Consider the following 46946-nt stretch of genomic DNA (forward strand, 5'->3'; position numbering starts at 1 on the left):
CTCTACAGACAAGGTCAGGAGCAAATCCTGCCTTCAGGAGCGATCGGCCTCCCCCAGAAACGCACTTGCTGTTGTATGAATCCTTAAGCGTAACCTCTCTCGTTGGAATCAGGGTCAACATACAAGGAGCGAGGCTTGCCCGCGAAAGGGGCGACAAGGTCTATATGGATAACCGCAAAGCCAAAGCCGCCAACGTCACCAACAAAACCGGCACCGTCAACACAACCCCGACCTTGAAGTAATACCCCCAGCCAATCTGAATATTCTTACGCTGCAGCACATGCAACCACAGCAACGTCGCCAGGCTACCAATCGGGGTAATCTTCGGCCCCAGATCGCTGCCAATAACGTTGGCATAAATCATCGCCTCCTTCACTGCCCCTGTGGCCTGGCTTGCATCGATCGACAGCAAGCCAATCAACACTGTCGGCATGTTGTTCATCATCGACGACAACAACGCCGTCAGCACGCCCGTGCCCATGGCCGCGCCCCAAACGCCGTAATTCGCAAACCCGTCCAGCCACCCGGCCAGATACCCGGTAAGCCCGGCATTGCGCAGGCCATACACTACCAGATACATGCCCAGCGAGAAAATCACGATCTGCCACGGTGCTTCTTTAATCACCTTGCGCGTGGAAATCTTGTGGCCACGGGCGGCGATGGCCAGCAGCAACGCCGCGCACACGGCCGAAATGGCGCTGATCGGAATGCCCAGCGGTTCAAGGGCAAAGCAGCCGAGCAGAAGAATCACCAGCACCACCCAACCGGCATAAAACGTGGTCTTGTCATGGATCGCGGTCGACGGAAGTTCCAGTTGTTCGGGGTCGTAATCCTTAGGAATGTCACGACGGAAAAACCACATCAGCATCGCCAGCGTGGCGGCAACACTGACGAAGTTGACCGGAATCATCACCGCCGCATAACGATTGAAGGTGATATTGAAGAAGTCCGCCGAAACGATGTTCACCAGGTTCGACACCACCAGCGGCAGGCTCGCGGTGTCCGCGATGAAACCGGCGCCCATCACGAACGCCAGGGTGGCGGCCGGGGAAAAGCGCAACGCCAGCAGCATGGAAATCACAATCGGCGTCAGAATCAGCGCCGCGCCGTCGTTGGCAAACAATGCCGACACCAGCGCGCCGAGCAGCACCATATAAGCAAAGAGTTTGCGCCCGCTGCCCCGCCCCCAGCGGGCCACGTGCAAGGCAGCCCAGGCAAAGAACCCCGCCTCGTCTAGCAGCAGGCTGATGATGATCAATGCCACGAAGGTGCCGGTGGCGTTCCAGATGATCTGCCACACAATCGGGATGTCACTCAGGTGCACCACCCCGAAAATCAGCGCCAGCACTGCGCCGAACAGCGCACTCCAGCCCACTCCCAGGCCTTTGGGTTGCCAGATCACCAGGGTGATGGTCAGCAGAAAAATCAGTGACGCGATGAGCATGCGGAGCAGCCTTCAAAGAAAAATCGGGGGATTAGCAGCAGCGTACCGGGCGATCAGCCATTGCCTGCAAACGGTCGACATCAGCGGCCAGCCACTCACCGTGATCGGCCAGTGCGCCCTGCAACAGCGTGATGACCCAAGGCGACAATTGCGGGTGCAGGCGATAAAAAACCCACTGACCCTGACGCCGGTCTGCCAGCAGACCATTGCTGCGCAACTGCGCCAGATGACGGGAGATCTTCGGCTGGCTGAGGTCCAGCCCGGCCGTTAATTCACACACGCACAACTCGCCTTCGCGGGCGATCAACAGTGCGATACGACTGCGGGTGTCATCGGCCAGGGCCTTGAAAATATCGACGGGACTGCGAGAGCTGGACATGAGGGGACACGCCTCTGGACAAACAAGGCGTGAATATATGGAATATCGAATATGCAGTAAAGCAAAGACTGGATTGCCCCGCTTCTGTAGCAGCTGCTACAGGGGATTTCCAGTCACTCTTTTTTGTGTTGCTCGACCCACTTCCCATAAGCATCGATAAATTTCTGCAAGAAAGGCCTCACCGATTCGGACAACTTGCCGGCCTCATCAAACGCCGAACCGGCACCGTTCAGATAGGCTTCCGGTTGCTGCATGCACGGCACATCCAGAAACACCATGGACTGCCGCAAGTGATGGTTGGCCCCAAACCCGCCGACAGCGCCCGGCGAAACGCTGATCACCGCCCCCGGTTTGCCGCTCCAGGCGCTCTTGCCATACGGGCGCGATCCCACGTCGATCGCATTCTTCAGCGGTGCCGGCACCGAGCGGTTGTATTCAGGGGTGACGAACAGCACTGCGTCGGATGAACTCACTTGTTGGCGGAAAGTGCTGTAGGCTGCCGGCGGTGAAGTTCCATCGATGTCTTCGTTATAGAGCGGCAGGTCGCCAACTTCGACGATAGTGAGCTTGAGATTGGCAGGCGCCAGGTCGGCCAGGGCCAGCGCCACCTTGCGGTTGATCGATTCCTTTCTCAAGCTGCCGACCAGTACGGCGATCGTGTAGACGTTGCTCATGGAAGATTCTCGACTGTTCGATGGAAAGACTTGTAGTTATAGATGACGAATCACCCAGAGGGCTGCTGAATTCACCGCCCCTGACTATTTTTTTCCTGTAGGAAAACTTACCTCGCCCAAGCACGGTCTACAGAACCGCAAATTGAGTGATTTATCTCCAGAGGTTCTAAGCAGATGGCAGCAGTACTCGTCGGTCAGTTCCATGCAAGAGACGCGGAAGGCCGCGTTTATTCCGTGCATGAGTTCCAGGAATCCACCCCCTCGCATGACGGCCTCACTGGCTCGGTGCCTGTGACCACCTACAAACTGGCCATTGGCGATCGCGTCAAAAAGCTCGATGACAACCAGTTTCTGCTGGTGCAATCGGACGTCACCATCGTGCGCGAACCCGACACCTATGTCGGCAGCCTGCCGGAAACCACCGTCGCCTCATAACCCTGCGTTATGAGCAGAAGTCATATGCGCGCACTTGAGTTAGGATTCAGTCACTGACTCCCTCACCTGCTGAACATGGACTTCACGCATGCGTTTACGTCATATCGAAGTGATCCACGCGCTTTTGCAGACCGGTCACCTGAGCACCGCCGCCGAATGGCTGCAGTTGCCGGTGGCCGAGGTCGAAGGCATTTTGCGCGACGCCGAGGATCAGTTGGGATTCATGCTGTTTTCCAGCGTGCGTGGACGTTTGCAGGCAACACGCGAGGCGCGGGAGCTACAGGTTGAAATCGCCCACGTCTACGACGCGCTAGAGCCGGTCCAGCGACTGGCCAGCAGCCTCAAGCAATATCAGGCGCACCCGCTGCGCATCATCTGCACCCCGCCGTTGGCGCAACAGTTGTTGCCCCACAGCATCGCGGCCCTGCGCCGACGCCTTCCCGATGCGCCTTGCACCCTGCTGAGCCAGCCCACCCGCGAAATCGTCAGAAGCCTGTTGCTGCGTGAAAGCGATCTTGGACTGAGCCTGCATGATCCCGACCACGCCGACATTCATTGCCAAGTGATTGCCCAAGGCAAACTTCAGTTATTGGCGCCCCATGGCTGGCTGCAACCCAAACAGAAGTACATTTCGTTGCAGGATCTGGCCGGCCAATCGATGGTTGGCCTGGAAGGTCATGACCCCTTGAGCCCGGCGCTCGACAACAAACTGCATGCCTTGCGCCCTGCACCGGTCATCCAGACCCGGGTGCAGACTCATCAGATGATGCGCAGCATGGTCGAGGCCGGCGAAGGCCTGGCGATCGTCGACCCGTTCACCGCCCTCGGTGCCAAGTCGAGCGGTCTGGATGCTTGCCCGTTGGCGCCTGCGGTGCCGATCAGCCTCTATGCCCTGACCCTGAAGAACGGCGAGCCAATGCCGGCCGTTCAGGTGCTGCTGGAGATCGTCATGGAACAAGCCGCGGCGATGTTGTCGAGCTGAGCGGATTTTCCAGCGGATTATCGAACAAGCGATACCAGAACAGCGCCACTTCGGCGGTGTTCGGGTCGATGCCGCGATAACGCAGATGATCGATCCCGCCAATCAAGAAACCAGAGCGCTCATACAGTCGACAGGCTCCCAGATTGTTGTTCTGGGTTTCGAGCATGATGCCCGGCAGTTTCTTCTTGCGACTCCAGAACTGCGCCACATCCAGCAACGCCTTGGCCACACCATGACGGCGCGCCGGCGCATGCACGGCCAACTCGTCGATATGGGCAAAGCCGTTCCAATTGGTGCTGACCACCAGATGGCCGACCGGCTCGTCATCGAGATAGGCCATGAATACCGCACTGTCGGCGGCATCGCGGAAACTGCTGAACTCTTCGGGATCAATGCCGTAGCACTTTCGATAAGGGGTGATCGGCGTTACCAGCCACTGCTCCACGGGCTTGCCGATTTCGGCTGCGCCATAGGCCGCGACTTCAAAACTGAAGTCGCTGCCCCAGATATAGGGCGCGAAACCCTCGTCGGCGACACGCACCGAGAGGCCTGGGTATTTGGGATTCATGATCGGTTGCATACTCGGAAAGGTCCTCATTCCTTGATGCAATCAACGGTGTAAAGCCGTCCATTGCCCTCGTCTTCGTTTTGCAGTCCGTGCACATCAGCGACAAACCCGGGGAAACTGCTGTCGAACGTGCGAGCAAACGACAGGTAATCGATGATCGACCGGGTTGACTCGGTGAACCGCTCACCCGGCATGATCAACGGGATGCCTGGCGGATACGGAACCAGCATCACCGCGGCAATTCGCCCCTCCAGGGCATCGATCGACACCGCCTCCACTTCACCACGCACCAAATGATCATAGGCGTCCGCCGGCTTCATGGCGATTTCCGGCAGCACGGTGTACATGCGCTTGAGGTGTTTGGCCGTGGCATTGCTGCGATAACAGGCGTGCAATTGATCGCACAAATCCCGCAATCCCATGCCCTGATAACGTGCGAGATTCTGTTGCGCCACGCACGGCAGGCACGTTGCCAGACTGACGTTGGCGTCGTAACTGCGCTTGAACTCCAGCAACTCGGTCAGCAGCGTGCTCCATTTACCCTTGGTGATGCCCATCGAGAACAGCACCAGAAATGAATACAGGCCAGTCTTCTCGACCACCAACCCACGCTCCCAAAGGAACTTGCTGACCACTGCCGCCGGAATCCCGCGCTCGCTCAGCGCACCACCCGCGGTCAGGCCGGGCATGACCAGGGTGACCTTGATCGGGTCGAGCAACACGTAATCGTCGGTCACGCCACCGAAGCCGTGCCAGTCGGCGTCGGGTTGCAGCAGCCAGTCTTCGGTGACAACGCGGTCGATGCCTTCCACCGAGGGCGGCTGCCAGATGGAAAACCACCAGTCATCCGCAGCGATGTGCTGACGCAAATTGGCCAGGGCCCGGCGAAAGCTCAGCGCCTCGTCGAACATTTCCTGCAACAGCGAACGCCCGCCCGGGCCTTCCATCATCGCCGACGCGACGTCCAGCGACGCAATGATGCTGTACTGCGGCGACGTCGAGATATGCATCATGAACGCTTCATTGAAGCGGTCGCGGTCCAGTTGCCGCGCGCCGCCGTCCTGGACATGAATCATCGAGGCCTGGCTGAACGCGGCCAGCAGCTTGTGCGTGGAATGCGTGGTGACCACCAGCGGACTGTCTTCGGTACGGGACGTGCCCATGCCGTAACGGCCGGCGAAAAACTCGTGGAACGCCGCGTAGGCATACCAGGCCTCGTCGAAATGCAGGACTTCGACGCTGTTGCCCAGGTTCTGCTTGATCAACTCGGCGTTGTAGCACAGGCCGTCGTAGGTCGAATTGGTCACCACGGCCAACTTGACCTTGGGCTCACGGCCCTGGGTCAGCGGGCTGGCGTCGATCTTGGCCTGAATCGATTCGCGGCTGAATTCGCTCAGCGGAATCGGACCAATGATCCCCAGTTCATTGCGCTCCGGGCACAGGTACAGCGGAATCGCACCGGTCATGATGATCGAGTGCAGCACCGACTTGTGGCAGTTGCGGTCCACCAGCACCAGGTCGTCGCGAGCGACCATCGAATGCCAGACGATTTTGTTGGCGGTCGAGGTGCCGTTGATCACGAAGAAGGTGTGATCGGCGCCGAAATTGCGCGCCGCCCTGGCCTCCGCTTCGGCTAGCGGGCCGGTGTGATCGAGCAAGGAGCCCAGTTCCGGCACCGATACCGACAAGTCCGAACGCAGGGTGTTTTCCCCAAAAAACTGGTGAAAGGCCTGCCCCACCGGGCTCTTGTGATACGCCACGCCGCCGCCATGACCGGGGGTGTGCCAGGAATAGTTGGAGTCGGCGGTGTGTTGCACCAGCGCCTTGAAAAAGGGTGGGAGCAAACCATCAAGGTATTTGCGGGCCGCCCGGGCCACTTGCCGGGCCAGGAAAGGCACGGTGTCTTCGAACAGATAGAGAATGCCGCGCAGCTGATTGAGCTCGGCCATCGCGTCGGCCGGGGCGTTTTCCAGCGTCACTTGTTCGCCCAGCGCGAAAATCGGCAAGTCCGGCGCACGCACCCGCGCCAGGCCGATCAGCTCAGCCATGTTGTGTAACAAATGCGAATGGGCGCTGGCGTCTTCAGCGGCAATCAGCATGCAGGAAAGGCCGTGATGGGTCGAAGCGACCAGCCGCCCTTCGGTGTAATCCACCGCCGAAACGATGCTGAAGCCTTCCTGCTCCAGCTCCCGGGCGATGCCACGCACGCGATCGCCGGCGACAGTATCGGCCTTGATGTCGCGGTGGACGATCAAAACCGGGAATTTCAAATCTTTATACATGAGGCTCAGCGTCCTGAGGCTGCAGACCGTGGCCTGCCAATCACCTCAGGGTAGAGGGTTCAAGCGCATGTGGCGAGCGCGATGCCCCGAAGCGGGTCAATGAGCGCACCATCATGTGGCCATCAAACTCGATCTGAAATGGACACTTTTGGCTCAACAAATGACCTGTGGTGAGGTGTGGCTTCTGTGGCGAGGGGGCTTGCCCCCGTTCGGCTGCGAAGCAGTCGCCAATTCTGCCGAGATAGTATGCCTGGAAGAATGCAAGGCGCCGCTTCGCAGCCCAACGGGGGCAAGCCACCTCGCCACACGAGCTCCCTCGCCAAAAAAGCCGTGTCACATTAGCTCTGATTCACGCCTGCGCCTTGGCCTCGACCAGTTGCTGCCACAGTGACGGGGCGCCGGCAGACTTGGCGATGGCTTCCAGGCGCGCCACGTGCCGGGCCAGGTCGTCTTCGCTGGCGGGGATGATTCGAGTCGGCTGGCGATCGGCCGGCAAGCGGCGGATTTCGGTGGCGGAGTTGTCTGCGCCTTCGCCAGAACCATTGCCGTCGGACGCATTACCGGCCAGCGACAGGCTGGTCTGGCCGCCGGTCATGGTCAGGTAAACGTCGGCGAGGATCTCGGAGTCGAGCAAGGCACCGTGGAGTTCACGGCCAGAGTTGTCGACACCATAACGTTTGCACAACGCATCGAGGCTATTGCGCTGCCCAGGGTGACGTCCCCGGGCCATCATCAGGGTGTCGAGGATCGAGCAGTGCTGCGTGATGTCCGCACGATCGTGCTGGCCCATCAGGGCGAATTCGTTGTTGATGAAGCCAACGTCGAACGCCGCGTTATGGATGATCAGCTGCGCGCCCTTGATGAATTCGAAAAATTCATCGGCCACTTCAGTGAAACGCGGTTTGCCCACCAGGAACTCGTTGGTGATGCCGTGGACGCCGATGGCGCCTTCGTCACTCTCGCGATCCGGTTGCAGGTAAACGTGGAAATGCCGGCCCGTCAGGCGCCGACCGATCAACTCGACACAACCGATTTCGATAATCCGGTGGCCGTCGGTCACCGGCATGCCGGTGGTTTCGGTATCGAGTACAACGGATCTGGTGGCCATCAGTGCTCAGCTCTCAACGGGTCAATCGTGCAAAAGCGGCGATGTTAACACGCTCGCGGGATCCGGCGCGTGCACAGCCAGGTGACCGGCGCTCATGCAACTTTTAACAATCATTAGCAATGTTCATAAAGTCTGGAGCAGAACGGATTGCTAGCGTGCGGGCCTTGTTTCCAAAGGGATTGAGTCCGCCATGAAGACTGCACGATTTCTGTTATTGAGTACCTGCCTGCTGGGCACAGGGGCCCAGGCCACCAGCTTCGTGATCAGCACTGACGTGACGGTGAGCCTGACGCTGAGCTCGAGCAAAGGCACCAGCGGGTCATTCAGCGACGACAAGATTGTGCTGGCGGCGAAGGATGATGCGGCGGCGTTTGTGGCGAGCGAGGGGGAGATTCGAGGGGCGCGAATCGAGGCGGCGTTTTTGCGGATTCGCGGGGTGGTCAATGATCAGCATTCCGACCAGCAACTGGCCACCGCAATCTTGATGCTGTGACGCCCTGTAGGAGCGAAGCTTGCTCGCGAAGAACGAAAACGCGGTCACTCTGTCACACCGCGGCGCCTTCTTCGCGGGCAAGTCGGACGCCGCACCGCTCTCATCCTCAGTCTAAATCCTGCGTAAGACACAAGCGGGCTTGCTCGCGAAGGTCGCGACGCGGTGCACTGGCAGAACCAAATCAAGCCTGCTTGTACCCGCGCACTTCATCCACGCCACGGTTGGCCAACTGATCAGCCCGTTCGTTGCCGTGGTGGCCGATGTGGCCGCGCACCCACTTCCAGGTGACGTTGTGGCGGTTGACCTGCTCATCCAGCAGTTTCCACAAGTCAGCGTTTTTGACCGGTTCCTTGGCCGCCGTTTTCCAGCCGCGCTTTTTCCAGTTGTCCATCCACTCGTTGATGCCTTTCATCACGTACTGGGAGTCGGTCACCAGCAGCACGTCGCAGGAACGCTTGAGCTCTTCCAGGCCGCGGATCGCGCCCATCAGCTCCATGCGGTTGTTGGTGGTATTGGCTTCGCCGCCCCACAGTTCCTTTTCCACGCCTTTGCACACCAGCAATGCGCCCCAGCCGCCAGGGCCAGGGTTGCCTTTGCAGGCGCCGTCGGTGAAGAGTTCTACGCTATCGCTCATGCCAATCTATCCAGAAAATGCGGTGGCTCGCCGATCAGTGACCGACGATGCCCGAGGCCGGGGCGAACCCGGCCGGGAAATAAAGTGTATTACGGTTCGATATTGCGACGGTTGACCTTGGCCATCGGCAATGGAATCAACTTGCCCATCGGTTCGCGCCGTTCCTGGCGCACTGGCCGCAGGCCCACCACGATCTTGCGCGCCACCAATAAATAAAAGCCGCCACCCGACAGTTGCCAGTCACCGGCCTTGCGCTCCCAACCAGCCAGACGAGCCTGCCAGGCGGGTGACGCAAGCGGCGGACGATAGCACCCGAAGCGGCGTTTCTCCAGCGCGAAGCCCAGCAGATTGAGCCAGTCGCCGACCCGCGACGGCGAGATGCAGCGAGCCTTGCGCAAGCCGTCGTGGGCGAACACATGGCGCAAGCCCCAGCTGCTCCAGGGATTGATTCCGATGATCAGCAGATGCCCGCCGGGCCGCACACTGCTTGCGGCTTCACGCAGCAAACCGTGGGGCGACAGACAGAAATCGAGGCCGTGCTGCATCACCACCACATCAGCGGCATGCTCGCTCAACGGCCAGGCCTGCTCTTCGCAGACGATCTCGACACCCGGCAACGGCGCACCGAGCCGCACATTGCGCTGTACCTGGGGTGCCGACGGTGGCGTCTGGGCCGACGGACCGTAATGCACCAGGTAGCCACCGAAGAAGCGGCCAAGCTCGTCTTCGAGCATGCGTCGTTCTTCGTCCAGCAGAAATTGCCCGATGGGGCCGGACAGCCATTCACGGGCTGCGCTGATCAATGCCAGCCAGTCAGGATCGGCCTGAGCGAACGCTTTATCGGTCATTGCATTCTCCAACGCGCCAGGAAGTTCTAAGATGCGCCATTGTTTTCCGCTTGGCGAATCCGACGATGATACAGATCAGTGCCCTGCCCGCCTTCACCGACAACTACATCTGGTTGTTACAAGACCACAACACCCAGCGCTGCGCCGTGGTCGATCCGGGTGATGCTGCGCCCGTGCACGCTTGGCTGGCAGCGCACCCGGGTTGGGTATTGAGCGATATCCTGATCACTCATCACCATCATGATCATGTCGGCGGCGTCGATCATCTGAAAAATGCGACGGACGCAAAAGTCTACGGTCCGGCCAGCGAAACCATTCCGGCGCGGGACGTGGCGCTCAAGGACAAAGACCGCGTCAGCGTGCTGGGCTGGGACTTCGACGTCCTCGCCGTTCCTGGACACACCCTGGGACATATCGCCTATTACCATCACGGCCTGCTGTTCTGCGGCGACACCCTCTTTGCCGCCGGTTGCGGGCGTTTGTTCGAAGGCACGCCTGAGCAGATGCACACCTCGCTGAGCCGCCTCGCGGCCCTGCCTGAAGATACGCTGGTTTACTGCACCCACGAATACACCCTGAGCAACCTGAAGTTTGCCGCAGCGGTCGAACCGGGCAACCGGGACACCACCGCACGTCTAGAAAAAGTCACCGCGCAACGTGCAGCCGGAATCATGACGCTGCCCTCTACTTTGGCGCTTGAGAAGCTGACCAACCCGTTTTTACGTGTCGACGAAACATCCGTTAAAGAAAAAGTGGACGAACGGAATGGAACCCAAAACCGGGCTCCGAGTGCGGTCTTTGCTGCTCTTCGGGCTTGGAAAGATAAGTTCTAAGTAGCTGGCCCGTTGGTACAAAAATTCTGAATGGTTGACCACAAGGGGTGCGCTTTCTAGAATCGCCCGACATTTTTGCCCGGAACATACTTCCAGCCAATGTCGTCATCTATTCGTAAAGCCATCAAATCAGACGCATTGACCCGCTTGGCTCAAGCCATAGCGGTGGCTGTGTCCGCCACTCTGGCGGGCTGTTCCAGCCATGTGCCGCAGACCGAAGCGACACACACGCCGAATATCGCCGCTCGCGCCAAGCAGAAACCTATCTGGCTCAGCGAAAAACCGACTCCGCAAATTCCACAAGATGTCTGGGAGCGCATGCGCCAAGGCTTCCAGTTGCAGGACAACCTGGGCGTCAACCCGCGCATCGAGCAACAGCGCCTGTGGTTCGCCAGCAACCCGTCCTTCCTCGAAAACGCGGGTGAACGCGGCAGCCTCTACATTCACTACATCGTCGAACGCCTTGAAGAACGCAACATGCCGCTTGAACTGGCGCTGCTGCCAGTGATTGAAAGCGCCTACAACCCGATGGCCTATTCCCGGGCCAACGCGGTGGGTCTTTGGCAATTCATTCCTTCTACCGGCCGTTACTTCAACCTGCGTCAGACCCGTTTCTATGATGGCCGTCGCGACATCACCGCTTCGACCACTGCGGCCATGGATTACCTGACCCGCCTGCACGACATGTTCAACGGTGACTGGTTGCTGGCCCTGGCGGCCTATAACGCTGGCGAAGGCACGGTCAGCCGCGCCATCGAGCGTAACGAGAAACTCGGCCTGCCGACCGATTACTGGAACCTGCCGCTGCCCGCCGAAACCCAGGCCTACGTGCCGAAGTTGCTGGCCTTGTCCCAGGTCGTGCTGGCCCCCGAAGCGTATGGCGTGAACCTCAACCCGATCGCCAACGAACCGTACTTCCAGGTCGTCGAAATCAACCAGCGCATGGACCTGTCCAAGGTTGCCGCGGTGGCCAACATCGACGAAGACGAACTGTTCCAGCTCAACCCGGCCTTCAAACAGCGCACCACCATCGACGGCCCCCAGCATTTGCTGGTGCCAACGTCCAAGGCGCAGTTGCTGACCGCCAGCCTGTCGACCATGCGTCCTGAAGAGTTGATCAGCAAGAAGTCGCTCAAGCCGGTCTTCGAAGGGGCTGATGAATCCGAGATTGCCAGCCTCAAACGTGCCTACCGCGTAAAGCGCGGCGACAACCTGGCCGCCATCGCCAAGGCCAACAAGGTCGACGTCAAGGACCTGCAGCGCTGGAATAAGATGACCGGCAAGAACCTCAAGGTTGGCCAGACCCTGGTGATGCAGGACACCACCAAGCGCAACAGCAGCGGTCGCGTCAACACCGTCGTGGCGGCGAACAGCAAGACAAACAGCAAAGCCGCCAAGGAAAAGCCGCAGACCCAATACAAGGTCAAGCAAGGCGATTCTTTGTACATGGTTGCCAAGCGCTTCAATGTTGAAATGCAGCACCTCAAGCGTTGGAACCCGCGTGTCGGTCAGGCTCTCAAGCCTGGGCAGATGTTGACGGTCTCTTCGCCGCGCTAAAAACGAGCCCCTGATTTCAGGGGTTTTTTTTGCCTGCAACCCGGTTTTTCTGGCGAGAATGCAATCCCTGTGGGAGCGGGCTTGCTCGCGAATGCGTCTTTTCAGCCAATATCAATGTTGAATGTAAAACCGCATTCGCGAGCAAGCCCGCTCCCACAGATTCTGCGATGTGCAGGGCTATCGCGCCAGCCGTTAACAGCGCATTAAGCCCGTGTCTTTTTCCTGTCGATACAAGCTGTTACTGTACGGCCCACAAAGCCCAAGCCGCCTGGATCGGATCTCTGACTTGAAGCGTCCCCTCCTCCTGTTCCTGACCAGCCTGGCCTTGAGCTCCCCCGCAAGCGCGACGATCAGCGAAAGCCATGGTTATGCGCAGTTCGGCACGCTCAAGTACCCGGCCAGATTTACCCACTTCGACTGGGTCAACCCGCAAGCGCCCAAGGGCGGTACGTTGCGGGCGATGGCGTTTGGCACCTTCGATACGCTCAACCCCTACACTTTCAAGGGCTCCAGCCCGGTTTCCACGCCGAATTTCCTGCAATACGGCATCAACGAACTCAACGAACCGTTGATGGTCGGCACCGGCCAGTACGCGCCGTCCGGCGATGAGCCGACCTCCAGTTATGGCCTGATTGCCCAATCGGTGGAATACAGCGAAGATCGCAGCTGGGTCGTGTTCAACTTGCGTCCTGAAGCGCGGTTCCACGATGGCACGCCGATAACCGCCTACGACGTGGCGTTTTCCTACCGCTTGCTAGTCAAGGAAGGTCATCCGCAGTACCGCACCAGCCTTCAGGAAGTATTGCGGGTCGACATCCTCAATCCGCAGCGCATTCGATTCGTGTTCAAGCGCGCCGGCAATCCGTTGCAGATCCTGCGTCTGGGCGAATTGCCAGTGCTGCCGCAGCATTACTGGAAAGGTCGTGATTTCAAGGCCACCACCTTCGAGCCGCCACTGGGCAGCGGGCCGTATCGCATCACGTCAGTAACGCCTGGACGCCAGATCATTTTCGAACGGGTCAAGGATTACTGGGGCAAGGACTTGCCGGTCAATCGCGGCAAATACAACGTCGATCGCATGGAAGTCGAGTTCTACCGCGACAGCGATGTGGCCTTCGAGGCCTTCAAAGCCGGCGAATTCGACATCTACATCGAGCATCAGGCGAAGAACTGGGACAACGGTTACAACTTCCCGGCCGTGCGCCGCGGCGACGTGATCAAGGCGCAGATCCCGCACCAGATCCCGACCCAGACCCAGGGCCTGTTCATGAACAGCCGGCGCCCGGCCTTCTCCGAGACCAAAGTCCGTGAAGCGCTGGGGCTGATGTTCGATTTCGAGTGGACCAACCGCACCCTGTTCAGCGGCGCATACAAACGCGCCATGAGTTATTACCCCAATAGCGAGTTCTCCGCGACTGGCCTGCCGGTCGGGCACGAATGGCTGATGCTCAAGCCGTATCGCGAGCAGTTGCCCGCCAAGCTCCTCACCGAGCCGTTCAGCCTGCCAAAGACCGATGGACGCGGCATCCCCCGGGAAACCATGCGCAAGGCCCTGGCGCTGCTCGCCGAGGCCGGCTGGAAACTCAACGGGCAACGGATCGAGAACGCCAAAGGCCAACCGCTCAAGCTCGAGATCCTGCTGGTCAACCCGAACCTGGAACGCATCCTTCAGCCTTACGTCGAGAACCTTGCCAGCATTGGCATCGACGCGCGCCTGCGCACGGTCGACCGCGCCCAGTACAAACAACGTCTGGATCAGTTCGATTTCGACATGATCCTGATGACGCTCAACCAGACCCTCAGCCCGGGCCTGGAGCAATGGCAGTATTTCCATTCCAGCCAGGTCGGGGTCAAGGGCAGTAAAAACTACGCCGGCATCGCCAACCCGACGGTCGATCACCTGCTCGAACAACTGCTCGCCGCGCAAACCCGCGACGAACAAGTCGCGGCCGGTAAAGCCCTGGACCGGGTCTTGCTGTGGCAGCACTACATCATTCCCAACTGGCACCTCAATTATCACCGCCTGGCCTACCGCAACCGGTTCGCCTTCGTCACCACGCCGCCCTACACCCTGGGCCTCTCCGCGTGGTGGCTGAAATCTTCGGAGAAAGATCGATGAAACCCGTACGCGCACTGCTGTTGCAGGCCAGCGGTCTGCTGTTCGCCGGGCTGGCCTGCGCCGCCCCGCAACATGCCGTGACCCTGTACAACGAGCCGCCTAAATACCCGGCCGACTTCAAGCATTTCGACTACGTGAACCCCGATGCGCCCAAGGGCGGAATCTTTCGCCAGGCCGGGTTCGGTGGCTTCGACAGCCTCAACCCGTTCATCAGCAAAGGCGTGCCGGCTGACGACATCGGCATGATCTACGACACTTTGGCCAAACAGGGTCTGGACGAGCCGTTCACCGAATACGGGCTGGTCGCCGGCAAGATCGAAAAAGCCCCGGACAACAGCTGGGTGCGTTTCTATCTGCGCCCTGAAGCACGTTTCCACGACGGTCATCCGATTCGCGCCGAAGACGTGGTGTTCAGCTTCCAGGTGCTGACCAAGGACGGCGCTCCGCTCTATCGCGGTTACTACAGCGATGTCGACGAAGCGGTCGCCGAAGACCCGCTCACCGTGCTGTTCAAGTTCAAGCACACCAACAACCGCGAACTGCCGCTGATCCTCGGCCAGTTGCCGGTATTGCCCAAGCATTGGTGGGCAAACCGCGATTTCAACAAGGGCAACCTGGAAATCCCGTTGGGCAGCGGCCCCTACAAGGTGACCGAAGTGAAGGCCGGGCGCTCGATACGCTATGAGCGGGTCAAGGATTACTGGGGCAAGGACCTGCCGGCCAACCGTGGCTTCTACAACTTCGACGTGATGACCACTGATTACTACCGCGACAACACCGTGGCGCTTGAAGCCCTCAAGGCCGGGCAGTTCGATTACTGGCTGGAAATGGCCGCGAAGAACTGGGCCAACGCCTACAACATTCCAGCTGTCACCGAAGGCCGCTTGATCAAGGAACAGATCCCCAACGCCAACCCGACCGGCATGCAGGGCTTTGTGTTCAACCTGCGCCGTCCGGTGTTCCACGATGTGCGCGTGCGTCAGGCGCTGACGCTGCTGCTGGACTTTGAATGGACCAACAAGCAACTGTTCAACGGCGCCTATGTGCGTACCCGCAGTTTCTTCGAGAACTCGGAAATGGCCGCGACCGGCCTGCCCGACGCTGATCAACTGGCGATCCTCGGCCCGTTCCGCGGCAAGATCCCCGATCAGGTGTTCAGCGAAGCGTTCCAGAACCCGATGACCGACGCCAGCGGCATGATCCGCACCCAGCAGCGCAAGGCCTACCAACTGCTGCAAGAGGCCGGCTGGCGGATCGTCGACGACAAGATGGTCGACGCCAATGGCAAACCGGTGACCATCGAGTTCCTGCTGGCCCAGACCGAATTCGAGCGGGTGCTGCTGCCGTTCAAGCGCAACCTCAGCGACCTGGGTATTGACCTGGTGATCCGCCGGGTCGATGTCTCGCAATACATCAACCGCGTGCGTTCACGGGACTTCGACATGATCGTCGGCAGCTTCCCGCAGTCCAACTCGCCGGGCAATGAACAGCGCGAATTCTGGATGTCTGCCGCGGCCGACAAACCCGGCAGCCGCAACTCCATGGGCCTCAAGGATCCGGTGGTCGATCAACTGGTCGAGCAACTGATCAACGCCGATTCGCGCAAAAGCCTGGTCGCCCACGCCCGGGCACTGGACCGCGTGCTGCAATGGGGCTATTACGTGATCCCCAACTGGCACATCAAAACCTGGCGCGTGGCGTACTGGAACCACATCGGTCACCCGAAAGTCTCTCCCAAGTACGACATCGGTACGAACACCTGGTGGGTCAAGCCTGACGCGACACCGGCGATAGAAGTCGAAACCAAACTGCAAGCCGACCCTGCGGGCACGGAGTAATCAGATGCTGGCGTATATTTTTCGGCGACTGCTGCTGATCATTCCGACCTTGCTCGGCATTTTGCTGATCAACTTCGTGATCATCCAGGCCGCCCCCGGCGGGCCGGTGGAGCAGATGATCGCCAAGCTCGAAGGCTTCGAAGGCGCCACCAGCCGCATTGCCGGCGGAGGTGCCGAAGTCTCGGTGGCCGGCTCCGCCTATCGCGGTGCGCAAGGCCTGGACCCGATGCTGGTCAAGGAAATCGAGCACATGTACGGCTTCGATAAATCGGCGCCGGAACGCTTGTGGATCATGATCAAGAACTACGCCACCCTGGACTTCGGCGATAGCTTCTTCCGCGACGCCAAGGTCATCGACCTGATCAAGGAAAAGATGCCGGTGTCGATCTCGCTCGGGCTGTGGAGCACGCTGATCATGTACCTTGTGTCGATCCCGCTGGGGATCGCCAAGGCGACGCGGCACGGCAGCCACTTCGACGTCTGGACCAGTTCGTTGATCATCGTTGGCTACGCGATCCCGGCGTTCCTGTTTGCGATCCTGCTGATCGTGGTGTTTGCCGGCGGCAGCTACCTGGACTGGTTCCCGCTCAGGGGACTGACCTCGAACAACTTCGATGAACTGAGCACTGGCGGCAAGATCCTCGATTACTTCTGGCACCTGGCATTGCCGGTGACAGCACTGGTAATCGGTAACTTCGCGACCATGACCCTGCTCACCAAAAACAGCTTCCTCGACGAAATCAACAAACAGTACGTGGTCACCGCCAAGGCCAAAGGCCTGACCAATCACCGCGTGCTTTACGGCCACGTGTTCCGCAACGCCATGCTGCTGGTGATCGCCGGTTTCCCGTCAGCGTTTATCGGGATCTTCTTCACCGGCTCGCTGCTGGTGGAAGTGATCTTCTCCCTGGATGGCCTCGGTTTGATGAGTTTCGAAGCGGCGATCAACCGCGATTACCCGGTGGTGTTCGGCACGCTGTTTATCTTCACCTTGCTCGGTCTCGTGGTGAAATTGATCGGTGACCTGACCTACACCTTTGTCGATCCACGCATCGACTTCGAAAGCCGGGAGCATTGAGATGAATTTGTCCCCGCTCAATCGCCGACGTTTCGAACTGTTCAAGGCCAACAGGCGTGGCTGGTGGTCGCTGTGGCTGTTTCTGGTGCTGTTCGGCCTGAGCCTCGGTGCCGAGCTGATTGCCAACGACAAACCGCTGGTGGTGCATTACGACAACGGCTGGTACTTCCCGGCGCTCAAGCGCTACCCGGAAACCGCGTTCGGCGGCGAATTCCCGCTGGAGGCCAACTACAAGAGCCCGTATATCCGTGAACTGCTCAAGGCCAAAGACGCCTGGGTGCTGTGGGCACCGATTCCCTACAGCTACCAAAGCATCAACTATGACCTGAAAGTCCCGGCGCCCGCGCCGCCTTCCGCCGACAACCTTTTAGGCACTGACGATCAGGGCCGCGATGTATTGGCGCGGGTGATTTACGGCTTCCGGATTTCGGTGCTGTTTGCGTTGACCCTGACCATTCTCAGCTCGATCATTGGCGTGATTGCCGGCGCCTTGCAGGGCTTCTATGGCGGCTGGGTGGATCTGGCCGGGCAGCGTTTCCTGGAGATCTGGTCCGGGTTGCCAGTGCTGTATCTGCTGATCATTCTGGCCAGTTTCGTCCAGCCGAATTTCTGGTGGCTGCTGGGGATCATGCTGCTGTTCTCATGGATGAGCCTGGTAGACGTGGTGCGTGCCGAGTTCCTGCGCGGGCGTAATCTGGAATACGTGCGCGCCGCCCGGGCGCTGGGGATGCAGAATGGCGCGATCATGTTCCGCCACATCTTGCCCAACGCCATGGTCTCGACCATGACTTTCATGCCGTTCATCCTGACCGGCGCCATCGGCACCCTGACCGCTCTCGACTTCCTGGGCTTTGGTTTGCCGCCGGGCGCGCCGTCGTTGGGTGAACTGGTGGCCCAGGGCAAATCCAACCTGCAAGCGCCGTGGCTCGGCATGAGCGCGTTTGCGGTGCTGGCATTGATGTTGAGTTTGCTGGTGTTCATCGGCGAGTCCGCTCGCGATGCCTTCGACCCGAGGAAGTGAAATGAATCAGGACAATCTGATCGAAGTGCGCGACCTGGCCGTCGAATTCGTCGTCGGCGATCACTGTCAGCGGGTGGTGGAAGGCGTCAGTTTCGACATCAAGCGTGGCGAAACCCTGGCGCTGGTCGGCGAAAGCGGCTCCGGCAAATCGGTGACCGCGCACTCGATCCTGCGGCTGTTGCCCTACCCGCTCGCCCGGCATCCGTCGGGGACCATCGAGTATTCCGGGCAAGACCTGCTGAGTCTGAAAGAGAAAACCATCCGCCACATCCGCGGCAACCGGATCGCGATGATCTTCCAGGAGCCGATGACCTCGCTCAATCCGCTGCACTCGATCGAGAAGCAGATCAACGAGGTGCTGGGCATTCACAAGGGTCTGGTCGGCAAAGTCGCGACCAAGCGCACCCTGGAATTGCTGGAGATGGTCGGCATTCCTGAGCCGCACAAGCGCCTCAAGGCCCTGCCCCATGAATTGTCCGGTGGCCAGCGTCAGCGGGTGATGATTGCCATGGCTCTGGCCAACGAGCCCGAGCTGCTGATCGCCGACGAACCGACCACCGCGCTGGACGTGACCGTTCAGCTGAAAATCCTCGAATTGCTCAAGGAATTACAGGCCCGATTGGGCATGGCGCTGCTACTGATCAGTCACGATTTGAACCTTGTGCGAAGAATTGCGCATCGCGTATGTGTCATGCAGCGCGGTTGCATCGTCGAACAGGCATCGTGCGAAGAGTTGTTCCGAGCGCCGCAGCATCCGTACACTCGGGAACTGCTGGCAGCGGAGCCCAGCGGCAAGCCGGCAACCAACGTGATTGGCCCGCCGCTGCTGCAGGTCGAGGACCTGAAAGTCTGGTTCCCGATCAAGAAAGGCTTTCTGAAAAAGACCGTCGACCACATCAAAGCGGTGGACGGGATCAATTTCAGCCTGCCTCAGGGCCAGACCTTGGGGATTGTGGGAGAAAGCGGTTCGGGCAAGTCAACGCTCGGTCTGGCGATTTTGCGGCTGATCGGCAGCAAAGGCGCCATCCGTTTTGAAGGCAAGCAGCTAGACTGCCTGACGCAGGCCGAGGTTCGGCCGTTGCGCCGGGAGATGCAGGTGGTGTTTCAGGACCCGTTCGGCAGCCTGAGTCCGCGGATGTGCGTGAGCCAGATCGTCGGCGAAGGCCTGCGGATCCACAAGATGGGCACCGAGGCGGAACAGGAACAAGCGATTATTGCGGCATTGAAGGAGGTAGGTCTGGACCCGGAAACCCGGAACCGCTACCCCCACGAATTTTCCGGTGGGCAACGGCAGAGAATCGCCATTGCCCGGGCATTAGTGCTAAAACCGGCGTTGATTTTGCTGGACGAGCCGACGTCGGCCCTCGACCGCACCGTGCAACGCCAAGTGGTGGAGCTTTTGCGTTCACTGCAAACCAAGTACAACCTGACGTATCTGTTTATCAGCCATGACCTGGCTGTCGTCAAGGCGCTGAGCCACCAGCTGATGGTGGTCAAGCAGGGCCAAGTGGTCGAACAGGGAGACGCGCAAAGTATCTTTGCCGCCCCCCAACATCCGTATACACAGCAGTTGCTGGAAGCCGCTTTCCTGGCTCCAGCCACTGCGCAATAACCTGAAAGAGAGGAGCAACACATGGGTTTTCTCGCCGGTAAGCGCGTACTGATCGTCGGTGTCGCCAGCAAGCTGTCCATCGCATCCGGCATCGCTGCCGCCATGCATCGCGAGGGCGCTGAGCTTGCCTTCACTTATCAGAACGACAAACTCAAGGGTCGTGTCGAAGAGTTCGCACAAAGCTGGGGTTCCAACCCTGACCTGTGCTTCCCGTGCGACGTGGCCAGCGATGAAGAAATCGCCAAGGTCTTCGTTGAGCTGGGCAAGAAGTGGGACGGCCTGGACTGCATCGTGCACTCCGTCGGCTTCGCCCCGGGCGACCAACTGGACGGCGACTTCACCGAAGCCACCACCCGTGAAGGTTTCCGCATCGCTCACGACATCAGCGCCTACAGCTTCGTGGCCCTGGCCAAGGCCGGCCGCGAAATGATGAAAGGCCGCAACGGCAGCCTGCTGACCCTGTCGTACCTGGGCGCCGAGCGCACCATGCCGAACTACAACGTCATGGGCATGGCCAAGGCTTCGCTGGAAGCCGGCGTGCGTTACCTGGCCGGCTCCCTGGGCCCGGACGGCACCCGCGTCAACTGCGTATCGGCTGGCCCGATTCGCACCCTCGCCGCTTCCGGCATCAAGAACTTCCGCAAGATGCTGGCCGCCAACGAAGCGCAAACCCCGCTGCGTCGCAACGTCACCATCGACGAAGTCGGCAACGCCGGCGCCTTTCTATGCTCGGACCTGGCGTCCGGCATCAGCGGCGAAATCATGTACGTAGACGGTGGCTTCAACACCACTGCGATGGGTAGCCTGGAAGAGTGATCTTTCGCTAACCCATAAAAAACCCGCCTCGACAGGCGGGTTTTTTGTGCCTGAGATTTCAGGCGTGATGCAAATCCCCTGTGGGAGCGGGCTTGCTCGCGAATGCAGAGTGCCAGTCGACATTGAAGGTGCCTGACACGCCGCATTCGCGAGCAAGCCCGCTCCCACAGGGGTTTTGTGGTTAGTCTTCGATTTGGGTCAGGCATCGGGCAAACAGCTGCTGGATCGGCTGCGTCCTCTGACTGTAGCGCTGCAACAGCACAATCTCGCGGTAGAACGTCAACTCGCCCAACGGGATAATCCTGACTTTCGCCCCATGCTCAAGCCATAACCCGGCCTCGGGCAGCAGTGAAACGCCGAGCCCGCATTCGACCATCTTCACGATGGCTTCCAGCTCATCCAGTTCCAGTGCCACCTGCACTTCAATCTGCTGTTCTCGCAAAAACCGCGTCACCAGGCGACCGCCAAATGAATTGCGGTCGTAGCGCACGTGCGGGTGGCTCGCGAGGACCTGCAACGGTTCATTGCCTTCAAGGTCCATTGGCACAATCAACACAAACGGTTCACGGCGGATAACCTGCGCCGACAGTTCCTTGGGCAGCTCGAACGGCGGCTTGATCAATATCGCCAAGTCGACCTCCCCGGTGTCTACCTGGCTCAACAGGTTCAATGACACACCCGGCACCAGTTTCGGCTCAAGCAACGGCGCCTGCTGCCTCAACCGCAACAACGCCTGAGGCAACAACCCGGTCTGGACCGTGGCTACCGCGCCAATTTTCAACTCGCCGCGATACTCGCGGACATCGTCACTAACGGCCATCCGGCTGAACGTCTCGAGGATCTCCCGCGCCATCGGCAACGCCCGTTGCCCTGCGGCATTGAGAATCGCCTGACGCCCGGTGCGATCGAACAGGCGGATGCCCAGCACCTGTTCCAGATTGCGTATCTGCGCGCTCACCGCCGACTGCGTCAGGCCGATGTGCATCCCGGCGGCCGCGAACGTGCCGTAGCGTGTCACGGCGATGAAGGTTTTCAGTTCGCGCAACATAGGCGTTCTCGATTGATCTAAATAATTTGTGCTCGACGCAAAAACTATCGTCTTTCAATCAAAAAGCATAGCGCTAAACTCAGCCTCATCTCCTGATCATCCGAGGCGAACCTAATGCAACTGTCCCCTTTTCACCTGGCCATCCCGGTTTACGATTTAGCCGCTGCCCGGCGTTTCTATGGCGAAGTGTCCGGCCTGGAAGAAGGCCGCTCCAGCGACCACTGGGTCGACTTCAACTTTTTCGGTCATCAACTGGTGATTCACCTGGCCCCGAAAAACCCTTCTCAGGAAGCCGCGCACACGAATGCCGTGGACGGTCATAACGTGCCGGTGCCGCATTTCGGTGTGGTATTGGGGATGGATGAATGGGAGACGCTGGCCGAGCGTTTGAAAGACCTGGGTACACGCTTCGTGATCGAGCCGGGCATCCGCTTTCAGGGATTGGTAGGCGAACAAGCCACGATGTTTCTCTTCGACCCGTGCGGCAACGCTTTGGAGTTCAAGGCGTTCAAAAACATCGATCAGTTGTTCGCCAAATGATCCGCCCTTCCCTTGACGCCACCACCCTCAGTGAAGCGGTGGTCAATGGCGATACGACCGCTGCCGCCATCGCCGAAGCTTTTCTTGAGCGCATCCAGGCGCAGGAGCCGGATATCCAGGCTTTCGTCTCGTTCGACGCCCAACAGGTACGCGCCGATGCTGCGCAGAACAACGGTCGTGGCCTGCTGGCCGGCGTTCCCGTAGGCGTCAAGGACATCTTCGACACTGCGGCCTACCCCACGCAATTCTTCTCGCCCATCTACACCGGCCATCAACCGTCACGGGATGCCCACGTGGTGACGCTGTTGCGCCAGGCCGGCGCGCTGATCATGGGCAAGACCCACACCACCGAGTTTGCCTACATGCACACCGGTCCGACGCGCAATCCCCACGACCTCGCTCGCACGCCAGGCAGCTCCAGCGCGGGTTCGGCGGCCGGGATGGCGGCGGGTTTCTTCGCCTTGGCGCTGGGTACCCAGACCGCTGGCTCATTGCTCAAGCCGGCATCCTACTGCGGCCTCTTCGCTTACAAACCGTCGCTGGGACTGGTGTCGCTGGAAGGTGTAAAACCGCTGGCGCCAAGCTTCGACACCGTGGGTTGGTACGGAAGATCAGTACGCGATCTGCACCTCGTGGCGCGCGTGCTGATTCCCGGTTTCGTGGTACCTGACGTCGAGCGGCGTCCACTGCGGCTAGGCTTCTGCCGCACGTCACGCTGGGATCAGGTGGACCCCGAGGTGGCCCACGCTCTGGAGCAGGCAGCCGATCAGTTGAGCCACGCTGGCCATCACGTGAGCGAACTGCAACTGCCCGACGAGTTTGCCGGTGTCTTCGACGACCATCAGCTGATTAACGATTGCGAGGGTGCCCGCTCGCTGGCAAAGGAATTTCAACGACATCGAACCCAATTGAGCCCCTCGACACTGGCCATGTTCGAGCGTGCGGCGGCGACAACCTGGGAACAGGAATCCGCTGCCAAGGTGCGACTGGCCGCGCTTTCCCCTCGCTTGAATGAGCTGTGCCAACCCTTCGACGCTATGCTCGGCGCCTCGTGCGGGATGGTTGCGCCCATGGGTCTGGAAAGTACCGGACCGTCGGATTTCATCAAGCTCTGGGGGGCGTTTGGCTGGCCGCAGGTCAATATCCCGCTGATGCGCGCGGAAGGCAGTCTACCGATCGGATTACAGCTGATTGGCAAGTTCAGGGATGACGGCCGGTTGTTGCGTACTGCCGGGTACATTGCAGCGGTTTTGCACTGCGCCACTCAAGAATGACGAGTGTCGTGCATCGCCTTATCGGCCAGGGCCAACACTACTTCGGCAGTCTGGTTTAGCCGAGCATCAAACTCGATCTGGCCAATGCTGAAGTGAATGGCAAAACTGCGATTTGCCGTGGCATTGCGCTCGGCGAGTATTTCCTCGAGGCGTGCCATGATCGCAGACAGCTCTACAACGCTCGCCCCTGTCAGTAGAGCGACAAACTCGTCGTTACCCAGTCGGCCGATCACATCGCTTTCGCGAAAGGCGATTCGCAGCAAGTCAGCAAAGGTTTTCAGGGCGTTATCGCCCTCTGCTCGACCGTACAGGTAATTGATTTGCTTGAAATTATCGAGATCGAAAAACAGTAGCGTGGCCGGTAATGCCAACTGCTGGCAGGCGTCCAGCCCTTGTTGGGCCAGCGCTGTAAACCCGTGACGGTTGGGCAGCAACGTCAACTCGTCCATACTCGCCATCTGCACGCCCATCAGCTCTTGCTCGGCCTTACGAGCCAGATCGCGCAGCAGTTCACGCTCCTTGAGTGGCGAACGCATCGGGTCTGTGCAAGCACCTCGCTTGACCGGTTTGCCTGGGATCAGCATTACTCACTCCATTGGCGGATATGCACTTTAGAGTCGTGCATATCCGGATTGACTCCCTGTTTACGGACCGCCGGTCAACTGCCCTCCACCGGACACGGCCCACCCGCGTCAGCCCACAGCTTGAATTGGCTGACGAAAATGTCGTGGGGCACCGGTACCGGCGCCCTTCCCTCGCCCGGATTCCAGCCCCAGAGCACTAGCTTGTCTTCGCTGACGTGCTTGATCAGCGCTACAAAATCTCGGTCACCATTACTGGAGCGATCCTTGATCATCACGCATAACTTATCGGCTGGCAGACCGATCCAGGCCATCTTGTGCGCTGCGGGCGGCAAGCTCCAATGCGGCGCTCCCGGTGGTGTATGCGGCCCGTAACTGGCGGGCGGATTGGACTCGGCGTGGCAGGTCGCGCAGGGCAAACCGGCAGCGCCCTTGCCGTCCATCCCGCGCACCACGCTCATCGCATGGGGAATCCCGGCGTCGAACTGCAACGGCGAATCGCCCGGGATATGACAGTTCTGGCAACGCGGGCTCTGGAAAACCTTCTGTACCGTGCCGAATGCCTTTATGGCTTCCTTGTCGTCAGCAAACAGGTGCTCGGCATACCCGGTCAGGCCGATCAGCACCACCGCGCCAAGAATCAGATGTCGTTTCATGTCACACCCCCGACAGTTGCAACGGCAGTTCCCGCAGGCGTTGCCCGGTCAGGGTGAACACCGCATTGGCCACTGCCGGTGCCGTGGGTGGGACACCGGCTTCGCCGATACCGCCGGACCTTTGGGTGCTCGGCACGATATGCACTTCAACCACCGGCATTTCGTTCAGCCGCAGCACCCGATAGTCGTGGTAATTGGATTGCACCACTTGGCCGTCCTTGAACGTCAGTTTGCTGTGCAGGGTAAAGCCGAGGCCGAAGGTGATGCAGGATTCCATTTGCGCAGCGATGCTCATCGGGTTGACCGCAATCCCGCAGTCCACCGCGCACACTACCCGGTGCACGCGGATTTTCAGGTTGTCCTGGGACACTTCTGCAACCTGGGCCACGTAACTGCCGAATGACTCATGCACCGCCACGCCCAACGCGTGGCCGTCTGGCAATGGCGCCTTCCAGTTGGCTTTCTCGACGGCAAGGTTCAGCACACCCAAATGCCGTGGATGCGCCTTGAGCAAGGTTCGTCGGTATTCCACCGGGTCCTTTCCGGCCGCTTCCGCCAGTTCGTCGATCAACGACTCCATGACAAACGCCGTGTGGCTGTGCCCCACCGAACGCAGCCACAACACGCTGATGCCCGTTGTCGGTGAGTGCAGTTCCACTTGGTGATTGGCCATGCCTTCAAGGTAAGGGCTGTCGGCAACGCCTTCGACCGACGTCTTGTCGACACCGTCCTTGACCATGGTCGCCTCGAGCATGGTGCCGGCCATGATCGACTGACCGACCATCACATGCTTCCAGGCCATGGGCATGCCGCCAGCGTCCAGGCCGATGCGTGCCTGATGCAGGAATGCCGAGCGGTAATAACCGCCGCGCACGTCGTCCTCCCGGGACCAGACGGTTTTCACCGGCGCGCCTGCTGCCTTGGCGACCTGCACGGCTTCTGCGACAAAATCCGAGGTCGGATTGGCCCGACGACCGAAGCCGCCGCCGAGGAACTCAGTGTGGATTTCAACCTGTTCGGGTTTGAGCCCGGTGATCTTGCCCGCGATCATTTGATCCAGGGTCTGGAACTGCGTGCCGGTCCAGATCTCGCACTTGTCCTTGGAGATTTTCACCGTGCAATTGAGCGGTTCCATCGGTGCGTGGGCCAGGTACGGCACGCTGTACTCGACGTCGATGGTCTTGGCGGCTTTGCCCAGTGCAGCACTGGTATCGCCCGCCTTACTGGCCGAGGTACCGGGGGTGGCCGCGAGTTTGCGGAAACTCTCCAGCAGTTTCTGACTGTCGAGGCCGGCGTTCGGCCCCAGATCCCACTCGACTTTCAGCGCATCGCGCCCAAGCTTCGCCGCCCAGTAATGGTCGGCAATCACCGCCACGCCAGTAGGCACCTGCACCACTTTGTGCACGCCCGGCACAGCCAGCGCCTCGGCGCCTTCGAAGGATTTGACGCTGCCGCCGAACACCGGCGAACGGGCAACCATGGCCGTCATCAAGCCATCGAATTGCACGTCCATGCCGAACTTGGCCCGGCCGGTGATTTTCTCTGGGGTGTCCAGGCGCTTGGTGGGTTTGCCGATGAGTTTCCAGTCCTCGGCCTCCTTGAACATGATCGAAGCCGGATCCGGAATCGGCAGCTTGCCGGCGTCGTCCGCCAGTTCGCCGTAGGTCGCGCGTTTGTCGCCGGCAATGACCACGCCTGACTCGGTGTGAATCGCCGAGGGCGCGACGTTGAAACGCTTGGCCGCCGCATCGATCAGCATCAAGCGCGCTGCCGCGCCGGCCTGCCGATAGCGATCGAATTCCATCCAGGTCGAGGTCGAGCCGCCGGTGATCTGCATCCCGCCGAACCCTGCCATGCCGTAATCCGCCGCCGACGCGGGTGAATGTTCGACGCGGATTTTCGACCAATCGGCGTCCAGCTCTTCGGCAATCAACATGGTCAGGCCGGTCCAGATGCCCTGGCCCATTTCCGAGTGGCCGAGCAGTACGGTGACGACGTTGTCGTTGCCGATCCGTAAAAACGCATTCGGCGCGAAAATATTGCCTTCATTCTCCGCCCCCAAAGCAAAGCGATGAGCGCCGGGGATGACGAACGCCACCACCAGACCACCGCCCAACAGTGCGCTGCCCTTGAGAAAACCGCGACGTGACACAGGGCTGATGCTGTTCATGGTTCAGACTCCCGTCAACGAGGCATCAGCCGATCTCGGCGGCGCGTTTGACCGCTGCACGGATCCTTGGGTAGGTGCCGCAGCGGCAGATATTGCCGGAGAGCGCCTGATCGATGTCGCTGTCGGTCGGTTTGGGGATCTTCGCCAGTAACGCGGCGGCGGACATGATCTGCCCGGACTGGCAGTAACCGCACTGCACCACGTCGAGTTCGGCCCAGGCTTGCTGCACCGGGTGCGAGCCGTCGGTTGACAGGCCTTCGATGGTGAGGATTTTTTGCCCGTGGGCCACTGCGGTGACGGGCGTGATGCAGGAACGCAGCGGCGCACCGTCGACGTGCACGGTGCAGGCGCCGCACTGGGCCATGCCGCAACCGAATTTGGTGCCCGTCAGGTGCGCGACATCGCGCAGGACCCAGAGCAGCGGCATGTCCGCGGGGACATCCAGCTCCTGATCCTTGCCATTGATGTTCAGGGTCAGCATTGCGAATTCCTCAGACTCACGGTGTTCTGAAGGGGCGTCGCTGTGACAACAGAATGCCTACGCGCGCCTCGGGTGATCCCTTCAGCTAAGCGCAAATTGCCGGTTGAGACGGGTTCATCGACCACCGGTCACATGAAGAAGACTGAAATGGCGCGCTCTGTAGCAGCTGTCGTTGTGGCGAGGGGATTTATCCCCGTTCGGCTGCGAAGCAGTCGTGAAACCTGTGATCGCGGTTTTCCTGAAACACCGCATCATCTGATTTCACGACTGCTGCGCAGCCGAACGGGGATAAATCCCCTCGCCACAACGGCAGATACGGACAGGGTTGAGGTTTAGAAATCGGTGGAGACCGACACTTCACGCCATGTCTGCAACTCATCGGCGACGAAGGCGTTCTTGGCTTCGATCGCCGCGACGCAGTCACTGCCCAGCGGTAAGCGCAGCGGTGCTTTTTTCGCTTCCACCAGGGTGATCATGGTCTGCGCGAGCTTGTCCGGGTCGCCCGGCTGATTCAGGGTCACGGCCTTGGCAATTTTGCGTACTTCACCCGCGGTGCTGTCGTAGTCGGCAATCGTTGACGGGGGTTCCACCAGCGAATTGCCTTCGAGGAATTCGGTGCGGAAGTATCCAGGCTCGACAACCGTGACTTTGACCCCCACCGGCGCCAATTCGGCGTGCAGCGCCTCGCTCAGCCCTTCAACGGCAAACTTGGTCGAGCAATAGACGCCGAAGCCCGGCCCCGACGCGTAACCGCCCACCGATGACAGATTGATCACGTGCCCACTGCGAGCGGCGCGCATGTACGGCAGGACGGCGCGAGTGACGTTCAGCAAGCCGAAGACACTGGTTTCGTACACACGTCGCACCTCGTCGGCGCTGGCTTGTTCCACCGCGCCCAGCAAGCCGAAGCCCGCGTTGTTAACCAGCACGTCGATACGCCCGAAGTGATCGATGGCCGCCTTGGCGACGGCAACGCCTTGCGCTTCGTTGGTCACATCGAGGGACACGGCGAGCAACGCGGATTGAGTGCCGAAACGCTGGGTGACGCTGCTGGCATCACGAGCGGTAGCCACCACCGCATCGCCATTGGCCAGTGCAGCGGCGGCGATCTTTGCGCCGATACCGCGGGAAGCGCCAGTGATGAGCCAGACACGTTTGAAGGTGGGGGAAGTGGTCATGATCGAGTTCCTTGTTTGGGTTGGGGTGAGCACAAGGTACGCAGGAAGATTGGTCGGAAAAATACCCTCGTGTTACAAGCACTATGAAACTGTCTTTCATAATGACGCCGACATGAATCACGACCCGTTCGATGGCTTGACCGAGTTTCTGGCGGTGGCCGAGCATAAAAGCTTCACCGTTGCCGCCACCCGGTTGGCGGTGACGCCCACGGCGGTCAGCCACGCGATCAAACTGCTGTAGCGGCGCAGCGGCGTATTGCTGTTCCAGCGCACGACTCGCCGAGTGGCGTTGACCGAGGCCGGTGCCAGCCTGTTCGCCCGTCTGCGCCCGGCGGCCAGATCAACCGATGGGCACGCTGCGCATCACCGCGCCGCGCTTGTCCGGCGCGTTGTTGATCGAGCCACTGATGCCGCTGTTCCGCCAGGCTTATCCGCAGGTCAGCCTCGACATCTCCCTGGACGACGCCACGGTCGATCTGATGGAGAGCGGATTCGATGCCGGGATTCGGCTGGGAGAGTCCATCGAGAAAGACATGATCGCCGTGCGCCTGACACCGGACCTGCAATGGTCGGTGGTGGGTTCGCCGGCTTACTTCGCCAAGGCCGGCAAACCGCTCAGCCCGGAAGCGCTGACCCGGCATGAGTGCATCGGCTTCCGCTTCGCCAACTCCGGCAGCACGCATCGCTGGGAGTTTCGCCGTGACGGGCGAGACTTCACGGTGGGCGTCGAGAGTGGCGTGATTGTCAATGATCGCAAGCTCTGATCTCCGCAGCCCGAAACGGGCTCGGACTCGCTTACGCCTGCAATCTGGAGATCATCGACGAGCTGGCGAACGGTCAACTGGAGCGAGTGCTGCAGCCGTTTGTGCCGTTGAGTTCGGCGTTGTACCTGTATTTCCCGAGCCGCACCCAGACTCAACCGAAACTGCGCGCCTTCATCGATATGGCCACGCAGTGGATCGCTGAACGCGGTGGTCTGGGGCGTTAGAGCCTCGGCTTGAGCAAGATGCCGGTGTAGTGCATGAGAAACAGGCCGAAAGCACTGCTCCAAAGGAGCGCTGAGAGGCCCAGCCCCAGCCCGAAAAACGGTACAACAAACACCCGGCTCACACCGGCGATCACCAGTAAGGCAAAACCCAGCACCACGGTGTTCGATGGCTGCAACAGTCGCCCGGTATGACCCAGGCTGACCCGCGCAATCATTGCCAGTATCAGCCCGCCGATACCACCGACGGCCAATGAGTGCGTGGCCAGACTTTGTTGCGGCATCAAGCCGGTGTGCCACAACGCCATCGCCAACGGGGCAACCACCAGCCAGGCATAAGCGAGGTACAGCGACCAGAGCAGCGGTACGCGCCAAAGGCCCCGATCATGCCAGCGCAACAAGCGCAGCAGGTGCAACGCGCCCATCAGCAGAAACAACGCCCCCAGCCAGGGTCTGGGAGCATCGTTCAACCCACCGGCAAAGGACATGGCCGCGAGCAGGCTGCTCAGCAACAACACTTTGGTTGGCAACGGGTGAGCGGCGGGTGCGGCGGCACGGTTCAAGCCGCGCTGGATAAAGAAGGGAATGACCCGGCCACCAATCACCGTCATAAGCGCCGCCACTAGCCACAAGGCCGCCAACACGCCACGCCGTTGCAGGCCCGCGTCATCCATCGCGATCCCCCACAACGTCATGCCCTGACAACCAGCCATCAGCGCAATCACCAACAGAATCGGGTAGTTGTCGCGCTTGCCGGCGGCCACCAGATCCCGTCCAATCGCCCAGGCCAGAAGCGGTAGAAACGGCACTTGCAACACCAGCAGCACGCTATCGGAAACGGGTAGCAACCAGGCCAGTCGCGCCAGCAGCCATACCAGCACAAGCCCCATCAAGGGCCAGCCGTTGAGGCCAGGGCGTCCGGTCCAGTTGGGCACTGCGGTAAGCAGGAACCCGGCGATAATTGCCGTGGCAAAACCAAACGGCATTTCATGCCGGTGCCAGGCCAGCATCCCGCCAACAGGTTGCGCATCGGGCAGTCGCCCGTAGAGCCAAAGCGCCCAGATCGCCACCGCGATCGCAGCAAACCCGGCACCTGCCAAAAAGAACGGTCGAAAGCCGAGACTGAAGACTGGCGCAGCGGCGAGTCGGCGCATCAGGCGACCGCCCCGACCAGGCCTTTACCCAAGCGATGCTGGGCCAGCAGGCGCATAACGTAGCCAATTTTGAGCAAGGTCGGCCCGATAATGGTCATGGCATGCATCGTCACCAGGGCGACAATCGGCAAATGACCGTCGTAGAGGTAAGCGCCGTAGATACCCATCAAAAGCAGCGCCAGGCCAGCGCCAAGTACGCGACTCGACAAGTGCAGAACGTTCTGAGGATTGATGAAGAAATCGAACATTTTCCGTACTCCTGAAGCAGTTCAGTTGTACGTTTTACTTATCAAGTCTCGTGCCAGTTTTTTTATCCATTTAAATCAGTAACCTGAAGAAAATAGAGTCATATCGACCACTTGCCGAAGTAGTCTGTATGACTCACACAATTGTCATTTTGACTCAGACACATCTATACCTGCGGGCAAATGTCGATCTACGGTCCAGCCAATCGACTACAAGCTGGCTACGCTGATAATCCAGCATGTGTAACTCGTAGAGGAGCACCACCATGCAGCGCGTACAAAAACTGACTCCCTGCCTCTGGTTCGACAATCAGGCCGAAGAAGCGGCGAAGTTTTACTGTTCGATCTTCGATCATTCAAAAATCACCGCCCTCACTCACTACGGCAAGGCCGGCCAAGAGGTTCATGGCATGCCTGAAGGCTCGGTGCTGACGGTCAGTTTCGAACTCGACGGACAGCCGATGACAGGCCTGAATGGCGGTTCGGTTTTCACATTCAGCGAAGCGGTTTCATTTCAGGTCAATTGCCAGACCCAGGATGAAGTCGACCATTTCTGGGGCGCCCTTTCCGCCCATCCAGAGAACGAGCAGTGCGGGTGGGTCAAGGACAAATTCGGTTTGTCCTGGCAGATCGTGCCGGTCGCCATGATGGACATGCTGAAAGACCCCGACACGAAGAAATCACAACGCGCCATGCAAGCCATGATGCAGATGAAAAAACTCGACATCGCCGCACTGCAGCGAGCCTTTAACGGCGAGAGCTAATACACTCCGTTGCTGGCCTGCCGAGGACACTGACGATGAAGCACACCGTTGCCAAAGACGCTGACAAAGCACCCCGCTTCTGGCGCGACGATGCCCTGCCCTTCATCGAAGCCCGATCCATCGCCGACGGCCGGGAGGTTTGCTACACCCGGCATGCCCACGAGCACTTTTCCATCGGTGCGATCACCGCCGGGCGCAGTACCTACCTTCATGAGCAAGCGCAGTTCCAGGTCAGCGCCGGCACCGTGGTGTTGATGAACCCCGATGATGTCCATGCCTGCAATCCCATCGACAACCAGCCGTGGTCATACTTGATGTTGTACGTCGAGACGCCCTGGCTGACCGATTTGCAACATCAGTTCGGCTTCAGCCAGGAGTTGGCGTTTCGGCGGTTTTCCGTTACCCACACCCGCGATGTCAACCTGTTCGCAGGCCTGAACGATTTGTACGAAATACTGGTTGATCCGCTGCAGGACGTGTTGTGCAAACACAGTGCGGCGGTGGAGTTTTTTACCGATGTGCAACAGCGGCTCAACCCGATCGATCAACCGCTGCGCGAGCCCAATTTCAAGCTGGAACGGGCCGCCGACTACATCCGCGACCACTGCACACGCCAGCTCAAGCTCGAGGACATTTGCGAGGCGGCTCAACTGTCGCCGTCCTACCTGATTCGCGCCTTCAAACACCATTACGGCATGACGCCCCACGCCTTTCTGGTCAACCGGCGCATCCAGTTCGCCCGTGATCAATTGCGCAACGGCAAGTTGATTGCCGATGTAGCGCTGGAAGCGGGATTTGCGGATCAGGCGCATTTTCAGCGGGTATTCAAACAGCATCTGGCGGCCACACCGGGGCAATATCGAGGCTGATCAGGGTAACAACAGGTACGCCGCACACACCGCCAACAGAAACGCCATGATCCGGTTGAACAGGCGCATGCCCGCAGGATTGCTCAAGTAACCTTGCAAAAAGGTGCCAGCGTAAGCCCAGCAACCAACGGATACGTAGCAGATTACCAAGTACACCGCCGCGAACTGCCAGACCAACCGCGCCTCGCCATCCGCGACGAAGGCGCCCATCCCCGCTACACACGCCAGCCAGGCTTTCGGGTTGAGCCATTGCATCACCGCGCCATACAACAGCGACGGTGCCCGGCGCGACTTTTTTGCATCGATTCGACCATCGTCCGCCGCCAGCTTCCAGGCCATGAACAACAGAAACGCCACACCCGCCAGTTGCACCACCCGCGTCAGCGCCGGCCACAGCTGCAACACCTCATGCAAACCCAGGCCCATCAACACCAGCAATAAAACGAACCCCAGCGTGGCCCCGGCCACATGCCGCTGACTGGCGCGAAAACCGAACTGCGCCCCCGAACTCAACGCAACAATGTTCACCGGCCCCGGCGTTATCGACGCCACCAGGGCAAATGTCGCCATGGAAATAATCAGACTCATCGCACACCTTCTTCAATTCAGGGAAACCAGCGCTCAAGGTACTGAGCGCCCTGCCCTGCGTATTGAAGAAAACTGCCCAATGCCCATGGGGATTTGTTGATGTCGCACGCTTCGTGTAATTGAGTGGACTCGCCCAAGCCGAGGCGTCTGTGCGCCACGGTGGCATTCTTATAGAAGCCAACGACAGCGAGGGCGAGTCCATTCAATTACAGGACTCGCGGCGTGCCTTTTGTGATCAATCATCCTCGTGCAACTTGATGCCCCGAGCATGCAGCAGATGAGGCACGATCAGCACCAGCAGCGTCAGCGCGAGGAACGACGCGGCGATGGGTTGCGTCAAAAATATCATCCAGTCCCCTTCGCTGATGGACAGCGCATTGCGCAGCTGCTTTTCAGCCATCGGCCCCAGCAGCATGCCCACGATCACTGGCGCGACAGGGAAATCGAAACGCCGCATCAGCACCCCTCCCCAACCGATTGCCAGCATCAGCAGCAGGTCAAACGAAGAGTGGCGCATGCCGTACACGCCGATGGTGGCAAACACCAGAATCCCGGCATTCAGATACGGTCGGGGAATCTGCAACAGCTTGACCCACAACCCCACCAACGGCAGGTTTAATACCAGCAGGATGACGTTGCCGATGTACAGGGAAGCGACAAGTGTCCAGACCAGATCACCCGATGTCTGGAACAGCATCGGCCCCGGCTGCAGGTTGTAGTTCTGGAACGCCGCCAACAGGATCGCCGCCGTGGCGGACGTCGGGATACCGAGCGTCAGCAGCGGCACCAGAGAACCGGTAGCGCTGGCATTGTTGGCCGCCTCGGGACCGGCCACCCCTTCGATGGCGCCCTCGCCCTTGCTGCCTGCGAACTCTTTCGGAAACTTGCTCAGTTTGCGTTCGGCGGAATAGGACAAGAAGGTCGGAATTTCAGCACCACCCGCCGGAATCGAACCGAACGGGAAACCGATCAGTGTTCCCCGCAACCAGGCGGGAATCGAGCGTTTCCAGTCAGCGCGTGTCATCCACAACGACGTCAACCGGTGCCGACCCGATGCTTCTTCTTTTTGATAAAGCAGGCTGTACAACGCCTCGCCCACCGCAAACAAGCCGACCGCCACGAGCACCACTTCGATGCCATCCACCAACTCCGGCACACCCAAGGTGTAGCGGGCAATGCCCGAGGTCGAGTCCAGGCCGATCAAGCCGATGGTCAGGCCAATCCCGAGCGAGGCGAACCCCCGCAGCATCGAAGCGCCGAGCACTGCCGACACAGTCGTGAAGGACAGCACCAGAATCGCAAAATACTCCGCAGGGCCAAAATTGAGCGCCAGCGTGGCAACGATGGGGGCAAACAGGGTGAGCAGAACCGTCGCGATGGTGCCGGCGACAAACGAACCGATAGCCGCCGTCGCCAAGGCCGGCCCTGCCCGTCCGTTCCGGGCCATGAGGTTGCCTTCCAGGGCCGTGACCATGGACGACGATTCCCCGGGCGTATTAAGCAGGATGGACGTGGTCGAACCGCCAAACTGTGCGCCGTAGTAGATGCCGGCGAACATGATCAGCGCCCCGGTAGGATCGACCTTGGCGGTGATCGGCAACAGCAGCGCAACGGTCAGTGCAGGTCCAATCCCCGGCAAGACACCGATGGCCGTGCCGAGCAAGCAGCCGATAAATCCCCACATCAGATTGATCGGGGTCAGCGCGGCGGCAAAACCGACGGCCAGGCTTGAGAGAATATCCATCGAGTTTATCTCCTTGGGCCGGGGTCAGAGCCAGGCGTTGATCAGGGGCGGCAGGGAAACCCCGAGCCCGGCGTTGAACAGCCAGTAAATCGGCAGCGTCAAGGCAATGCCGATGGCCAGGTCCCGCACCGGGCGGCGACTGCCAAAACCCCGGGCCGAACAGGCAAACAGCAACCCGGCCGACAGGACGAAGCCGATGAGGTTAATCAGCACGGCCACGGCCACGAGACCCGCGGTGACCCAGGCGGCCCCGAGCATGCCGCCGGGCAGCGCTTTGGCAGACTCGTCATCGTGGTCCGCCAATTCGCGAAAACCACCGGTCACGGACTGATAACACAGCAACAGGCCGACGACGCCAAGGAACACCGCCAACGCGTAGGGGTAGACATGAGCGCCCAGAATGACGAACCCCATCTCCTCAGGAAAGCGGTAGGCGCCGAACGCCAGTACGGCACTGATGGCGACCACACCCAAGCCGATCGCCAGTTGTACCGGAATGAATGTGCGAGGTGGGTTCATTTTATCAACCCGACCTCGACCAACATCCCATGCAGGCGCACGTGCTCTGCGTCGACGAATTTGCCGAACTCATCGCCGGTCAGGACGTTGGGTGCCCATTTATTGGTCTCGACATTGGCTTTCCAGCCATTGCTTTCGGCGGCGGCCAAGACGGCGTCGGTCACTTCCTTGCGCTGCTCGGGGGTGAGGCCCGCCGCACCGTAAACACCCCGCCAGTTGCCGATAATCACGTCGTAGCCGCTTTCTTTCAGCGTCGGCGCATCGATACCGGCAATACGCTCGGGCGCGCCGATGGCGAGCACACGGAACTGGCCGTTCCTGATGTATTGGCCCAGTTCGGCGTAACCGCCGGTGATCACCTTGATCTGACCGCCCAATACCTGAGCCACGACTTCACCCCCACCGGCGAACGCCACGTAGTTCACCTTGTTGACGGGGATACCCATTCTGCTGGCCAGATCGGCGATGCCGATGTGATCAATCGAGCCCTTGGAGCCACCGCCCCAAGTGATGCTGGAGGGTTTTTCCTTGAAGGCTTTGAGCAAGTCGTCCAGGGTTTTGAACTCGGACTCCTTGCGCACGGCAATCACGTTGTATTCGGTAAACAGCCGTGCGATCGGCGTCACGTCCTTCAAGGTGATTGGCGGTTTGTTCTGTTCAATACCCGCGACCATGATCGCGCCGACAACCAGCAGTGCATTCGGATCGCCCTTGGTGCTGTTGGCAAATTGCGCCAGCCCCAACGTGCCGCCGGCCCCGCCCTTGTTCTCGAAGGTGACGGATTTGGCCGCTTTGGCCTCGACCAGGGCTTTGCCCAGATCTCGTGCAGTCTGGTCATAGCCGCCACCAACCGAGCCCGGGGCCATGAACTTGACGGTGTCCAGCGCAAAGGCCGGTGTAGTGAGCGCCGCAGCGGTAATCGCAACTGCGATGGAGCGGCTGAATCGACGGAACAAGGCGAGCATATGGAGTCTCCCGATATCATTTTTTTGGGTGCCGATTGAATCTCGCTCAGGAGCAAACCCTGCTCACTGAACATGCGTCTGTGAACAAGCGTAGGTCATGGTTGTGTTTATGGCGTCTTGTTAAGACTCGGGTACTTCGACGGGGGCTGGTGGCGCGGCCTGCGGGCGTTTCGCCAGGCGGATCTTGCGGGCTATGTCCACAAACGGCGTGACGATCAGGCTGTAGACCGTCAGGTAGCGTTCGTGATCCGCTTCATCGGTACCGAAGCGGATGGCTTCCGGCTTCGATGTGGTGACGTAGAGCGTTCCGAACATCCAGTCCCAGAGTGACAGGTTGACTCCGAAGTTCTTGTTGATGTGTCGGGCCGCGTCACTGTGGTGAATCTGGTGCTGGGCCGGACTGTTCAACACATGCTCGAACACTGGCCCGAACGATAGCCAGACATGGGTATGACGCAGGTTTGCGGCAAGACCGTTGAAGATCAGTACCAGCCAGGTCACGCCAAACAAGGTGTAACGGCTGATCTCGCCACCGCAGGCGTACCAGAAGACGCCGGCAAAGGCCGCGATGCAGACGGTATTCGTCAGCTTTTCAACAATTTTTTCCACGAAGTGAACCCGGCTTGCAGTGGCGGGGACCAGAACGGGTGCCGAATGATGGACCTTGTGAAACTCCCACAACCATCGTGAATGAAAGGCCCGGTGTACCGAATAGTTGGCAAAATCCTTGACCAGAAACACCCCCAATCCGAACAGCAGCGAGAGTGAGAGGTGGTCCCCGACTTGCACCCGTGCGCCCCAAAGGTTGGTCATGAAGCGGACGTAGTCCCCGGAACGCAGGATGTACGGGTCCACCAGACCGACGATGGGCAACACCAGCGACACTTTCAGGATGGCGCGGACGAAGTAGTAGCGGTAATCCAGCAACGCCGAGCGGTGCAAATGAACCCGGGTCCCGCCGATGAATTGCCCGAAAGTACGCGCGTCGGTCAGCCCGCGGGATTTCCTGAAGCGAAACAGGCCGTAGGCAACGCCGTAGGAGGACAACAGAAACACCAGGCCGAAGCGGCCGTTCAAATCGAAGATGCCAAGAAACTGGTCGGTGACCGGCGTAATCACCCACAGAAACAGGTAGTCATAGAAAAGCGCAAGAACATCCACAAGCAGTTGGCCTCCGTCAACGAGAAGAAAGTGTATATCAGATCGCTAGAGTGGTGAATGGCCCGCCCCCTGCGCAAGACACAAGCGGGCTTGCGCGCGAAGAACGATAACGCGGTGTACCTGCCAGTCATCCGGCTTTGGTCAGCTATGGCTCCGCTACGTATAAGCCCCCACCACCCGCCTCACTTTCTCCAGCGCCACTGCAAGCGCGTCCATGTCCACCGAGCCCAGGGCCAGGCGAATCGCGTGCGGCACATGGACCGAAGTCGCAAACGGTTCGGCGGTTGATACCGCCACCTGCTCGCGCATCAACGCCATGGCGATCTGGTCCGCCCGTGCGTCTTCCGACAAGGGCAGCCAGATGAAGTAGGAAGATGGATGGCGCACGAAATGCAGGCCGGCCAGGTGCTTGTCGGCCAGGGCCTGCCGGGCTTGTGCATCTGCGCGCTTTTGCGCCTCCAGCAGGCTGACAGTTCCGTCATCGATCCACGCGCAGGCAATCGCAGTCATCACCCCGGGCGTATTCCAGGTGGTCGCCCTGATCGTGCGCTCCAGTGCGGCCACCGTTTGCACGGGTGCTGCGACGAATCCGACACGTAACCCGGTGGCGACGCTTTTGGAAAATCCTGAAACGTACACCGTCCTTTCAGGTGCCATTTGCGCAATGGGTGGCAACGAATCTTCCGCCAGAAACGCGTACGCAGCGTCCTCGATGATGTGCAGGTCGTGCTTGCGTGCAATCGCCACGAGGTGCTCACGTTGATCCGCTGCCATCACCCATCCCAACGGATTGTGCAACGTCGGCATGGTGTAGAGGGCACGTACCGAGCGGCTCCGGCAGAGCTTTTCGAGTGCATCGAGATCAGGCCCGGTGTCAGTGCCAGGAATGGGCACGACTTCAAGATGCAGCGTTTCAGCCAGCACCTTGAACCCCGGATAGGTCAAGGCATCAGCCGCGATCACATCACCCGGTTGCAGCAGCGCCATCAGGGCCACCGTCAATCCGTGCTGAGCGCCACTGACAAGCAACACCTGCTCGGCCTGGACCGTCAGTCCGCGCGCCTCCAGATGGCGCGCGACCGATGCCCGCTCGTGCGGACGGCCCGCGTGCGGTTGGTAGCGCAGATGGGATTCCAGGTCGCCGGACAACGCGAGCTGACGCAAGGCTGTGCGCAGCAGATCGGCCTGCCCCGGTACGGACGGATAGTTGAAGTTGAGGTCGATCATCCCCGCCACAACGCTGGGCTGGTGGATGCCCAGACTCGGTGGCAGTGAAGTCTCGCGGACGAAAGTACCGCGCCCCGTTTCGCCACTGACCAGGCCCATGGCCTCCAGCTCCCCATAGACCCTGCTTGCAGTGACCAGGGCCAATCCGTGGGTAGCGGCAAGCAGACGGTGAGTCGGCAAGCGCGTGCCCGGCAACAACCGCCCTGAACGGATATCGGCTGCAAAGGCATCCACCAGCGACTTGTACCGGGAGCGAGGCATAGGGAAATGTATCCATGACAATTTTTTGATTGTATCGATAGTCGGTCATACGATGCGCCTCATGCAACCCGACACATGAGTGGACGCGAAATGGAACGGACATCGAAGCTGCACAACCAGACGTTGGAAAAGAATACGAGCGGGTTAATCAATGGGCTGATCGGCGTAGTGATCTTCAGCGGTTCGCTGCCCGCGACTCGGGTGGCAGTGCTGGAATTCGACCCGGTCTTTCTGACCGTGGCCCGAGCCACCATCGCTGGCGTGCTGGCGCTGTGCATTTTGTGGCTGTTCGAGGAAAAGCGGCCTGCGCGAAACCAATTGTTGCCCTTGGTTATCGTCGCGATGGGCGTGGTGGTCGGGTTTCCGCTGCTGACCGCGCTGGCGCTTCAGTACGTGACGTCCGCGCATTCCATTGTCTTCGTCGGTATGTTGCCGCTTGCGACCGCCGCGTTCGGTGTGTTGCGCGGTGGCGAGCGGCCCCGGCCGGCGTTCTGGTTCTTCTCTGTTTTGGGCAGCCTGCTGGTGGTCGGATTCGCCGTTTCCCAAGGACTGACCGCCTCGCCGACAGGCGACATCCTGATGCTGTTGGCCATCCTTGCCTGCGGCCTCGGCTATGCCGAAGGCGCGAAGCTGTCCAAAACACTGGGCGGCTGGCAGGTGATTTCATGGGCGCTGGTGTTGTCGCTGCCGATTGTCGCCCCGCTGACCTGGTGGCTGACGCCCCCTTCGTTCTCGGGGATCAGTGCGCCGGCGTGGTTGAGCCTGGCGTACGTGTCGCTGTTCAGCATGCTGATCGGTTTTGTATTCTGGTATCGCGGGCTGGCACAGGGAGGGATTGCGGCCGTTGGACAGCTTCAACTGCTTCAGCCTTTCTTTGGGTTGGCGCTGGCGGCCACGTTGCTTCACGAGCAGGTCAGCATCGGCATGCTGGGGGTCACCGTTGCGGTGATCATGTGTGTGGTGGGTGCGAGGAGATTTGCGAAATAACGCCCCGGCACCCGGCAAAGCCCGCAGGTCTTGTGGCTACCAAAAACCCCCAGTGATCGGCAAACCACAGCGGGTTTTCTTCGCGTTTAAAACACCGCGAGCCGCTGCCATGCCATTTCTGACCCTGATTGACGGCCAGATATCAGTTACCCATTACCACAGCAGACCGCACCTACTTGGGCAGATCAATTTTATCCAACACCCGTTTCGCGGTGATCTCCGCCACCATGATGCTGTTGGAAATGCCCAGCAGCGCATAACGCGATTCACCCTCCAGATGATCCACCAATTGATGGACCATCACATCGACCGAGGCCAGGGTCTCGACCAGATAAACCGCCAATGTTTCGGCCGTAGCCTCGGGGTCCACTGAAAACAGAGTACTGCGTGTGCGCGGGGTGGACTTGATGTCCGCATTCGAGGGGAAGCGGAAGTCGAGCGCCCGCTCGGCGGCATCGTTGAGCTTCTTGGAGTCGGTGGATTCGTACGGGGAAACGTCGTCCGTTTCCAGGGGATTGGGTGTGGCTTTGAACATGGTGATGCTCCTTGATTAGCGGAGCCGCCACCGTTCGCGGTCAAACGAACAGAGGTGGCAGCTGTACGCGGGTTGACCGACCGGAAATCAAGGAATCCGGCACACCCGAAGATGTCCCACGCACAGCCACCGCAAAAAAGCCGGAAGCTTTTCCTGGTCACTGGTACGCCTTGATTGAATCGGACGGTCAAGTCCGGACGCTAAATTGGCAGCGACCCGGAAACGATAGAGACCAGGCCCAAGGCGCACAAGCCGGCGGATTCTGGCGCAGCCGTAGGCAACGGCGCAAGGATTTGTAGCTTTCAGGAAGTAAACTTGATGGCGATTAAACGCGCCCCCTCAAATCATGTTGAATGGGCGGTCGCGCACTCATTACGAGCAACGAAATTGTACTGCGGTATGCGCGCGCCGCTTTACGGAAAAAGCCCTCTGCCGTCCATGATAAAAATATCGCTCTCGTTTCTAGAGACCTGTCATGGACCTCGCCACGCTCACGCTGTTTCTCCCCGCCTGGTCAGGGTCGGTCGGCTGCTGGTGTTTGCCGGGATGATCGCCCTCGCATCGACCGGGTTGGCGGTGGTGCTGCAAACGGCCCCCGGATCGGCGCGCCATAATTGCCACGCCAGGTAAAACAGATACGCCGCGGCCACAATTTTGATGGCGTAGAACAGCAACTCGGAATGTGCTGCCATCGATGGCGACCAGATGTTCTCAAGATCGCGGGGTGTTACAGGCCGGCCAGTATCGGCTGGAATGGCACCTTCAAAACCCATATTGACCAGGTCGAGTTCGTCGACAAAGACGTCGACTACGCGCACCGGATTAGTATCGCTGACGTAGTCGTCGAGGCTCTCGGGAAGTAAGGTGCCTTTGCCTCGATGTTCACCTTGGATAAAGCGCTTCATGGGCGATCCCTGCGATGAAATCCTCAGAAATCATACAAGTGTTCGCGAAGGCGTTTTACACACTCCGGGCCGATTGTTGCCTATCATGGAAGGGCTGCGATCGGCCTGCCGAGATGTCTAACTCAGGCGATAACACCGGACCTGAAGCCAGCATTACCGGCACAAAACAGACGCTTTTTACATTTTGATTTCAGATCTGAAAATGGTTCAAAACTGGCTTATGCAGCACTCAAACCAATCCAGCCGTGAACCCCCACGTATAATCCGACCCCGATGATCAACACGCTGGACAAATAAGGTGCGCGACGCGCAACTGCGCCAAGCCAAGGCCAGCGATTGGAAGCTTGCTTAGCGCCAATGGCCGCCGCCGCACCGACGGATACCAATGTAAGCGCCAAACCAAGGCTGAAACACAATACCAGCACGCCTCCCAAGGCGACTTCCTTGACCTGAAGGCAGAGCAGCAGAACGGTAATAGCCGCTGGACAGGGAATCAGCCCCCCGGTCAACCCGAACATAATGATCTGGCCAGTGGTGACCTCACGATTGGTGAAGCGCTTACGGATATCGTTGGCATGGGCACGCTCATGCGCATCCTGATAACCGTCAATCGACAGTTCCAGGCCTTCCAGTTCGGAATGCTCGTGACTGTGTCCGTGCTCCTGATAATCCAGATCGTAATCATGGGAATGGCCCGCATGCCCAAGACTCAAACGAGCACTAAAGTCATGAGGCTCAGGAATATCGGCGGTCGATTCGAGGAAACCTTCGCGCTCGACGAACGAGAACGCTTGAATGCTGCCATTTGAGCGGCTAGTCGTCAGTCGAACCTCTGCCGCTGACCAGGCATGCCCACTCAACGCCTTCATGCGCCAGCGTGGAGGCATTCCCTGTTCGAAAATCGCCAGTTCGATCCGCCCGTGGCCCGTATCAATACGCTGAGTCTCATCGTGATGAGCATGGGTATGTTCGCCGTGATGGTGATCATCACCTTGCTCGAACTTGAACATCTGTTCGCCGCGCCACGTACGCCACAGCATCCAGAGCGCAATTACTATGATCAGAGCGGAGGATGCTAGCTGGAAGTACGGCTCAGTAGTGTGAGCGTCCAGGCCTTTGCCCAGATACATGCCACCAATGGCAACCAACCACACCACTGCGGTGTGCGAGAGCGTTGCGGCCAAGCCCAGCAGTACAGCCTGTTTCACCGATCCACGAATGGCGACGATGAACGCTGCCATCATGGTCTTTGAATGGCCAGGCTCAAGCCCGTGCAACGCACCTAGCAGTATCGCGCTCGGGAAGTAGAGCCACGCGTGGGTGCCCCCCTGCTGAAGCAGTTCTGCAAAATTTGGCATGACCGGGTCTACTTCGAGTAACGACGGATGGCTTCAAGCAACTCTTCGACACCTTTAGCGCGCTCTTCATCGCTCAATTCAGGATTCGCAACGTGAGCGTGCGCATGTGCTTCTATAATTTCATCCATCAGACCGTTCATTGCCCCGCGTGTGGCCGCGACAAGATGCAGCGTTTTGGCACAGTCCGCGTCCGACTCCAGCGCTCGCTCTATAGCCTGAACCTGACCGGCGATACGTCGAACACGCTTCAACAGATCGTCTTTTTGCCCATGAACATGCGCCATACCATACCCACCTACCCTATAATGATGCGCATATTCACTCAAAAACCAGGCATTCGCAAGCCAGCATTCGAGTGGGTCACGGCCAAAGCTACGGGTGAAGCTGACAAAACGGTAATCTTCCGCTCAGCCTTCTGAAAGCTTGCACCCATTACCCTCTTCATCAGTATCTCCTGTTTGCTCTGTCATCCGACTGACTGGGAACAAAGCGCCATGCAACCTGAAACATCAAGACGAACCTTTGTGAAGGGGCTCGCCGCCGCCGGGATTCTCGGCGGCCTCGGGCTATGGCGCACACCTGTCTGGGCAATCACCAGCCCCGGCGAGCCGAATGTCCTGGCCGGTACCGATTTCGACCTGTTCATCGGCGAAACCCCGGTCAACATCACTGGCAACCCGCGCACCGCGATGACCATCAATGGCGGCATACCCGGCCCACTGCTGCGCTGGCGCGAAGGCGACACGGTCACGTTGCGGGTGAGGAACAAACTCGACGCCTCCACCTCCATTCACTGGCACGGCATTCTGCTGCCGGCCAACATGGACGGTGTGCCGGGCCTGAGCTTTCATGGCATTGAACCGGGTGGGATGTATGTCTATCAATTCAAGCTCCGGCAGAACGGCACTTACTGGTATCACAGTCATTCTGGGTTTCAGGAGCAGTCCGGCGTTTACGGCCCGTTGGTGATCGATGCGAAGGAGCCGGAGCCGTTCCAGTACGACCGAGATTACGTGGTGATGCTGACCGACTGGACCGACGAAGACGCGGTCGGCCTGATGAAGACGTTGAAAAAACAGTCGGATTACTACAACTACAACAAGCGCACCGTGGGCGACTTCATCCACGACGTCAGTGAAAAAGGTTGGGGCTCCACGGTCGCAGATCGAAGGATGTGGGCTGAAATGAAGATGAATCCCACGGACCTGGCCGACGTCAGCGGCGCGACTTACACCCACTTGATGAACGGCCAGTCGCCTGACATGAACTGGACGGGGGTATTCCGGCCTGGCGAGAAACTGCGTCTGCGCTTTATCAACGGCTCCGCCATGACCTACTTCGACGTACGCATTCCCGGTCTGAAAATGACGGTAGTCGCCGCAGACGGTCTGCATGTCAAACCGGTGAGCGTCGACGAGTTTCGCATCGCAGTGGCCGAAACGTTCGATGTGATCGTCGAGCCGACCCAAGATGCCTACACCTTGTTCGCCCAGTCGATGGATCGTACTGGCTATGCCCGCGGCACGCTGGCGGTGAAGACGGGAGTGTCCGCGCCGGTACCACCACTGGACCCGAGGCCGCTGGTGACCATGGATGACATGGGTATGGGCGGTATGGATCACGGCGGTATGGGCGGCGACATGGCGGGCATGGATCACAGCCAGATGACGGGTATGGACCACAGCTCAATGCAAGGCATGGACAGCATGTCTGGCATGGATCACAGCGGTATGGCTGGCATGGGCGAAATGCAGTCCCACCCCGCGACGGAAAGCAACAATCCGCTGGTGGACATGCAAGCCATGACCACTTCACCCAAACTCGATGACCCTGGCCTCGGCCTGCGTGACAATGGTCGTCGGGTCCTGACCTATTCCGACTTGCGCAGCACCTTCGCAGACCCGGACGGCCGCGAGCCCAGCCGTACTATCGAACTTCACCTCACCGGCCACATGGAAAAATTTGCCTGGTCGTTCAACGGCGTGAAGTTCTCCGATGCCGAACCTGTGCGCCTCAAATACGGCGAGCGGGTTCGGGTGGTGCTGGTCAACGACACGATGATGACTCACCCCATCCATCTGCACGGCATGTGGAGCGATCTCGAAGACGAGAACGGCCAGTTCATGGTACGCAAACACACCATCGACATGCCGCCAGGCTCACGGCGCAGTTATCGGGTGACCGCCGACGCGCTCGGCCGCTGGGCCTATCACTGCCACCTCCTGTACCACATGGAAATGGGCATGTTCCGTGAAGTTCGCGTGGAAGAATGAGGCGCTACCCATGATCAGGATCACTCCGATTTCTTTGGCGCTCGTGACCGCGAGCCTGACACTGTCTTCGGCAATGGCCGCCACCGACGACATGCAAAACATGGATCATAGCCAGATGCAGGGCATGGACCACAGCCAGATGCAAAGCATGGACGACGGTCAGATGCAGCCTGCCGCGCCTACCGAAAGCCGCACGCCGATCCCGGCGTTGACCGATGCCGACCGCGCCGCCGTGTTTGTCAGTCCGGGTGGGCATAACGTGCACGACTCCGCGCTCAACACGTACTTTCTCGCAGACAAACTAGAATGGCAGGACGCCGATGACGGCAGCACCCTGGCCTGGGATCTCTCAGGCTGGATCGGCGGCGATATCGACCGCCTGTGGCTGCGCTCCGAAGGCGAACGTACCAACGGCAAGACTGAAGATGCGGAAGTCCAGGCACTGTGGGGCCACGCCATCTCCCCGTGGTGGGACGTGGTAACCGGCGTTCGGCAGGATTTCAAACCCGGCGACCCGCAAACGTGGGCGGCGTTCGGCGTGCAAGGCATGGCGCTGTACAACTTCGAAGCCGAAGCCACGGCGTTTATCGGTGAAGGTGGCCAAACCGCCGCTCGACTGGAAGGCGACTACGACATCCTGCTGACCAACCGACTCATTTTGCAGCCAACCGCCGAACTTAATTTTTACAGCAAAAATGACCCGCAACGAGGCATCGGTTCTGGCTTGTCTAACACTGAAGCGGGCCTGCGCCTGCGTTATGAAATCCGCCGGGAGTTTGCGCCTTACATCGGCGTGACCTGGAACCGCACATACGGCAAAACAGCCGATTATGCCGAGGACGATGGCGAGGATCGCAGTGAAGCACGTCTCGTCCTTGGTGTTCGGCTGTGGTTCTAGAACGCGTCAACTTAACAATCAAAAAAATACCGCTTTAAGCGGTGAGAGGCCTTGTATGCGACTGATCAAAACCACCGCTGTTGCCATCGCACTTTCTGGTGGGCTGCTTATGAGCACATTCGCTCAAGCGCACCCGAAATTGCTCTCATCTACCCCGGAGGAAGGCGCGGTCGGTGCGGCCCCCGGCAAGATCGAACTGCACTTTTCCGAAAACCTCATGACCCAGTTCTCTGGCGCGAAACTGGTCATGACCGAAATGTCCGGTATGGCCCACTCCCCGATGCCCATGAAGGCCAAAGTCTCTGGCGGCAGCGACCCGAAAACCATGGTTATCACGCCGCTTTCTCCATTGCCCGCTGGCAGCTATAAAGTCGAATGGCGCGCGGTGTCATCGGACACTCATCCGATCACAGGCAACGTTTCGTTCAAAGTGAAGTAACTGATGAGCGATTGGGCCAGCATTGCCCTGCGCTTCGGCTTGTACCTGGATTTGATGCTGCTCTTTGGCGTGGCGCTTTTCGGGTTGTACAGCTTTAAAGGACGAGAGCGAGTGTCGGGTGCCGTGTTGCCGTTTCGGTCTATCGTGGCGGGTACGACGGCGCTCGGTGTGCTGGTGTCTATCGCCAGCATGGTGATGATGGCGAGCGCCATGAGCGGGGAGTCGGACTTCGCTGAGCTGCGTCCGCATATTGAAATGATGGTATTTGAGACGGACGTAGGGCTGGCCTGGGTCGTGCGAATCATCGCGTTAGTTGTTGGCGGTTTAGCGGTGATGCTCAACCAGCGTGCGCCTGGCTTTAGCTTGGTGGTCGCAGCTATTGCTGGCGGGATCGCCCTCGCCAGTCTGGCATGGAGCGGT

44 protein-coding genes and 5 pseudogenes are annotated in these 46946 nt (G+C 59.6%); 22 read left to right on the forward strand and 27 right to left on the reverse strand.

Features of this window, described 5'->3' with window-relative positions; translation table 11 throughout:
- Positions 1 to 160: 160 nt before the first annotated feature.
- The 3 genes from EYC95_RS26150 to EYC95_RS26160 all read right to left on the reverse strand — a co-directional run bounded on the left by EYC95_RS26150 (position 161) and on the right by EYC95_RS26160 (position 2497).
- Positions 161 to 1444 carry an arsenic transporter gene (locus tag EYC95_RS26150; protein WP_131062902.1) on the reverse strand — a complete coding sequence of 428 codons (1284 nt, stop codon included), beginning with the start codon at positions 1442 to 1444 and terminating at the stop codon, positions 161 to 163.
- A gap of 31 nt (positions 1445 to 1475) precedes the next feature.
- Complete coding sequence (locus EYC95_RS26155; RefSeq protein ID WP_131062903.1) at positions 1476 to 1823, reverse strand: metalloregulator ArsR/SmtB family transcription factor; 348 nt, start codon at positions 1821 to 1823, stop codon at positions 1476 to 1478.
- 113 nt (positions 1824 to 1936) lie between these two features.
- On the reverse strand, positions 1937 to 2497 hold the full coding sequence (locus tag EYC95_RS26160; RefSeq protein WP_131062904.1) for an NADPH-dependent FMN reductase: 561 nt from the start codon (positions 2495 to 2497) through the stop codon (positions 1937 to 1939).
- Between the two features lie 174 nt (positions 2498 to 2671).
- On the opposite strand from EYC95_RS26160, the gene EYC95_RS26165 reads away from it, so the two are divergent.
- Both EYC95_RS26165 and EYC95_RS26170 read left to right on the forward strand, forming a co-directional pair.
- A complete protein-coding gene (locus EYC95_RS26165; RefSeq protein ID WP_131062905.1) occupies positions 2672 to 2932 on the forward strand; it encodes a hypothetical protein in 261 nt (86 codons plus the stop codon).
- An 88-nt stretch (positions 2933 to 3020) separates the two neighbouring features.
- Entirely contained in the window at positions 3021 to 3914 is an 894-nt protein-coding gene (locus tag EYC95_RS26170; protein ID WP_131062906.1) for a LysR family transcriptional regulator, read from the forward strand.
- Here the strand turns inward: EYC95_RS26170 and EYC95_RS26175 are convergent.
- The 3 genes from EYC95_RS26175 to dnaQ form a co-directional block, all read right to left on the reverse strand.
- Positions 3880 to 4494, reverse strand: coding sequence for a GNAT family N-acetyltransferase (locus tag EYC95_RS26175; protein WP_131062907.1), 615 nt, complete (start codon positions 4492 to 4494; stop codon positions 3880 to 3882). The two genes, EYC95_RS26170 and EYC95_RS26175, sit on opposite strands and share 35 nt — an antisense overlap.
- Positions 4495 to 4508: 14 nt before the next feature.
- On the reverse strand, positions 4509 to 6764 hold the full coding sequence (locus EYC95_RS26180) for an arginine/lysine/ornithine decarboxylase (protein WP_131062908.1): 2256 nt from the start codon (positions 6762 to 6764) through the stop codon (positions 4509 to 4511).
- A 349-nt stretch (positions 6765 to 7113) separates the two neighbouring features.
- Positions 7114 to 7872 carry a DNA polymerase III subunit epsilon gene (dnaQ, locus tag EYC95_RS26185; protein WP_131062909.1) on the reverse strand — a complete coding sequence of 253 codons (759 nt, stop codon included), beginning with the start codon at positions 7870 to 7872 and terminating at the stop codon, positions 7114 to 7116.
- 190 nt (positions 7873 to 8062) lie between these two features.
- On the opposite strand from dnaQ, the gene EYC95_RS26190 reads away from it, so the two are divergent.
- On the forward strand, positions 8063 to 8365 hold the full coding sequence (locus EYC95_RS26190) for a DUF2388 domain-containing protein (protein WP_131062910.1): 303 nt from the start codon (positions 8063 to 8065) through the stop codon (positions 8363 to 8365).
- 181 nt (positions 8366 to 8546) lie between these two features.
- On the opposite strand, the gene rnhA is transcribed toward EYC95_RS26190, so the two are convergent.
- A complete protein-coding gene (gene rnhA / locus EYC95_RS26195; RefSeq protein WP_008028618.1) occupies positions 8547 to 8999 on the reverse strand; it encodes a ribonuclease HI in 453 nt (150 codons plus the stop codon).
- A gap of 89 nt (positions 9000 to 9088) precedes the next feature.
- Positions 9089 to 9847, reverse strand: a complete 759-nt coding sequence (locus tag EYC95_RS26200; protein WP_131062911.1) for a class I SAM-dependent methyltransferase — start codon at positions 9845 to 9847, stop codon at positions 9089 to 9091.
- A gap of 65 nt (positions 9848 to 9912) precedes the next feature.
- On the opposite strand from EYC95_RS26200, the gene gloB reads away from it, so the two are divergent.
- From gloB to fabI, 8 genes are all read left to right on the forward strand, one after another.
- On the forward strand, positions 9913 to 10680 hold the full coding sequence (gene gloB / locus EYC95_RS26205; RefSeq protein WP_131062912.1) for a hydroxyacylglutathione hydrolase: 768 nt from the start codon (positions 9913 to 9915) through the stop codon (positions 10678 to 10680).
- Positions 10681 to 10779: 99 nt separating this feature from the next.
- Positions 10780 to 12237, forward strand: coding sequence for a transglycosylase SLT domain-containing protein (locus EYC95_RS26210; RefSeq protein WP_131062913.1), 1458 nt, complete (start codon positions 10780 to 10782; stop codon positions 12235 to 12237).
- A 286-nt stretch (positions 12238 to 12523) separates the two neighbouring features.
- The gene (locus tag EYC95_RS26215; RefSeq protein ID WP_131062914.1) at positions 12524 to 14356 is read left to right on the forward strand and encodes an extracellular solute-binding protein; all 1833 of its coding nucleotides are present in this window, start codon (positions 12524 to 12526) and stop codon (positions 14354 to 14356) included.
- Positions 14353 to 16194, forward strand: coding sequence for an extracellular solute-binding protein (locus EYC95_RS26220; protein WP_131062915.1), 1842 nt, complete (start codon positions 14353 to 14355; stop codon positions 16192 to 16194). The genes EYC95_RS26215 and EYC95_RS26220 overlap by 4 nt, the downstream gene beginning before the upstream one ends.
- 4 nt (positions 16195 to 16198) lie before the next feature.
- Positions 16199 to 17272 (forward strand): microcin C ABC transporter permease YejB, encoded by a 1074-nt coding sequence (locus EYC95_RS26225; RefSeq protein WP_010459785.1) that lies wholly within the window; start codon positions 16199 to 16201, stop codon positions 17270 to 17272.
- Position 17273: 1 nt separating this feature from the next.
- Positions 17274 to 18293: an ABC transporter permease gene (locus tag EYC95_RS26230; RefSeq protein ID WP_131062916.1), complete on the forward strand. Its 1020-nt coding sequence runs from the start codon at positions 17274 to 17276 to the stop codon at positions 18291 to 18293.
- A 1-nt stretch (position 18294) separates the two neighbouring features.
- On the forward strand, positions 18295 to 19905 hold the full coding sequence (locus tag EYC95_RS26235) for an ABC transporter ATP-binding protein (RefSeq protein WP_131062917.1): 1611 nt from the start codon (positions 18295 to 18297) through the stop codon (positions 19903 to 19905).
- 21 nt (positions 19906 to 19926) lie between these two features.
- A complete protein-coding gene (gene fabI, locus EYC95_RS26240) occupies positions 19927 to 20721 on the forward strand; it encodes an enoyl-ACP reductase FabI (RefSeq protein ID WP_008152082.1) in 795 nt (264 codons plus the stop codon).
- A gap of 181 nt (positions 20722 to 20902) precedes the next feature.
- Here fabI and EYC95_RS26250 read toward each other — a convergent pair whose 3' ends face one another.
- Positions 20903 to 21769, reverse strand: a complete 867-nt coding sequence (locus tag EYC95_RS26250) for a LysR family transcriptional regulator (protein WP_131062918.1) — start codon at positions 21767 to 21769, stop codon at positions 20903 to 20905.
- Between the two features lie 114 nt (positions 21770 to 21883).
- Here EYC95_RS26250 and EYC95_RS26255 point away from each other — a divergent pair, with 114 nt between their 5' ends.
- Positions 21884 to 22309 carry a VOC family protein gene (locus EYC95_RS26255; RefSeq protein ID WP_131062919.1) on the forward strand — a complete coding sequence of 142 codons (426 nt, stop codon included), beginning with the start codon at positions 21884 to 21886 and terminating at the stop codon, positions 22307 to 22309.
- Complete coding sequence (locus EYC95_RS26260) at positions 22306 to 23583, forward strand: amidase (protein WP_131062920.1); 1278 nt, start codon at positions 22306 to 22308, stop codon at positions 23581 to 23583. The genes EYC95_RS26255 and EYC95_RS26260 overlap by 4 nt, the downstream gene beginning before the upstream one ends.
- Here the strand turns inward: EYC95_RS26260 and EYC95_RS26265 are convergent.
- The 5 genes from EYC95_RS26265 to EYC95_RS26285 all read right to left on the reverse strand — a co-directional run bounded on the left by EYC95_RS26265 (position 23574) and on the right by EYC95_RS26285 (position 28649).
- Entirely contained in the window at positions 23574 to 24167 is a 594-nt protein-coding gene (locus EYC95_RS26265) for a GGDEF domain-containing protein (protein WP_131062921.1), read from the reverse strand. The genes EYC95_RS26260 and EYC95_RS26265 overlap by 10 nt on opposite strands.
- Positions 24168 to 24241: 74 nt before the next feature.
- A complete protein-coding gene (locus EYC95_RS26270; RefSeq protein ID WP_131062922.1) occupies positions 24242 to 24820 on the reverse strand; it encodes a hypothetical protein in 579 nt (192 codons plus the stop codon).
- Between the two features lies 1 nt (position 24821).
- Entirely contained in the window at positions 24822 to 26990 is a 2169-nt protein-coding gene (locus EYC95_RS26275; RefSeq protein ID WP_131062923.1) for a xanthine dehydrogenase family protein molybdopterin-binding subunit, read from the reverse strand.
- Between the two features lie 25 nt (positions 26991 to 27015).
- Entirely contained in the window at positions 27016 to 27471 is a 456-nt protein-coding gene (locus EYC95_RS26280; protein ID WP_131062924.1) for a (2Fe-2S)-binding protein, read from the reverse strand.
- 332 nt (positions 27472 to 27803) lie between these two features.
- Positions 27804 to 28649 (reverse strand): oxidoreductase, encoded by an 846-nt coding sequence (locus EYC95_RS26285; protein ID WP_131062925.1) that lies wholly within the window; start codon positions 28647 to 28649, stop codon positions 27804 to 27806.
- Positions 28650 to 28761: 112 nt separating this feature from the next.
- Between EYC95_RS26285 and EYC95_RS26290 the strand changes: the two are divergent.
- Positions 28762 to 29637 (forward strand): annotated as a pseudogene (locus tag EYC95_RS26290) (LysR family transcriptional regulator).
- On the opposite strand, the gene EYC95_RS26295 reads toward EYC95_RS26290, so the two are convergent.
- Positions 29634 to 30788 carry an NnrS family protein gene (locus tag EYC95_RS26295; protein WP_131062926.1) on the reverse strand — a complete coding sequence of 385 codons (1155 nt, stop codon included), beginning with the start codon at positions 30786 to 30788 and terminating at the stop codon, positions 29634 to 29636. The pseudogene EYC95_RS26290 and the gene EYC95_RS26295 sit on opposite strands and share 4 nt — an antisense overlap.
- On the reverse strand, positions 30788 to 31036 hold the full coding sequence (locus EYC95_RS26300) for a transmembrane sensor/regulator PpyR (RefSeq protein WP_131062927.1): 249 nt from the start codon (positions 31034 to 31036) through the stop codon (positions 30788 to 30790). Before EYC95_RS26300 ends, EYC95_RS26295 begins: the two co-directional genes overlap by 1 nt.
- Positions 31037 to 31299: 263 nt before the next feature.
- Here EYC95_RS26300 and EYC95_RS26310 point away from each other — a divergent pair, with 263 nt between their 5' ends.
- Both EYC95_RS26310 and EYC95_RS26315 read left to right on the forward strand, forming a co-directional pair.
- Positions 31300 to 31797 carry a VOC family protein gene (locus tag EYC95_RS26310; protein WP_131062928.1) on the forward strand — a complete coding sequence of 166 codons (498 nt, stop codon included), beginning with the start codon at positions 31300 to 31302 and terminating at the stop codon, positions 31795 to 31797.
- Between the two features lie 35 nt (positions 31798 to 31832).
- Positions 31833 to 32666 carry an AraC family transcriptional regulator gene (locus EYC95_RS26315; RefSeq protein ID WP_131062929.1) on the forward strand — a complete coding sequence of 278 codons (834 nt, stop codon included), beginning with the start codon at positions 31833 to 31835 and terminating at the stop codon, positions 32664 to 32666.
- Here the strand turns inward: EYC95_RS26315 and EYC95_RS26320 are convergent, their stop codons facing one another.
- The 6 genes from EYC95_RS26320 to EYC95_RS26345 form a co-directional block, all read right to left on the reverse strand.
- Positions 32667 to 33254: a LysE family translocator gene (locus tag EYC95_RS26320; RefSeq protein WP_131062930.1), complete on the reverse strand. Its 588-nt coding sequence runs from the start codon at positions 33252 to 33254 to the stop codon at positions 32667 to 32669.
- Between the two features lie 235 nt (positions 33255 to 33489).
- Positions 33490 to 34998 carry a tripartite tricarboxylate transporter permease gene (locus tag EYC95_RS26325; protein WP_131062931.1) on the reverse strand — a complete coding sequence of 503 codons (1509 nt, stop codon included), beginning with the start codon at positions 34996 to 34998 and terminating at the stop codon, positions 33490 to 33492.
- A gap of 24 nt (positions 34999 to 35022) precedes the next feature.
- The gene (locus EYC95_RS26330; protein ID WP_131062932.1) at positions 35023 to 35517 is read right to left on the reverse strand and encodes a tripartite tricarboxylate transporter TctB family protein; all 495 of its coding nucleotides are present in this window, start codon (positions 35515 to 35517) and stop codon (positions 35023 to 35025) included.
- Complete coding sequence (locus EYC95_RS26335; RefSeq protein ID WP_131062933.1) at positions 35514 to 36482, reverse strand: tripartite tricarboxylate transporter substrate binding protein; 969 nt, start codon at positions 36480 to 36482, stop codon at positions 35514 to 35516. Before EYC95_RS26335 ends, EYC95_RS26330 begins: the two co-directional genes overlap by 4 nt.
- A 120-nt stretch (positions 36483 to 36602) precedes the next feature.
- Entirely contained in the window at positions 36603 to 37643 is a 1041-nt protein-coding gene (locus EYC95_RS26340) for a sterol desaturase family protein (protein WP_131062934.1), read from the reverse strand.
- A gap of 156 nt (positions 37644 to 37799) precedes the next feature.
- The gene (locus EYC95_RS26345) at positions 37800 to 39131 is read right to left on the reverse strand and encodes a PLP-dependent aminotransferase family protein (RefSeq protein ID WP_131062935.1); all 1332 of its coding nucleotides are present in this window, start codon (positions 39129 to 39131) and stop codon (positions 37800 to 37802) included.
- Positions 39132 to 39221: 90 nt separating this feature from the next.
- On the opposite strand from EYC95_RS26345, the gene EYC95_RS26350 reads away from it, so the two are divergent.
- A complete protein-coding gene (locus EYC95_RS26350) occupies positions 39222 to 40118 on the forward strand; it encodes a DMT family transporter (protein WP_131062936.1) in 897 nt (298 codons plus the stop codon).
- Positions 40119 to 40290: 172 nt separating this feature from the next.
- Here EYC95_RS26350 and EYC95_RS26355 read toward each other — a convergent pair whose 3' ends face one another.
- The gene (locus EYC95_RS26355) at positions 40291 to 40653 is read right to left on the reverse strand and encodes a DUF6124 family protein (RefSeq protein ID WP_131062937.1); all 363 of its coding nucleotides are present in this window, start codon (positions 40651 to 40653) and stop codon (positions 40291 to 40293) included.
- Between the two features lie 510 nt (positions 40654 to 41163).
- Between EYC95_RS26355 and EYC95_RS30905 the strand changes: the two are divergent.
- Positions 41164 to 41247 (forward strand): annotated as a pseudogene (locus EYC95_RS30905) (LysE family translocator); the annotation flags it as partial.
- Here EYC95_RS30905 and EYC95_RS30390 read toward each other — a convergent pair.
- The 4 genes and pseudogenes from EYC95_RS30390 to EYC95_RS26375 all read right to left on the reverse strand — a co-directional run.
- A pseudogene (locus EYC95_RS30390) lies at positions 41246 to 41333 on the reverse strand (LysE family translocator); the annotation flags it as partial. The pseudogenes EYC95_RS30905 and EYC95_RS30390 sit on opposite strands and share 2 nt — an antisense overlap.
- Positions 41334 to 41365: 32 nt before the next feature.
- Positions 41366 to 41558: pseudogene (locus EYC95_RS26365) on the reverse strand (IS5/IS1182 family transposase); the annotation flags it as partial.
- A 218-nt stretch (positions 41559 to 41776) separates the two neighbouring features.
- Complete coding sequence (locus EYC95_RS26370; protein WP_131062938.1) at positions 41777 to 42916, reverse strand: nickel/cobalt efflux protein RcnA; 1140 nt, start codon at positions 42914 to 42916, stop codon at positions 41777 to 41779.
- Between the two features lie 8 nt (positions 42917 to 42924).
- The gene (locus EYC95_RS26375; protein ID WP_131062939.1) at positions 42925 to 43200 is read right to left on the reverse strand and encodes a metal/formaldehyde-sensitive transcriptional repressor; all 276 of its coding nucleotides are present in this window, start codon (positions 43198 to 43200) and stop codon (positions 42925 to 42927) included.
- Between the two features lie 210 nt (positions 43201 to 43410).
- Here EYC95_RS26375 and EYC95_RS26380 point away from each other — a divergent pair, with 210 nt between their 5' ends.
- The 4 genes and pseudogenes from EYC95_RS26380 to EYC95_RS26395 form a co-directional block, all read left to right on the forward strand.
- A complete protein-coding gene (locus EYC95_RS26380; protein WP_131062940.1) occupies positions 43411 to 45189 on the forward strand; it encodes a copper resistance system multicopper oxidase in 1779 nt (592 codons plus the stop codon).
- Positions 45190 to 45199: 10 nt separating this feature from the next.
- A complete protein-coding gene (locus tag EYC95_RS26385) occupies positions 45200 to 46087 on the forward strand; it encodes a copper resistance protein B (protein ID WP_131062941.1) in 888 nt (295 codons plus the stop codon).
- 55 nt (positions 46088 to 46142) lie between these two features.
- The gene (copC, locus tag EYC95_RS26390; protein WP_131062942.1) at positions 46143 to 46526 is read left to right on the forward strand and encodes a copper homeostasis periplasmic binding protein CopC; all 384 of its coding nucleotides are present in this window, start codon (positions 46143 to 46145) and stop codon (positions 46524 to 46526) included.
- 3 nt (positions 46527 to 46529) lie between these two features.
- Positions 46530 to 46946 (forward strand): annotated as a pseudogene (locus EYC95_RS26395) (copper resistance protein CopD); the annotation flags it as partial.

This window comes from Pseudomonas sp. BGI-2, from assembly GCF_004310295.1.
GTDB lineage: Bacteria > Pseudomonadota > Gammaproteobacteria > Pseudomonadales > Pseudomonadaceae > Aquipseudomonas.

Excerpts from the sequence above, each read along its gene's own strand:
- EYC95_RS26150 (WP_131062902.1), bottom strand. The coding sequence starts at position 1,444 with ATGCTCATCGCGTCACTGATTTTTCTGCTGACCATCACCCTGGTGATC.
- EYC95_RS26155 (WP_131062903.1), bottom strand. The coding sequence starts at position 1,823 with ATGTCCAGCTCTCGCAGTCCCGTCGATATTTTCAAGGCCCTGGCCGAT.
- EYC95_RS26160 (WP_131062904.1), bottom strand. The coding sequence starts at position 2,497 with ATGAGCAACGTCTACACGATCGCCGTACTGGTCGGCAGCTTGAGAAAG.
- EYC95_RS26165 (WP_131062905.1), top strand. The coding sequence starts at position 2,672 with ATGGCAGCAGTACTCGTCGGTCAGTTCCATGCAAGAGACGCGGAAGGC.
- EYC95_RS26170 (WP_131062906.1), top strand. The coding sequence starts at position 3,021 with ATGCGTTTACGTCATATCGAAGTGATCCACGCGCTTTTGCAGACCGGT.
- EYC95_RS26175 (WP_131062907.1), bottom strand. The coding sequence starts at position 4,494 with ATGCAACCGATCATGAATCCCAAATACCCAGGCCTCTCGGTGCGTGTC.
- EYC95_RS26180 (WP_131062908.1), bottom strand. The coding sequence starts at position 6,764 with ATGTATAAAGATTTGAAATTCCCGGTTTTGATCGTCCACCGCGACATC.
- dnaQ (WP_131062909.1), bottom strand. The coding sequence starts at position 7,872 with ATGGCCACCAGATCCGTTGTACTCGATACCGAAACCACCGGCATGCCG.
- EYC95_RS26190 (WP_131062910.1), top strand. The coding sequence starts at position 8,063 with ATGAAGACTGCACGATTTCTGTTATTGAGTACCTGCCTGCTGGGCACA.
- rnhA (WP_008028618.1), bottom strand. The coding sequence starts at position 8,999 with ATGAGCGATAGCGTAGAACTCTTCACCGACGGCGCCTGCAAAGGCAAC.
- EYC95_RS26200 (WP_131062911.1), bottom strand. The coding sequence starts at position 9,847 with ATGACCGATAAAGCGTTCGCTCAGGCCGATCCTGACTGGCTGGCATTG.
- gloB (WP_131062912.1), top strand. The coding sequence starts at position 9,913 with ATGATACAGATCAGTGCCCTGCCCGCCTTCACCGACAACTACATCTGG.
- EYC95_RS26210 (WP_131062913.1), top strand. The coding sequence starts at position 10,780 with ATGTCGTCATCTATTCGTAAAGCCATCAAATCAGACGCATTGACCCGC.
- EYC95_RS26220 (WP_131062915.1), top strand. The coding sequence starts at position 14,353 with ATGAAACCCGTACGCGCACTGCTGTTGCAGGCCAGCGGTCTGCTGTTC.
- EYC95_RS26225 (WP_010459785.1), top strand. The coding sequence starts at position 16,199 with ATGCTGGCGTATATTTTTCGGCGACTGCTGCTGATCATTCCGACCTTG.
- EYC95_RS26230 (WP_131062916.1), top strand. The coding sequence starts at position 17,274 with ATGAATTTGTCCCCGCTCAATCGCCGACGTTTCGAACTGTTCAAGGCC.
- EYC95_RS26235 (WP_131062917.1), top strand. The coding sequence starts at position 18,295 with ATGAATCAGGACAATCTGATCGAAGTGCGCGACCTGGCCGTCGAATTC.
- fabI (WP_008152082.1), top strand. The coding sequence starts at position 19,927 with ATGGGTTTTCTCGCCGGTAAGCGCGTACTGATCGTCGGTGTCGCCAGC.
- EYC95_RS26250 (WP_131062918.1), bottom strand. The coding sequence starts at position 21,769 with ATGTTGCGCGAACTGAAAACCTTCATCGCCGTGACACGCTACGGCACG.
- EYC95_RS26255 (WP_131062919.1), top strand. The coding sequence starts at position 21,884 with ATGCAACTGTCCCCTTTTCACCTGGCCATCCCGGTTTACGATTTAGCC.
- EYC95_RS26260 (WP_131062920.1), top strand. The coding sequence starts at position 22,306 with ATGATCCGCCCTTCCCTTGACGCCACCACCCTCAGTGAAGCGGTGGTC.
- EYC95_RS26265 (WP_131062921.1), bottom strand. The coding sequence starts at position 24,167 with ATGCTGATCCCAGGCAAACCGGTCAAGCGAGGTGCTTGCACAGACCCG.
- EYC95_RS26270 (WP_131062922.1), bottom strand. The coding sequence starts at position 24,820 with ATGAAACGACATCTGATTCTTGGCGCGGTGGTGCTGATCGGCCTGACC.
- EYC95_RS26275 (WP_131062923.1), bottom strand. The coding sequence starts at position 26,990 with ATGAACAGCATCAGCCCTGTGTCACGTCGCGGTTTTCTCAAGGGCAGC.
- EYC95_RS26280 (WP_131062924.1), bottom strand. The coding sequence starts at position 27,471 with ATGCTGACCCTGAACATCAATGGCAAGGATCAGGAGCTGGATGTCCCC.
- EYC95_RS26285 (WP_131062925.1), bottom strand. The coding sequence starts at position 28,649 with ATGACCACTTCCCCCACCTTCAAACGTGTCTGGCTCATCACTGGCGCT.
- EYC95_RS26295 (WP_131062926.1), bottom strand. The coding sequence starts at position 30,788 with ATGCGCCGACTCGCCGCTGCGCCAGTCTTCAGTCTCGGCTTTCGACCG.
- EYC95_RS26300 (WP_131062927.1), bottom strand. The coding sequence starts at position 31,036 with ATGTTCGATTTCTTCATCAATCCTCAGAACGTTCTGCACTTGTCGAGT.
- EYC95_RS26310 (WP_131062928.1), top strand. The coding sequence starts at position 31,300 with ATGCAGCGCGTACAAAAACTGACTCCCTGCCTCTGGTTCGACAATCAG.
- EYC95_RS26315 (WP_131062929.1), top strand. The coding sequence starts at position 31,833 with ATGAAGCACACCGTTGCCAAAGACGCTGACAAAGCACCCCGCTTCTGG.
- EYC95_RS26320 (WP_131062930.1), bottom strand. The coding sequence starts at position 33,254 with ATGAGTCTGATTATTTCCATGGCGACATTTGCCCTGGTGGCGTCGATA.
- EYC95_RS26325 (WP_131062931.1), bottom strand. The coding sequence starts at position 34,998 with ATGGATATTCTCTCAAGCCTGGCCGTCGGTTTTGCCGCCGCGCTGACC.
- EYC95_RS26330 (WP_131062932.1), bottom strand. The coding sequence starts at position 35,517 with ATGAACCCACCTCGCACATTCATTCCGGTACAACTGGCGATCGGCTTG.
- EYC95_RS26335 (WP_131062933.1), bottom strand. The coding sequence starts at position 36,482 with ATGCTCGCCTTGTTCCGTCGATTCAGCCGCTCCATCGCAGTTGCGATT.
- EYC95_RS26345 (WP_131062935.1), bottom strand. The coding sequence starts at position 39,131 with ATGCCTCGCTCCCGGTACAAGTCGCTGGTGGATGCCTTTGCAGCCGAT.
- EYC95_RS26350 (WP_131062936.1), top strand. The coding sequence starts at position 39,222 with ATGGAACGGACATCGAAGCTGCACAACCAGACGTTGGAAAAGAATACG.
- EYC95_RS26355 (WP_131062937.1), bottom strand. The coding sequence starts at position 40,653 with ATGTTCAAAGCCACACCCAATCCCCTGGAAACGGACGACGTTTCCCCG.
- EYC95_RS26370 (WP_131062938.1), bottom strand. The coding sequence starts at position 42,916 with ATGCCAAATTTTGCAGAACTGCTTCAGCAGGGGGGCACCCACGCGTGG.
- EYC95_RS26375 (WP_131062939.1), bottom strand. The coding sequence starts at position 43,200 with ATGGCGCATGTTCATGGGCAAAAAGACGATCTGTTGAAGCGTGTTCGA.
- EYC95_RS26380 (WP_131062940.1), top strand. The coding sequence starts at position 43,411 with ATGCAACCTGAAACATCAAGACGAACCTTTGTGAAGGGGCTCGCCGCC.
- EYC95_RS26385 (WP_131062941.1), top strand. The coding sequence starts at position 45,200 with ATGATCAGGATCACTCCGATTTCTTTGGCGCTCGTGACCGCGAGCCTG.
- copC (WP_131062942.1), top strand. The coding sequence starts at position 46,143 with ATGCGACTGATCAAAACCACCGCTGTTGCCATCGCACTTTCTGGTGGG.